General features: G+C 60.7%; 57 protein-coding genes and 2 pseudogenes (1 of these 59 running past the window's edge). 26 read left to right on the plus strand and 33 right to left on the minus strand.

Annotated features, from left to right (window positions below; all coding sequences use genetic code 11):
• Window positions 1-483 (plus strand): serine hydrolase family protein (locus tag HCU66_RS19580; RefSeq protein ID WP_479561815.1); only part of this gene is annotated, 483 nt, incomplete at its 5' end.
• Between the two features lie 71 nt (window positions 484-554).
• Here the strand turns inward: HCU66_RS19580 and HCU66_RS19585 are convergent.
• The 3 genes from HCU66_RS19585 to HCU66_RS19595 all read right to left on the minus strand — a co-directional run bounded on the left by HCU66_RS19585 (window position 555) and on the right by HCU66_RS19595 (window position 1,827).
• Window positions 555-779 carry a hypothetical protein gene (locus HCU66_RS19585; protein ID WP_205890024.1) on the minus strand — a complete coding sequence of 75 codons (225 nt, stop codon included), beginning with the start codon at window positions 777-779 and terminating at the stop codon, window positions 555-557.
• 7 nt (window positions 780-786) lie between these two features.
• Window positions 787-1,005, minus strand: coding sequence for a DUF6021 family protein (locus HCU66_RS19590; RefSeq protein WP_205890025.1), 219 nt, complete (start codon window positions 1,003-1,005; stop codon window positions 787-789).
• A 93-nt stretch (window positions 1,006-1,098) separates the two neighbouring features.
• Window positions 1,099-1,827 (minus strand): cysteine peptidase family C39 domain-containing protein, encoded by a 729-nt coding sequence (locus tag HCU66_RS19595; protein WP_205890026.1) that lies wholly within the window; start codon window positions 1,825-1,827, stop codon window positions 1,099-1,101.
• Window positions 1,828-1,998: 171 nt separating this feature from the next.
• Between HCU66_RS19595 and HCU66_RS19600 the strand changes: the two genes are divergently transcribed.
• Window positions 1,999-2,169, plus strand: a complete 171-nt coding sequence (locus tag HCU66_RS19600; protein WP_205890027.1) for a hypothetical protein — start codon at window positions 1,999-2,001, stop codon at window positions 2,167-2,169.
• Between the two features lie 79 nt (window positions 2,170-2,248).
• Here the strand turns inward: HCU66_RS19600 and HCU66_RS19605 are convergent, their stop codons facing one another.
• Window positions 2,249-2,998: a TerC family protein gene (locus HCU66_RS19605; protein WP_205890028.1), complete on the minus strand. Its 750-nt coding sequence runs from the start codon at window positions 2,996-2,998 to the stop codon at window positions 2,249-2,251.
• Between the two features lie 28 nt (window positions 2,999-3,026).
• Window positions 3,027-3,269: a hypothetical protein gene (locus tag HCU66_RS19610; RefSeq protein WP_205890029.1), complete on the minus strand. Its 243-nt coding sequence runs from the start codon at window positions 3,267-3,269 to the stop codon at window positions 3,027-3,029.
• A gap of 161 nt (window positions 3,270-3,430) precedes the next feature.
• On the opposite strand from HCU66_RS19610, the gene nhaR reads away from it, so the two are divergent.
• Window positions 3,431-4,330 (plus strand): transcriptional activator NhaR, encoded by a 900-nt coding sequence (nhaR, locus tag HCU66_RS19615; RefSeq protein ID WP_205890030.1) that lies wholly within the window; start codon window positions 3,431-3,433, stop codon window positions 4,328-4,330.
• A 4-nt stretch (window positions 4,331-4,334) separates the two neighbouring features.
• On the opposite strand, the gene HCU66_RS19620 is transcribed toward nhaR, so the two are convergent.
• Window positions 4,335-5,489, minus strand: a complete 1,155-nt coding sequence (locus HCU66_RS19620) for an MFS transporter (RefSeq protein WP_205890031.1) — start codon at window positions 5,487-5,489, stop codon at window positions 4,335-4,337.
• 334 nt (window positions 5,490-5,823) lie between these two features.
• Between HCU66_RS19620 and sstT the strand changes: the two genes are divergently transcribed.
• Window positions 5,824-7,056 (plus strand): serine/threonine transporter SstT, encoded by a 1,233-nt coding sequence (gene sstT, locus HCU66_RS19625; RefSeq protein ID WP_205890032.1) that lies wholly within the window; start codon window positions 5,824-5,826, stop codon window positions 7,054-7,056.
• 71 nt (window positions 7,057-7,127) lie between these two features.
• Here the strand turns inward: sstT and HCU66_RS19630 are convergent, their stop codons facing one another.
• The gene (locus HCU66_RS19630; protein ID WP_205890033.1) at window positions 7,128-7,637 is read right to left on the minus strand and encodes a DUF1993 domain-containing protein; all 510 of its coding nucleotides are present in this window, start codon (window positions 7,635-7,637) and stop codon (window positions 7,128-7,130) included.
• A gap of 129 nt (window positions 7,638-7,766) precedes the next feature.
• Here HCU66_RS19630 and HCU66_RS19635 point away from each other — a divergent pair, with 129 nt between their 5' ends.
• Window positions 7,767-8,414: a YceH family protein gene (locus tag HCU66_RS19635; protein WP_205890034.1), complete on the plus strand. Its 648-nt coding sequence runs from the start codon at window positions 7,767-7,769 to the stop codon at window positions 8,412-8,414.
• A 149-nt stretch (window positions 8,415-8,563) separates the two neighbouring features.
• On the opposite strand, the gene HCU66_RS19640 is transcribed toward HCU66_RS19635, so the two are convergent.
• Window positions 8,564-9,382 carry a shikimate 5-dehydrogenase gene (locus HCU66_RS19640; protein ID WP_205890035.1) on the minus strand — a complete coding sequence of 273 codons (819 nt, stop codon included), beginning with the start codon at window positions 9,380-9,382 and terminating at the stop codon, window positions 8,564-8,566.
• Window positions 9,383-9,625: 243 nt separating this feature from the next.
• Between HCU66_RS19640 and HCU66_RS19645 the strand changes: the two genes are divergently transcribed.
• From HCU66_RS19645 to HCU66_RS19655, 3 genes are all read left to right on the plus strand, one after another.
• Window positions 9,626-10,006, plus strand: coding sequence for a hypothetical protein (locus HCU66_RS19645; protein WP_205890036.1), 381 nt, complete (start codon window positions 9,626-9,628; stop codon window positions 10,004-10,006).
• A gap of 193 nt (window positions 10,007-10,199) precedes the next feature.
• Window positions 10,200-10,394: a hypothetical protein gene (locus HCU66_RS19650; protein ID WP_205890037.1), complete on the plus strand. Its 195-nt coding sequence runs from the start codon at window positions 10,200-10,202 to the stop codon at window positions 10,392-10,394.
• Window positions 10,395-10,494: 100 nt separating this feature from the next.
• Complete coding sequence (locus HCU66_RS19655) at window positions 10,495-10,677, plus strand: hypothetical protein (protein ID WP_205890038.1); 183 nt, start codon at window positions 10,495-10,497, stop codon at window positions 10,675-10,677.
• On the opposite strand, the gene HCU66_RS19660 is transcribed toward HCU66_RS19655, so the two are convergent.
• Entirely contained in the window at window positions 10,674-11,735 is a 1,062-nt protein-coding gene (locus HCU66_RS19660; protein ID WP_205890039.1) for an AI-2E family transporter, read from the minus strand. The two genes, HCU66_RS19655 and HCU66_RS19660, sit on opposite strands and share 4 nt — an antisense overlap.
• Before the next feature lie 175 nt (window positions 11,736-11,910).
• On the opposite strand from HCU66_RS19660, the gene trhP reads away from it, so the two are divergent.
• Complete coding sequence (gene trhP / locus HCU66_RS19665) at window positions 11,911-13,236, plus strand: prephenate-dependent tRNA uridine(34) hydroxylase TrhP (protein ID WP_205890040.1); 1,326 nt, start codon at window positions 11,911-11,913, stop codon at window positions 13,234-13,236.
• 163 nt (window positions 13,237-13,399) lie between these two features.
• Here trhP and HCU66_RS19670 read toward each other — a convergent pair whose 3' ends face one another.
• Window positions 13,400-16,228, minus strand: coding sequence for an AMP-binding protein (locus HCU66_RS19670; protein ID WP_205890041.1), 2,829 nt, complete (start codon window positions 16,226-16,228; stop codon window positions 13,400-13,402).
• A gap of 164 nt (window positions 16,229-16,392) precedes the next feature.
• Here HCU66_RS19670 and HCU66_RS19675 point away from each other — a divergent pair, with 164 nt between their 5' ends.
• Window positions 16,393-17,697 carry an MFS transporter gene (locus HCU66_RS19675; RefSeq protein ID WP_205890042.1) on the plus strand — a complete coding sequence of 435 codons (1,305 nt, stop codon included), beginning with the start codon at window positions 16,393-16,395 and terminating at the stop codon, window positions 17,695-17,697.
• A 25-nt stretch (window positions 17,698-17,722) separates the two neighbouring features.
• On the opposite strand, the gene HCU66_RS19680 is transcribed toward HCU66_RS19675, so the two are convergent.
• Window positions 17,723-18,601: a LysR family transcriptional regulator gene (locus HCU66_RS19680; RefSeq protein WP_205890043.1), complete on the minus strand. Its 879-nt coding sequence runs from the start codon at window positions 18,599-18,601 to the stop codon at window positions 17,723-17,725.
• Window positions 18,602-18,761: 160 nt separating this feature from the next.
• Between HCU66_RS19680 and ampC the strand changes: the two genes are divergently transcribed.
• Window positions 18,762-19,916 (plus strand): class C beta-lactamase, encoded by a 1,155-nt coding sequence (ampC, locus tag HCU66_RS19685; protein WP_338136449.1) that lies wholly within the window; start codon window positions 18,762-18,764, stop codon window positions 19,914-19,916.
• 89 nt (window positions 19,917-20,005) lie between these two features.
• Here the strand turns inward: ampC and HCU66_RS19690 are convergent, their stop codons facing one another.
• Entirely contained in the window at window positions 20,006-20,542 is a 537-nt protein-coding gene (locus HCU66_RS19690) for a DUF4174 domain-containing protein (protein ID WP_205890045.1), read from the minus strand.
• A 164-nt stretch (window positions 20,543-20,706) separates the two neighbouring features.
• On the opposite strand from HCU66_RS19690, the gene HCU66_RS19695 reads away from it, so the two are divergent.
• Window positions 20,707-21,081, plus strand: a complete 375-nt coding sequence (locus tag HCU66_RS19695) for a VOC family protein (protein WP_205890046.1) — start codon at window positions 20,707-20,709, stop codon at window positions 21,079-21,081.
• 2 nt (window positions 21,082-21,083) lie between these two features.
• On the opposite strand, the gene HCU66_RS19700 is transcribed toward HCU66_RS19695, so the two are convergent.
• Window positions 21,084-21,869 carry a sulfite exporter TauE/SafE family protein gene (locus HCU66_RS19700; RefSeq protein ID WP_205890047.1) on the minus strand — a complete coding sequence of 262 codons (786 nt, stop codon included), beginning with the start codon at window positions 21,867-21,869 and terminating at the stop codon, window positions 21,084-21,086.
• Between the two features lie 181 nt (window positions 21,870-22,050).
• Window positions 22,051-22,800, minus strand: a complete 750-nt coding sequence (locus HCU66_RS19705; RefSeq protein WP_205890048.1) for a hypothetical protein — start codon at window positions 22,798-22,800, stop codon at window positions 22,051-22,053.
• Window positions 22,801-23,049: 249 nt separating this feature from the next.
• Here HCU66_RS19705 and HCU66_RS19710 point away from each other — a divergent pair, with 249 nt between their 5' ends.
• The 3 genes from HCU66_RS19710 (at window position 23,050) to HCU66_RS19720 (ending at window position 25,676) form a co-directional block, all read left to right on the plus strand.
• Window positions 23,050-24,198 carry an aldose epimerase family protein gene (locus tag HCU66_RS19710; RefSeq protein WP_205890049.1) on the plus strand — a complete coding sequence of 383 codons (1,149 nt, stop codon included), beginning with the start codon at window positions 23,050-23,052 and terminating at the stop codon, window positions 24,196-24,198.
• Window positions 24,199-24,353: 155 nt separating this feature from the next.
• Window positions 24,354-25,175: an aldo/keto reductase gene (locus HCU66_RS19715; protein WP_205890050.1), complete on the plus strand. Its 822-nt coding sequence runs from the start codon at window positions 24,354-24,356 to the stop codon at window positions 25,173-25,175.
• 30 nt (window positions 25,176-25,205) lie between these two features.
• Entirely contained in the window at window positions 25,206-25,676 is a 471-nt protein-coding gene (locus tag HCU66_RS19720) for a DUF1810 domain-containing protein (RefSeq protein ID WP_205890051.1), read from the plus strand.
• Here the strand turns inward: HCU66_RS19720 and HCU66_RS19725 are convergent.
• Complete coding sequence (locus HCU66_RS19725; protein WP_205890052.1) at window positions 25,641-28,001, minus strand: DNA polymerase II; 2,361 nt, start codon at window positions 27,999-28,001, stop codon at window positions 25,641-25,643. The two genes, HCU66_RS19720 and HCU66_RS19725, sit on opposite strands and share 36 nt — an antisense overlap.
• Before the next feature lie 292 nt (window positions 28,002-28,293).
• Between HCU66_RS19725 and HCU66_RS19730 the strand changes: the two genes are divergently transcribed.
• Window positions 28,294-28,734, plus strand: a complete 441-nt coding sequence (locus HCU66_RS19730; RefSeq protein ID WP_205890053.1) for a CBS domain-containing protein — start codon at window positions 28,294-28,296, stop codon at window positions 28,732-28,734.
• Window positions 28,735-28,882: 148 nt separating this feature from the next.
• Here HCU66_RS19730 and HCU66_RS19735 read toward each other — a convergent pair whose 3' ends face one another.
• Window positions 28,883-29,503 carry a glutathione S-transferase N-terminal domain-containing protein gene (locus HCU66_RS19735; protein ID WP_205890054.1) on the minus strand — a complete coding sequence of 207 codons (621 nt, stop codon included), beginning with the start codon at window positions 29,501-29,503 and terminating at the stop codon, window positions 28,883-28,885.
• Between the two features lie 99 nt (window positions 29,504-29,602).
• Window positions 29,603-30,697, minus strand: a complete 1,095-nt coding sequence (locus HCU66_RS19740) for a DUF1615 domain-containing protein (protein WP_205890055.1) — start codon at window positions 30,695-30,697, stop codon at window positions 29,603-29,605.
• A 178-nt stretch (window positions 30,698-30,875) separates the two neighbouring features.
• On the opposite strand from HCU66_RS19740, the gene HCU66_RS19745 reads away from it, so the two are divergent.
• Window positions 30,876-32,405 (plus strand): FAD-dependent oxidoreductase, encoded by a 1,530-nt coding sequence (locus HCU66_RS19745; RefSeq protein ID WP_205890056.1) that lies wholly within the window; start codon window positions 30,876-30,878, stop codon window positions 32,403-32,405.
• Between the two features lie 133 nt (window positions 32,406-32,538).
• On the opposite strand, the gene HCU66_RS19750 is transcribed toward HCU66_RS19745, so the two are convergent.
• On the minus strand, window positions 32,539-33,246 hold the full coding sequence (locus tag HCU66_RS19750; protein ID WP_205890057.1) for a glutathione binding-like protein: 708 nt from the start codon (window positions 33,244-33,246) through the stop codon (window positions 32,539-32,541).
• 330 nt (window positions 33,247-33,576) lie between these two features.
• On the opposite strand from HCU66_RS19750, the gene HCU66_RS19755 reads away from it, so the two are divergent.
• Window positions 33,577-34,251: a histidine phosphatase family protein gene (locus HCU66_RS19755; RefSeq protein ID WP_205890059.1), complete on the plus strand. Its 675-nt coding sequence runs from the start codon at window positions 33,577-33,579 to the stop codon at window positions 34,249-34,251.
• 62 nt (window positions 34,252-34,313) lie between these two features.
• Here HCU66_RS19755 and mnmH read toward each other — a convergent pair whose 3' ends face one another.
• Both mnmH and selD read right to left on the minus strand, forming a co-directional pair.
• A complete protein-coding gene (gene mnmH / locus HCU66_RS19760; RefSeq protein ID WP_205890061.1) occupies window positions 34,314-35,417 on the minus strand; it encodes a tRNA 2-selenouridine(34) synthase MnmH in 1,104 nt (367 codons plus the stop codon).
• The gene (gene selD, locus HCU66_RS19765; RefSeq protein WP_205890063.1) at window positions 35,417-36,451 is read right to left on the minus strand and encodes a selenide, water dikinase SelD; all 1,035 of its coding nucleotides are present in this window, start codon (window positions 36,449-36,451) and stop codon (window positions 35,417-35,419) included. Before selD ends, mnmH begins: the two co-directional genes overlap by 1 nt.
• 313 nt (window positions 36,452-36,764) lie before the next feature.
• Between selD and HCU66_RS19770 the strand changes: the two genes are divergently transcribed.
• A complete protein-coding gene (locus HCU66_RS19770; RefSeq protein WP_205890065.1) occupies window positions 36,765-37,721 on the plus strand; it encodes a nucleoside-specific channel-forming protein Tsx in 957 nt (318 codons plus the stop codon).
• 24 nt (window positions 37,722-37,745) lie between these two features.
• Entirely contained in the window at window positions 37,746-38,780 is a 1,035-nt protein-coding gene (locus HCU66_RS19775) for a purine-nucleoside phosphorylase (protein WP_205890067.1), read from the plus strand.
• A 104-nt stretch (window positions 38,781-38,884) separates the two neighbouring features.
• Here HCU66_RS19775 and HCU66_RS19780 read toward each other — a convergent pair whose 3' ends face one another.
• The 3 genes from HCU66_RS19780 to HCU66_RS19790 form a co-directional block, all read right to left on the minus strand.
• Entirely contained in the window at window positions 38,885-39,841 is a 957-nt protein-coding gene (locus HCU66_RS19780) for a quinone oxidoreductase family protein (protein ID WP_205890069.1), read from the minus strand.
• A 29-nt stretch (window positions 39,842-39,870) separates the two neighbouring features.
• Window positions 39,871-40,044: a DUF1427 family protein gene (locus HCU66_RS19785; protein WP_007933035.1), complete on the minus strand. Its 174-nt coding sequence runs from the start codon at window positions 40,042-40,044 to the stop codon at window positions 39,871-39,873.
• Between the two features lie 96 nt (window positions 40,045-40,140).
• Window positions 40,141-40,929: an AraC family transcriptional regulator gene (locus HCU66_RS19790; RefSeq protein WP_205890072.1), complete on the minus strand. Its 789-nt coding sequence runs from the start codon at window positions 40,927-40,929 to the stop codon at window positions 40,141-40,143.
• A 146-nt stretch (window positions 40,930-41,075) separates the two neighbouring features.
• On the opposite strand from HCU66_RS19790, the gene HCU66_RS19795 reads away from it, so the two are divergent.
• Window positions 41,076-41,303 (plus strand): DUF6555 family protein, encoded by a 228-nt coding sequence (locus tag HCU66_RS19795; protein WP_205890074.1) that lies wholly within the window; start codon window positions 41,076-41,078, stop codon window positions 41,301-41,303.
• 102 nt (window positions 41,304-41,405) lie between these two features.
• Here HCU66_RS19795 and HCU66_RS19800 read toward each other — a convergent pair whose 3' ends face one another.
• From HCU66_RS19800 to HCU66_RS19810, 4 genes and pseudogenes are all read right to left on the minus strand, one after another.
• Window positions 41,406-41,561: a metallothionein gene (locus HCU66_RS19800; RefSeq protein WP_205890076.1), complete on the minus strand. Its 156-nt coding sequence runs from the start codon at window positions 41,559-41,561 to the stop codon at window positions 41,406-41,408.
• A gap of 95 nt (window positions 41,562-41,656) precedes the next feature.
• Entirely contained in the window at window positions 41,657-42,478 is an 822-nt protein-coding gene (locus tag HCU66_RS27550; RefSeq protein ID WP_420908064.1) for a methyl-accepting chemotaxis protein, read from the minus strand.
• A gap of 36 nt (window positions 42,479-42,514) precedes the next feature.
• Window positions 42,515-43,339 (minus strand): annotated as a pseudogene (locus HCU66_RS27555) (cache domain-containing protein); the annotation flags it as partial.
• A 140-nt stretch (window positions 43,340-43,479) separates the two neighbouring features.
• Entirely contained in the window at window positions 43,480-44,796 is a 1,317-nt protein-coding gene (locus tag HCU66_RS19810) for a Na+/H+ antiporter NhaC family protein (protein ID WP_205890113.1), read from the minus strand.
• Between the two features lie 1,516 nt (window positions 44,797-46,312).
• Between HCU66_RS19810 and HCU66_RS27560 the strand changes: the two are divergent.
• Window positions 46,313-46,459: pseudogene (locus HCU66_RS27560) on the plus strand (HAMP domain-containing protein); the annotation flags it as partial.
• A 102-nt stretch (window positions 46,460-46,561) separates the two neighbouring features.
• On the plus strand, window positions 46,562-47,317 hold the full coding sequence (locus HCU66_RS27565; RefSeq protein WP_420908065.1) for a methyl-accepting chemotaxis protein: 756 nt from the start codon (window positions 46,562-46,564) through the stop codon (window positions 47,315-47,317).
• A gap of 277 nt (window positions 47,318-47,594) precedes the next feature.
• Here HCU66_RS27565 and HCU66_RS19820 read toward each other — a convergent pair whose 3' ends face one another.
• The 4 genes from HCU66_RS19820 to HCU66_RS19835 are packed head-to-tail and all read right to left on the minus strand — an operon-like array spanning window position 47,595 to window position 50,205.
• On the minus strand, window positions 47,595-48,908 hold the full coding sequence (locus HCU66_RS19820) for an ATP-binding protein (RefSeq protein WP_205890081.1): 1,314 nt from the start codon (window positions 48,906-48,908) through the stop codon (window positions 47,595-47,597).
• A complete protein-coding gene (locus HCU66_RS19825; RefSeq protein ID WP_205890083.1) occupies window positions 48,905-49,573 on the minus strand; it encodes a response regulator transcription factor in 669 nt (222 codons plus the stop codon). The genes HCU66_RS19820 and HCU66_RS19825 overlap by 4 nt, the downstream gene beginning before the upstream one ends.
• Window positions 49,574-49,576: 3 nt before the next feature.
• Entirely contained in the window at window positions 49,577-49,897 is a 321-nt protein-coding gene (locus HCU66_RS19830; RefSeq protein WP_205890085.1) for a PepSY domain-containing protein, read from the minus strand.
• Entirely contained in the window at window positions 49,897-50,205 is a 309-nt protein-coding gene (locus HCU66_RS19835; RefSeq protein ID WP_205890088.1) for a PepSY domain-containing protein, read from the minus strand. The genes HCU66_RS19830 and HCU66_RS19835 overlap by 1 nt, the downstream gene beginning before the upstream one ends.
• Before the next feature lie 173 nt (window positions 50,206-50,378).
• Here HCU66_RS19835 and HCU66_RS19840 point away from each other — a divergent pair, with 173 nt between their 5' ends.
• The 3 genes from HCU66_RS19840 to HCU66_RS19850 all read left to right on the plus strand — a co-directional run bounded on the left by HCU66_RS19840 (window position 50,379) and on the right by HCU66_RS19850 (window position 52,830).
• The gene (locus HCU66_RS19840; protein ID WP_205890091.1) at window positions 50,379-51,458 is read left to right on the plus strand and encodes a patatin-like phospholipase domain-containing protein; all 1,080 of its coding nucleotides are present in this window, start codon (window positions 50,379-50,381) and stop codon (window positions 51,456-51,458) included.
• Between the two features lie 75 nt (window positions 51,459-51,533).
• The gene (gene queD / locus HCU66_RS19845) at window positions 51,534-51,890 is read left to right on the plus strand and encodes a 6-carboxytetrahydropterin synthase QueD (protein ID WP_007933061.1); all 357 of its coding nucleotides are present in this window, start codon (window positions 51,534-51,536) and stop codon (window positions 51,888-51,890) included.
• 109 nt (window positions 51,891-51,999) lie between these two features.
• Entirely contained in the window at window positions 52,000-52,830 is an 831-nt protein-coding gene (locus tag HCU66_RS19850; RefSeq protein ID WP_205890093.1) for an alpha/beta fold hydrolase, read from the plus strand.
• Window positions 52,831-52,999: 169 nt separating this feature from the next.
• Here the strand turns inward: HCU66_RS19850 and codA are convergent, their stop codons facing one another.
• A complete protein-coding gene (codA, locus tag HCU66_RS19855) occupies window positions 53,000-54,244 on the minus strand; it encodes a cytosine deaminase (RefSeq protein WP_205890095.1) in 1,245 nt (414 codons plus the stop codon).
• A gap of 13 nt (window positions 54,245-54,257) precedes the next feature.
• On the minus strand, window positions 54,258-55,004 hold the 3' portion of the coding sequence (gene codB, locus HCU66_RS19860) for a cytosine permease (protein WP_205890097.1). The gene runs 525 nt beyond the window's last position; the window shows 747 of its 1,272 coding nt (coding positions 526-1,272); its start codon lies beyond the right edge, outside the window; it ends in the stop codon at window positions 54,258-54,260.

Consider the following 55,004-nt stretch of genomic DNA (forward strand, 5'->3'; position numbering starts at 1 on the left):
GCCAAGGCGCTGGGCATGACCAGCACTCACTTCGTCGAACCGACGGGCCTCTCCCCGCGCAACGTGTCCACCGCCCGCGACCTGAGCAAACTGCTGATCGCCGCGCACAAGTACCCGCTATTGACCGAACTGAGCACCACCAAGGAAAAAACCGTCAGATTCCGTAAACCCAACTACAGCCTGGGCTTTCGCAATACCGATCATTTGGTCAACAAACCTGACTGGGACATCAGGCTGACCAAGACCGGTTTCACCAACGCAGCGGGGCATTGTCTGGTATTGGTCACTCACATGGGCAACCGTCCGGTTGCACTGGTGATACTCGATGCCTTCGGCAAATATACGCACTTTGCCGATGCCAACCGGATCCGCAACTGGGTCGAAACCGGCAGGAGCGCCAACGTGCCGTCCGTCGCCCTGCAGTACAAGTCCGACAAGAACCTCAAGAATCGCCAGAGCGGCGTGATTGAAGCATCGAAATAAGGTCGCCCCCCTGCCAATGAAAAGCCCCGAATCATCGGGGCTTTTCATTGGCAGGGGGGGGCGTCCGATGGTCAATCATTGGGCAACGGCATCTGATCGTCATCCGGAATGCCATCCCCGGCACTCGGATCCCGCCAGCCCTGTGGATGCTTCGTCGGCACCACGGTCGGCCTGGCCAAGGGGTCCCTTAACGGGCTGTCCGGGTCCATCACCGGATCCAGGTCAGACTCAGGTGTGGTTGGAACACTGTCTGGCGGGTCTGGACGTTTGTCGTCAAAGCTCGAATCGGTAGACATACACACCTCACTGAGACTTGGGTTTCAGATTACCGAGCGGGTCGTAAGGCTTGGCCGGTTTCTTCTTGCCCTCCTCACCCGGCTTTATATCCCTGGGCGCCCTGGCAGGTCCGATGGGGTCGACCTGAGGATCGGCCAAGTCCGGGGAATCGGGGTCGAACCCCAATTCATTATCGGACGAATGCTCGGACGAGTGCGGGCCGGTGGGAGTATTGGAATGTGCCATGGCGCCTCCTGATCATGGGCCCCGAAAAATCCGGGCCCTCTACTTGAGACTCCAGCATAGCGTGGCGGTGCCATGCCGATGACGAGCGGAAACCTACTGCGCAGTCAGCGCCTTCTTCGCCCTGGCTGCCGCCTGCTCCTGACCTGACTGGGCAAGATCGCTCGCCGCTTTCAGCCAGCGCTGCTGATCGACGTTGGCCGGAATCTGGTTCGGCTTCTGGATCAGAACGGCCCAACCACCGGCATCCTTGAACGCCGATTCAAAGGCGCCGAACCCCATCAGCAACCGCCGGTCCATTGCGGCGCGTAGCAGCACAGTCTGCTTCTGACGATTGTAACCGGCGAGTATGGCGTATCGAGGCTCTGCCCAGAACGCCGAGCCTTCGGTAAAGCGCACCATCACCGGATAACCGGCCGCCACCTGGGTCAGCAGCGCCGACAAATGGCTGTCGAGGGGATAAACCACCATCCCGTACTCGCGGGCAAGGTTCTGCATATTCTGCTGCAACCGGTCTTCGGCGCCCGGCAACTGCAGAGGCTTGTCGAGCAACCCCGGGGTGATCACGATATCCTGCTGGGACAACAGACTGGCCAACACCTGAGGCCCGCTTTGATAGCTTTGCCCACGGTAGAACGTGCCGCTGAGTTCGACACGTTCCGGCAGACGCTTGATCTCAGGCGCCACGCTGCCCGCACAGCCAGCCAGGCCGGCAACGCAACAGACGATCATTGCCAAAGATCGAATTCGAGAAAATACCTGCTCCATCGTCACTCTCTTGTTCAGACGCCAGGCGATTGCGCAGCCGGCTTGGCCGTCGATCATAGGATGCCGCGCGGTAGCGGTATAGCCTTAACCGGCAGTTGATTGCATTCGTTAGAGCGAACGGGTTGGGGACAGGCGACCTTTGGTCAATAGCCTGAAATACAGCAGCGGCTAGACTGTCATTTACCAAGGAAGAGTGTGCGCCCGCTGCTGGGCAAAGAGGAGGCACTGATGAGCCTGACAATGACCATTGTGATGTTGATTTGCGGTTGGCTGGCGGTGGCCGCCGCCATGCTGTGGGGCGTTTTGCGTATTACCCGCCGGCACCATCACCACCCGGTTCAATCGGCGCCTGTGGCGAAAACCGATAAACCTGCTTCCCACCCCGCCACTGCGCACTGATTGGCGCTTCAGTCGTACACATAAAAAAACGGCCGCCTGGACTCTTTCGAGTTCAGGCGGCCGTTTCGTTTAACGACAGTTACGCTTCAGCGGCGATGCGCTTCTGCCTGGCCCGCCGCGACAGCATGTTCAAGCCTTCGATCGTCGCCGAGAACGCCATGGCCGCGTAGACGTAGCCTTTCGGTACGTGGGCGCCGAAACCTTCGGCGATCAGGGTCATGCCGATCATGATCAGGAAGCCCAGCGCCAGCATCACCACGGTCGGGTTGTCGTTGATGAACTTGGCCAGCGGGTCAGCGGCCAGCAACATCACCAGGACCGACACCACCACCGCGATAATCATGATCGGCAAATGCTCGGTCATGCCGACAGCGGTAATAATGCTGTCGATGGAGAACACCATGTCCAGCATCAGAATCTGACCGATCGCAGCGGCAAAGCCCAAGGTCACGGTCGAGGTGGCCGACGTCGGATCTTCCGGCGACGGGTCCATGCTGTGATGGATCTCGGTGGTCGCCTTCCACAACAGGAACAGGCCGCCGGCGATCAGGATCATGTCTTTCCAGGAGAACGCGTGGCCGAGAATCTCGATCACCGGTTCAGTCAACTGGACGATGAATGCGATGGTGCTCAACAGCCCCAGGCGCAGGATCAATGCCATGCCAATACCAATGCGCCGCGCCTTCTGGCGATGCTGTTCGGGCAGCTTGTTGGTGAGGATCGAGATGAAGATCAGGTTATCGATACCGAGCACGATCTCCATCACCACCAGGGTGGCCAGGGCGACCCAGGCGGTGGGGCTTGCAGCAAGTTCTAAAAGGTATTCCATGGGTCAGTCCTGACTCGTTGTAGACGGTTTAGATTTCCTGGGACGAAGAGTCGGTTTTGCCCGTCTCTTTGGTCGTTTGTTCTTTCTTGCCGATCAGGCTGCCAGTGGCCTCGCTCAGTGCTTGCTCGGCGGCTTTGTGAGTATCGTCAATTGCCTGTTTGGCGGATTCGGCAGCCTTGCCCATCAGTTGCTGGGCACTTTTCTCGGCCTGCTCGCAACCGGCCAATACCAGTAACGATGTGATCAGCAGCGCAGTTGTTTTGAGCTTCATGATGTTTTCCTCGTTAGAACAGACAGACTGGAAAAGGCGATCTGCGATAGCGAGGCATTCTAAGCAAGCAAACACTTCAGAAAAATTCGTATTTTCAGCGGTTATACTTCGTCTTTTACGAATCCAAACCCGATCGTCATGCGTAAGGGAGGCTTAAATCAATGCTGAACTACCGACAGCTGCATTATTTCTGGGTGGTGGCCAAGACCGGCAGCATCGTGCGCGCCTGCGAGCAACTGAACCTGACGCCACAGACCATCAGCGGGCAGATTTCCCTGCTTGAGCAAACCTATGGCATCGAATTGTTTCGCCGGGTCGGCCGACAGCTGGAACTCACCGAAGCCGGGCGTCAGACCCTGCCCTACGCCGAGCAGATGTTTCAACTCGGTGGTGAGCTGGAGTTGATGCTGCGGGCGCAGCCCAATGAACAACAGATCCTGTTTCGGGTGGGCGTTGCCGATGTGGTGCCCAAATCCATCGTCTATCGCCTGATCGCGCCGACCATGGAGCTGAGCGAGCCGCTGCGCATCACCTGTCGCGAAGACAAACTGGAACGCTTGCTCGCCGACCTGGCGATTCAACGCCTCGACCTGGTGATCTCCGACGGCCCGATGCCCTCGCATCTGGACATCAAGGGCTACAGCCAGAAACTCGGCGAATGCGGCATCAGTTTCTTCGCCACCGCCGAACTGACGGCGCGATACGGCCAGGATTTTCCCCGCAGCCTGCACGGCGCCCCGCTGTTGATTCCCGGCCCCGAAACCGTGGTGCGCAGTCGCTTGCAACGCTGGTTTGCCGAACAGCAGATCCAGCCGCGGATCGTCGGAGAGTTCGACGACAGCGCCTTGATGCAGGCTTTCGGCCAGTCCGGTAGCGGGATTTTCATCGGCCCGAGCGTGATTGCCGACGAAGTGAAACGCCAGTGCAGCGTGGAGTTGATCGGCCAGACCGACGCGGTGCGCGAGTCGTTCTATGCCATTTCGGTGGAACGCAAGGTCAAGCACCCCGGCATTGTCGCCATTACCGAAGGTGCCCGACGCGAGCTGTTCACCGAAATGTGAAGCCTCAGGCGCAGATTTCCCGGGGCTTGAAGGTCATCAGCGCCATGGCCAACAGGATCGAGACGAGGATCAAACCGGCGGCCGCAAAACCAAGGCCTTGCAGGCCAACGCTGTCGATCACCCGACCGCCGATCATGGCGCCCAGGCCGATCCCGAGATTGGCGCCGGCAATGTTCAGCGACGCAGCAAAGGCCGGCGCCTCGGGCGCGGCTTTCATCAAGCGCACATGACTGACCAGAAATAGCGCGGCCTGAGTCACGCCCCAAATCCCCATCGCTGCCGCCAGCCCCAGCGGCGAATGAATGTTCGGCACCAACGCCACCATCCCGGCAATCATGAACGCGCAGAACGTCACAGAAGCGATCAGCGGATGTCGATCCACCGCGCGACCGCCCAGCGAGTTGCCGATCAGCCCGACCGCGCCGAAGCCCATCAGGCACCAGCCGACCACCGTGCCGTTGAAACCGGCGAGCCGCTCCAGGATGTCCGCCAGGTAGGTGTAAGCGGTGAACATGCCGCTGAACACCAGAATCGACAACAACACATGGCCCTGCATCAGCGGGCTGCGCAGGATCTTGAACTGCGAACGCAAGCTCACCTGATGCTGGTGCAGGTTGGTTTTGGGCAGGTAGATAAACAGCAGCAGCGCCTTGGCAAACGCGATCGCCGCCAGAATGCCGAAGGCACTGCGCCAGCCAAACGCATCGCAAATCAGCGTGCCCACCGGAATGCCAAACACCGTGGCGCAGACGATGCCGAAACCGATCTTGGCGATGGCCCGCCCGGCGTAGTCCGGCCCGACGATGTCCACCGCGGTTTCACTGGCCAACGCCCAGAACACCGGCAACCCCAGCGCCGGAATCAACCGGGCAACGGCCATCACCCAGATGTTGGGCGCCAGCGCCGCCAGTGTGTTGGCCAGGCCGAACATGATCAGCACGCTGATGAACAGTTTGCGTCGTTCAAACCTGGCGAAGTACGCCGTCAGGAACGGCCCGAACGCAGCCACGGTGAACGCAAACAGAGTCACCAGCAAACCCGCTTGAGGGATGCTGACGTCCAGATCGCGGGCGATTGCCGGCAACAAGCCGACAATGATGAATTCCGTGGTCAGCACCGTGAAACCGGCGGCGGACAACAGAAGAATGGGCAACAGCATGCAGAACTCCAGGAAAACGACGACACCAGCGATAGCCCGAAGGCCCACTGGCAGAACATGAAAATGAGGATGGCGAAGCTTAACAGAGTGTTCCGGGACGAGGTTGCACGAACCTGCAAATCACGTTGAACAATCGGTGGCAGATCGTCACAGGTCTGAAGGATCGCGGCTACGCTGTGATAAAGTTCGCGACCCTGCGGTACTTACACCTTGCTCATCGGCCATTGACTGGCATTGATGTGGCGACCTTCTTCGGTTCCCTCCATGTGGCCTGCCCGGCTTTTGCTGCATGAGCCAGAGAAACCTGCACCCTAATAAAATCAGAGATGCCGTCATGACCGCTTCATCCCCTTCTCTCTTGCAACGCCTGCAACGCAGCAGCCTGGTCACGCAAATCATCATTGGCCTGATCGCCGGGATTGCCCTGGCCCTGTTATCGCCTGAACTGGCGAAGTCCACTTCCTTTATTGGCAAAGTCTTCGTGTCCGCACTCAAGGCCGTCGCGCCGATTCTGGTGTTCGTGCTGGTGATGGCTTCGATTGCCAACCACAAGCACGGCCAGGAAACCCACATCCGGCCGATTCTGTTTCTGTATTTGCTGGGCACCTTCGCAGCGGCCGTGGTGGCAGTGATCGCCAGTACGCTGTTTCCGTCGAGCCTGGTGTTGTCGACCCAGGACGTCGCGGTGACCGCCCCGGGCGGCATCAGTGAAGTGTTGCAAAGCCTGGCGCTGAGCGTGGTCGATAACCCGGTCAGCGCGCTGATGAACGCCAACTTCATCGGCATTCTGGCCTGGGCGATCGGCATGGGCGTTGCGATTCGCCATGCCGGCGAGACGACGCGCGAGGTGCTGGGCGATCTGTCCAATGGCGTGACCTTAATCGTGCGTCTGGTGATTCGCTTCGCGCCGCTGGGGATCTTCGGCCTGGTGGCTTCGACCCTCGCCACTTCCGGTTTTGGCGCCTTGCTCGGCTACATGCAGCTGCTGGCCGTGTTGCTGGGCTGCATGCTGTTCGTGGCGCTGGTGATGAACCCGGCCATCGTGTTCTGGAAGCTGCGTCGCAACCCGTATCCGCTGGTACTCACCTGCCTGCGCGAGAGCGGCATCACCGCTTTCTTCACCCGCAGCTCGGCGGCGAACATTCCGGTCAACCTGGAATTGAGCAAGCGCCTGGGCCTGCATGAAGACACTTACTCGGTGTCGATCCCGCTCGGCGCCACCATCAACATGGCCGGCGCGGCGATCACCATCACCGTGCTGACCCTGGCCGCCGTGCACACCCTGGGTATCGCCGTGGATATTCCGACGGCCATTCTGCTCAGTGTTGTCGCGGCAATCTGTGCCTGTGGCGCTTCGGGCGTGGCTGGCGGTTCGTTGTTGCTGATTCCGTTGGCGTGCAGCCTGTTCGGCATCCCGAGCGAAATCGCCATGCAGGTGGTGGCAGTCGGTTTCATCATCGGTGTGTTGCAGGACTCGGCGGAAACCGCGCTGAACTCCTCCACCGACGTGCTGTTCACCGCGGCGGCGTGCCAGGGTGAAGAGCTGAAAGCTCAGCGTTTGGCGTAACAACACACCTGCAACAACGAAAAAGCCCGCCAAGGCTTACACCTTGGCGGGCTTTTTTGTACCTGGGCGGTTTAGAACGCGCCCATGTAATCGCGCTTGCCCACTTCCACACCGTTGTGACGCAGCAGCGCGTAAGCAGTGGTGACGTGGAAGAAGAACTGCGGCAGCCCGTAGCTCAGCAGGTAAGCCTGGCCAGTGAAGCGCTTCTCTTTAGGGGTGCCAGGACGGGTCACGATTTCGATGCCTTCCTTGCCGTTGATCTGCTCGGGTTTGATCTCGCCGATGAAGGCCAGGACCTTGGCGATCAAGGCTTGCAGTTCGGCGAAGGTGGTTTCGGTGTCGTCGTATTTCGGCAGTTCGACTTCAGCCAGACGCGCCGAAACGCCTTTGGCGAAATCAACCGCGATCTGCACCTGACGCACCAGCGGGAACATGTCCGGGTACAGACGGGCTTGCAGGAATGCATTCGGGTCGATGTTTTTCGCAGCGGCGTGGGCCTCGGCCTTGCTCAGGTTGTTGCTCAGGGCGTTGAGCATTTGCTGGAAAACCGGAACGGAAGCGGCGTACAGGGAAATAGTCATGGCAGTCTCGTGTAGTGACAGGAGTAAAAAACGTGGGCTCGATTATAGCCATGCCGGCGCGCCCTGCGACTTGTCTTTTATCCAGCAAGGATTAGGCTAGTCGGCTTCGACTGCCTAGGGAAAAGCGCGATGAGCACTGAGCAAGAAACGACCTTCGACGAACCACGGCTCAACAGCACGGAAATCCGCATTCTGGGCTCGTTGATCGAGAAACAGGCCACCAGCCCGGAAACCTATCCGCTGACCCTCAATGCGCTGGTGATCGCCTGCAACCAGAAAACCAGCCGCGACCCGGTGATGAACCTCAGCCAGGGCCAGGTCGGCCAGAGCCTGCGGGTCCTTGAAGGGCGTGGTTTCACCCGCCTGGTGATGGGCAGCCGTGCCGACCGCTGGGAGCATCGGCTCGACAAGGCGCTGGAACTGGTGCCGGCCCAGGTGATTCTGACGGGGCTGCTGTTCCTGCGCGGTCCGCAGACGGTCAACGAACTGCTGACCCGCAGCGGCCGCATGCATGACTTCGAAGATGCCGAGCAGGTGGTGCATCAACTGGAGCGCTTGATTGCCCGAGGTCTGGCGCTGTTGATCCCGCGCCAGGCCGGCCAGCGCGAAGACCGTTACATGCACGCGCTGGGCGATCCGGCGGATATCGAAGCGATCCTGGCGGCCCGGCAGAATCCGGTGGAACGTGGCGCCAGTGGCGGTGTGTCGGTTGAGCGAATCGAAGAGCTTGAAGCGCGGATTGCGGCGCTGGAAGAGCGCCTGGCACGCCTCGAATAGACCGATCGCGAAAGCGATCTGTCAGTCATATTGGTGCAAGATGTGCCGCCGCCTTCGCGGGCAAGCCCGCCCCTACAAGGCCAGCGCTGAACTTGCAGGAGCGGGCTTGCCCGCGAAGGGGCCAGTACAGCCAACACAATTGGTGATGATCAGCTCCGGGCAAACGCCACGGCTTTCTGAAACTGCTCTTCGGTCGGCCGCACGCCGGTGTACAACACAAACTGTTCCAGCGCCTGGATGGCAATCACCTCCAGCCCGGTGATGACCCGCTTGCCTTCGGCGCGAGCGCGCACGATCAACGGTGTTTCCGAGGGGATCGCCACCACATCGAAGACCGTTTCAGCGGCAGCGATGGCTTCAGGGGCGAACGCCAGTTGATCGGCTTCCGGGCCGCCGGTCATGCCGATCGGCGTGACGTTGATTAGCATCTGCGGGCGTTGGGCGCCCAGTTCCGCCTGCCATTGATAGCCCAGCGATTCAGCCAACGCCCGCCCGGCGCGCTCGTTACGGGCCACGATCAGGCCGTTTTTGTAGCCACCATCGCGCAAGGCACTGGCCACGGCCTTGGCCATGCCGCCGCTGCCACGCAGGGCAAAGGTCGACGTCTTGGGTACCTGATGGGTTTCGAGCAATTGCTCAATGGCAATGTAATCGGTGTTGTAGGCCTTGAGGTGACCGTTGGTGTTGACGATAGTGTTGATCGATTGAATGGCCTCAGCCGATGCGTCCAGCTCATCGACCAGCGCGATACAAGCCTCCTTGAACGGCATCGACACACCGCAACCCCGAATGCCCAACGCGCGAATGCCGCTGACAGCGCCCGTCAGGTCCTGGCTGCTGAAGGCCTTGTAGTAAAAATTCAGGCCCAGTTGTTCGTACAGATGATTGTGAAACCGCAAGCCGAAATTACCGGGACGACCCGACAGCGACATGCACAGCTGGGTGTCTTTGTTGGGGTTCATCTGCATCCGAATCTCCTTCCAATAGCACTTTCAGATGGACGGAATTAACCATTCCACCGGATTGTGGTCGATCATAAAGGTCTGTCGTGCGAGGCACAAAATACCGTAAAGAAACCGGTACAGACCTTACACAAAATTTACCCAATGGCTGTGCTGATTTTCAAAAAAAAGCTGTCTTAGAAGTATCCCCGCGAGACTCTTGTGTCTATTGCAAACGCAAGCGCCGGGTCGAAGAACCGAGGACTTATCATGATCCGTAAAATCCCCACAGTAGCCTTGCTGATCGGTGCTCTCGCTATCGCAGGGCAGGCAGAAGCAGGTGGTCGCGGCTGGGAAGGTCCGGCTGTGTTTGGTGCGATCGTCGGCTCGGCAATCATCGGCTCGGCAATCATCAGCCGCGACCGGCCGGTGTATGTAGAGCAACCGGTTTACGTTCAGCCTCAACCGGTTTACGTACAGCCACCGCCTGTCTATTACCAACCGGCGCCGGTCTACGTGCAACAACCGATCTACTACCGCCCGGCACCGATTTATTACGGTCCGCCACGCGGCTACTATGGCCCACCGCGCGGCTACTATGGCCATCCCCATGGTTATTATCGTGGTTATTATCGTGGCGACCGCTGGTAACGCACTCATCAGGCCCCGCCTCAACAGCGGGGCCTTTTTTGTGGCTGCGGGGGCTGGGAAGTCTGAATAAATCTCGCCAAGGTCGCTGTCGGAACAGTGCCGGCAGGCAAAGTTGGTCATATTTACGTCATATCAGGTCCGCAAGCTTGGATCTGTCCGCAAACAACAGGTTGATAAAAACAAGGACGACCTCATGCCCACACAAAATCCGCATCGCATTGTCGGCTTGTGCACTTCCAGCAAGGTGTACAACGCACTGACCGAACTCAAGCACCTGGAAAGCCATCGCAGCGCCAAGTTCCTCTCACTGCTGGCGCAGAACCTGGTGCGCAAAGGCCTGCTCAATGAGCAGGAAGTGATGCATATGCTCGATCAAGTGGTGGACTGACCGCAGAACTCATTGGCGTCAATGACGACTATCGAAAGCGTTGATTGTCCGTTCAAGCGTCCGATCCGTAAGGTAGCCCCATAGATTGATGGAGGTACTTATGGCTCAGGTTCAGATCATGTCCGTTATCGGCAGCGCCGTTCCCGCACCACTGAGGGCGTTGGGGTTGCTCGCCTGTTGGTATCTGGTGCAGGACGGCGAACCGATCAGCGGTCCACTCACCTCACTCCCCGCCGCCCAGGAATTGTCACAACGTATCGGCTCGAGCCAGCTCAGCGCTTAAGGCAGCTGAACCCGTGGCTTGGCATCGACGAAAATCGCCCAGCTCGACATGAATAACGCGGCGATCAGCGGCCCGATGACAAAACCGTTCAGGCCGAAAATCGCCAGGCCGCCCAGGGTCGAGATGAGGATCAGGTAATCGGGCATTTTGGTGTCCTTGCCCACCAGCATCGGTCGCAGGACGTTGTCCACTATGCCGATCACAAACAGCCCGAACAACACCAGCACCGTGCCCTGCCAGATCGCGCCGCTGATCAGGAAATACGCCGCTACCGGGATCCAGACGATACCCGCGCCCACCGCCGGCAACAGCGACATGAACGCCATCAACACTGCCCAGAGCAGCACGCTCGGGATGCCCAGATACCAGAAAATGAAACCGCCCAATGCCCCTTGCGTGATTGCCACCAACAGGTTGCCCTTCACCGTGGCTCGCACCACGCGATTGAACTTGAGTTGCAAGAGGCGTTTTTGATTGTCTTCCAGAGGTATCGCCGCGCGAACCTTGCGCGCCAGTTCGGAGCCGTCCCGCAAGAAGAAAAACAGCAGATACAGCATGACGAAAAAGCTCACCACGAACTCAAACGTCCCCTGACCAAAGCTGAACGCCTTGGTCGCGACAAACTGACTGCCTTGCATCGTGCTCTTGATGATTTTTTCCCGTAGGCCGGCCAGCTCGCCCATGCCGAAACGATCGAGCAAGTACTGAATGTACGGTGGCAGACTTTGCTTGAACTGTGACACATACCCGGCAATGTCCAGTTCGCCGCTTTCAATTCGACCATAAAGCGCCGCGCCCTCCTGAACCAGCAAGGTGCTGATGGTGATCACCGGCACAATTGCGATCAGCACACAGAGAATCAAGGTGCACAGGGTGGTCAGGTTGCGTGGCCAGCCGAACCTCATCTGCAACTGATGCTGCAAGGGCGCGAACAGAATGCCGAGGATGACTGCCCAAAACACCGCACCATAGAACGGCAACAGAATCCAGACGAAGGCAATGGTCACTAGCGTCAGCAAGACCATCAACGATGTGTTTTGCAGCTTCGTTTCGTTCATGTCCGGTCCATGCCATTGCGCAGGGGCGAAAATTCGCGTCCTTATGTTTAGTCCGCCAGGGTTCGCGCGAGTGCCATCTGTGTATTCATCAAGCATAGATCCAGATCAATAAACCCCGCGGGCAGGCCGCTTACCCTTGCCGGCTTTTGCGATCGACACCGCCATGACCTGCGCCATGACACTCATACCCCCGGAACTGCTCGCCCCTGCCGGCACCCTGAAAAACATGCGTTATGCCTTCGCCTACGGCGCCGATGCGGTGTATGCCGGCCAGCCACGCTACAGCCTGCGGGTGCGTAACAACGAATTCGATCACGCCAACCTCGCGCTCGGCATCGCCGAGGCCCAGGCTCAGGGCAAGCGTTTCTATGTGGTGGTGAACATCGCCCCGCACAACGCCAAGCTCAAAACGTTCTTGAAGGACCTGGAACCGGTGATCGCCATGGCGCCCGACGCGCTGATCATGTCCGATCCCGGCCTGATCATGCTGGTGCGCCGACACTTCCCTCAGATGCCGGTCCACCTGTCGGTGCAGGCCAACACGGTCAACTGGGCCAGTGTCGAGTTCTGGCAGCAACAGGGCTTGAGCCGGATCATCCTGTCCCGCGAACTGTCGCTGGAAGAAATCGCCGAAATCCGCCAGCACGTTCCCGCGATGGAGTTGGAAGTGTTTGTGCACGGCGCGTTGTGCATGGCCTATTCCGGGCGCTGCCTGTTGTCGGGCTACATGAACAAGCGCGACGCCAATCAGGGCAGTTGCACCAACGCCTGCCGCTGGAAATACTCGGCGACGCCGGCCAGCGAAAATCAGCTCGGTGACATCGTCCAGCACTACTCACCCGAACCGACACTGGGCCTCGGCACGCCGACCGATCAAGTGTTTCTGTTGCAAGAGGCCAATCGCCCTGGCGAACTGATGCCGGCCTTCGAGGATGAACACGGCACGTACATCATGAACGCCAAGGACCTGCGCGCCGTCCAGCACGTTGAACGCCTGACGCAGATGGGCGTGCATTCACTGAAGATCGAAGGCCGGACCAAATCGCACTTCTATTGCGCGCGCACCACCCAGGTTTACCGCCGCGCGATCGATGATGCGGTGGCTGGCCGGACATTTGATCGCAGCTTGATGACCGATCTGGAATCCCTGGCCCAGCGCGGCTACACCGAAGGCTTTCTGCGGCGACACGTGCATGACGAATACCAGAATTATCAGAACGGCAGCTCGGTATCAGAGCGCCAACAGTTCGTGGGCGAACTGACCGGCGAACGCCGGGATCGGCTGGCCGAGGTGCGGGTGAAGAATCGCTTTGCCCTGGGCGATCACATGGAATTGATGACCCCCAAGGGCAACTTCCATTTCGATTTGCATCAGCTGCAAAACGTCAAGGGTGAGGCGATTGAAGTGGCGCCGGGGGATGGGCACACGGTGTATTTGCCGATACCGGATGCGGTGGATTTGCGTTTTGGTTTGCTGATGCGGGATGTTGGCGCGAGCTAAAAAAAAAGAGCGACGAGCCCCTGTGGGAGCGTGGCTTGCCCGCGAAGAACGATGACTGGGTGTCACTGACGAATCAGGTGCCGCCCGCCGAAAAGCGATCGCGGCTGTTGGTCAGGTGCAACCCCATCGCCGTGTTTGGTGCGCTAGCCCTCGGGAAGCTCGCCTAACCTGCGTGCTGGGTTCGTTCCGACTCATCCAGGTGCTCCAGCAGCACCGCTATCGTCGCATCCCGCAGCTTGATGGCCTCCATCCAGTCCGGCCCTTGCGCCAACAGCGGAGGGCCGACGTTGACGTGGATTGCACCGTGGCGCGGGAACCACTGACCGTCGCGCAGCACCCTGCGCGTACCGCAGATTGCAACCGGCAGCAGCGGCACGCCGGCACGCGCGGCGAGCACGAAGGCGCCCATGTGGAACGTTCGCAATCCTGGCTCGCGGGTGAAGGTTCCCTCGGGGAAGAACACCAGAGACTGGCCAGTCTGTAGCGCCTCGGCCAGGGACTCGGTGTCTGCGGCGCTGCGCTGCAGGTCGAAGCGTTCGACGAAGCGGGCACCGAGCTTGCGCAGGAACCGGCCGGCGATCCACTGGCCAGCCAGTTCGCGCTTGGCAACGAAGCTGAACTGCGGCGGCAGGGCCGCGCAGAGAATGACGCCGTCGAGGTAGCTGGCATGGTTCGCGGCCAGCACGCTCACCGAGGAGGAAGGCAGGCGCTCAAGCCCCGTGACACTGAACGGCACACCCGCCAGGCGCAGGAACAGCCGGGAGGCCACGCGGGTAAAGCTGCGGCACCAACGCTGGCGCGGCAGGATCGCGACGGCCAGCCAGGTCAGCGGTGTGAACAGCCAGAACAGCAGCCAGATGTAAGCGGCATACAACGCGGCGCGGCAGGTCCGCCAGCCGCGACCGAAATGCCCGCGCAAGGCCTGCAACACCAGGCGCAGCAGCTGACGCCAAACGGCCAGGTGCGGCCGCCCCACTTCGCCACGCTCATACAGCTCGCGGCTGGCAGCACGGCGAAGTTTTCCGCTGGAAGTTTTCAGTACGCTATGCGGTGGCGCCAGAACGATATCGTCGGGCGCCACACCGGTGAGGTCGAACACGATGCGGTTGACCTCCTGCTGCAGCTGTTGCCGCGCGGCAGCGTCCTTCTCATAGGTTTCCGCCAACACCACCAGGCGCTCGGTGCCGGTGGCCGGCTCCGGACTGCCGAACACCGCGATGCAGCCTTTGCGCAGCCCGGGCAGATTGCCGACCGCGGCTTCGACATCGTAGGGGTAGATATTGCGCCCGGCACGGATGATCAAGTCCTTGGCGCGGCCGGTCAGGTAGACCTCACCGCCGGCCATGTAGGCGAAGTCGAGCGAGTCGAACCAACCATCGCGCAGCACCCGGCGGGTCTCTTCGGGGTTGCGGTAGTAGCCTGTCGAGGTAGAAGGCCCGCGAAATTGCAGGTGCCCTTCGCTGCGTTCGGGCAGTTCGATTCCGCTGCCATCGACGATACGAATCTGATGGTCAGGCAGTGGCCGACCGCTGGAGACGAAGCGCAGCGTTGCGCTGGCATCCGCTTCGGCGGGCAGTGCATTGCCATGGGTCTGAAATGCATCGCGCTGTACCCGGTCGATCAACGGCCCTCGGTCCAGGGGAGGAAAGGCCACGCCCAGCGTGGCCTCGGCCAACCCATAGACCGGCGCCAGCGCGGTAGGGGCCAAGCCGTAGCGAACGAAACGTTCGGCGAAGCGTTGCAAGGTATCCGGGCTGACCGGTTCGGCACCGTTGAAAGCCAGGCGCCAACTGCTCAGGTCCAGGCCCTCGAGGTCGCCGTCCGCGAGTTTGTTCAAACACAGTTCGTAGGCGAAGTTGGGCGCCGCCGACATCGTGCCGCGGAAGCGGTCGATGGCCCATAACCAACGCGCCGGCCGTGCCAGGAAAGCCAGCGGCGACATCAGCACCAGGCTGTAGCCGTAATACAGGCTGCCCAGCCAGGCACCGATCAATCCCATGTCGTGGTACATGGGCAGCCAGCTGACGAACACGTCCTGCGGCCCCACCTTCAGAGCCCTACCCATGGCGCGCAGATTGGCCAGCAGATTAGCGTGGCTGACCATCACTCCCTTGGGCTGGCCAGTACTGCCCGAGGTGTACTGCAGGAAGGCGATGTCATCCGGTTGCCGCACAGGTGTCATGCACTCGCCGCCCTCGCTCGTCAGCTCGGCCACACTGGCGATGCGCGTCAGACTCGGGACCTGCGGCTGGATCAGCCGGGCAAGCAGCTTGGCCTGCGTCACGGTAATCAGCATTTTGGCCTCGGCGTTGCACAGGATGCCGGCCTGGCGGCGCAGGTGATCCTCGATCTGCGACAGGCGTAGCGGCGGGTAAATGGGCACCGGTACACCACCGGCCAACAGAATGCCGAAAAAGCCATGGAGAAAATCGCTGCCCGTGGGCAACATCAGGGCCACGGTCTGACCGGCCCGCAAGCCACTGCGTTGCAACCCTGCGGCAACGGCCAGGGCGCCTTGGTGCAAGGCGCCATAGCTGATGTCCTGCGTCTGGTCGCTGTCACCGAGCAGACGCACATGGGGTTGCTGCGGCTGATGGTGCACATGCCACTCCAGTACCTCGATCAAGGTTCGCGCGCTATCCGGTGTCTGCCCCGTTGCTACCGGGGTCTCGCTGGAGCGCAACGGGCGTACCGCCTCGGCGCCAGGTCGGCTATGCAATACGCGCAGGACATCGGCGGGGGTGTCCGCCGAGGCGAACAGGTTTTCCGGTAAACGCACACCGAATTCGTGCTCGATGCGTGACCACAGTTCGACCCGCGCCAGGCTATCGATGCCCAGGTCCCGGTCCAGCACGCTGTGCAAGTTGACGTGCAAACCTTCTGCTGCCTGCGGGCGCAACTCGACCACGGTGCGCAGGACAATTTCGAGCAGTTTTTCCGCATCCCCATCGGAAGGGGGAACGACGCGGGTTTCTGGAGGCGGACGAGACATCGGCGGCCCCTCATCACAGGACACTCGGTGCGTAAATCCTTGCCCACTGCCATTATGCGCCTATGGCGGCGAGGCTCAATCCGTAGCAGCCGCACGCAGCCTTCGGCATCTGCTACGGTTTGGGGCTAGGCTCTCAAGGACCCGACGTCTGCAGGGAGATCGCCATGCCAGCCAGCCTTAACCCCGGAGTGACACGCCGAGAAGTCTGGGCCTGGGCGATGTTCGATTTCGCCAACTCCGGCTACACGACCGTGGTGATCACCGCCGTGTTCAACGCCTACTTCGTCGCCGTGGTCGCCAAGGGCGAAGCCTGGGGTACGCTAGCCTGGACCAGCGCCATCGCCCTCTCTTACGCCCTGATCATCCTGACCGCGCCGCTGATTGGCGCCTATGCCGACGCCTTCGCCTGCAAGAAACGCCTGCTGCTGTTCAGTACAATCGGTTGCGTCGTCTTTACCTCTGGACTCGCGCTGGCCGGGCCGGGGGAGCTCGGTGTCGCGATCCTTTTCATCGTGCTATCCAACTTCTGCTTCGGCAGCGGCGAAAACCTGATTGCCGCCTTCCTGCCCGAACTCGCCCGTGAGGATGCCTTAGGCAAGGTGTCCGGCTGGGGCTGGGGGTTCGGCTATATCGGCGGCCTGGTCAGCCTGGGCGCCTGCCTGGCCTTCGTCAGCTGGGCCCAGGCGCAGGGCCAGACGGCGGCGCAGTTCGTGCCGGTGTGCATGCTGATCACCGCGTCCTTGTTCGCCATCGCCAGCCTGCCGACCTTCCTGTTCCTGCGCGAACGCAGCCAGCCGCAGCCCGAGCGCGGCGACATGCCTATCGCACAAGCGGTGCTGGCGCGCTTCGCGCAGACGCTGCGCGAAGCCGACCGCTATCGCGACCTGCTGCGCTTCCTTGCCTGCACCGTCTGCTACCAGGCCGGTATCTCGGCAGTGATCGCCCTGGCGGCCATCTATGCCAATCAGGTCATGGGCTTCAGTACCCAGGACACGCTGCTGCTGATCCTGGTGGTGAATATCACGGCCTCCATCGGTGCCGTGCTGTTCGGTTGGCTGCAGGATCGCCTCGGCCATCGCGCCACGCTGGCGCTGACCCTGCTGGGCTGGCTCGGCATGGTCGGCCTGATCTGGGTCGCGCGCGGCCCCGAGCTGTTCTGGCTGGCGGCCAACCTCGCCGGTCTGTGCATGGGTGCCAGCCAATCGGCCGGACGCGCGATAGTCGGTCTGCTCGCGCCGCCGACGCGGCTGGCGGAGTTCTTCGGCCTCTGGGGGCTAGCGGTCAAACTGTCGGCAATCCTCGGCCCCATGACTTACGGCCTGACCAGTTGGCTGTCCGGAGGCGATCACCGCCTGGCGATGCTGATTACCGGCAGCTATTTCATTGTCGGCCTGCTGATCCTGGCCGGCGTCAACCTGGAGCGCGGGCGGCAGGTAGCTGTCAGCCCTACCGAGCGTCTCGGAAAGTGAATCTCCCACAGGAGTGGCATTCACGCTAACTGCACTGTGCCGCTTGCAGCAGCCACCCCCGGAACGCCGCCATCGCCGAGGTTTCGGGACGCGACTGCAAGCGGGTCAGCCAGTAGCTGCCCGTGGTGATCCCGATGGCGAAAGGTTGCTGGATCGCATCCGCGGCCAATTGCCGGGAGAACATCAACGCCGGCGCCAAGGCAACGCCTGCCCCTTGCAGCGCCGCTTCCATCATCGCCAGCGAGGAATCGAAGACGATGCTGCGCGGCGGTGCTGCATGGGTTGAGAGCCCACAAGCCTGAAACCACTCCGGCCATTCGTCCGTACGGTAGGAACGCAACAGCGTTTGCCGCAACAGATCGGCTGGCGTGTGCATCTGCCGGGCGATCTCTGGCACGCAGAGCACCGACAACGGCGCTTCGATCAATCGCACCGCCTCAATCCCGTGCCACGCTCCCGCGCCAAAACGAATGGCGTAATCCAGGCCTTCAGCCGCCACGTCCACCCGGTTGTTGTTGGTCGACAGGCGCAAATCTATGAACGGATGTTTCTTCTGAAAGTCCGCCAACCGCGGCAACAGCCAACCGACCGCGAACGTCCCCACAGCACCCACCGTCAGCACTTCGCGAAAATGTCCGCCCTCGAAACGCTCCAGGGTTTCGGCGATCCGGTCAAAGGATTCGCGTAACACCGGCAGCAGGGTTTCACCTTCGCTGGTCAGCATCAGGCCGCGGGGCAGGCGCTTGAACAAGGTCACGTTAAGCTGGGCTTCAAGGCTTTTGACCTGATGACTCACCGCCGCCTGCGTGACGCACAACTCCACCGCCGCCCGGGTGAAACTCAAATGGCGCGCCGACGCCTCGAAAGCGCGCAACGCATTCAGCGGCAGTTGAGGTCGAATCATACCCACTCCCAAAATTTTCTAATGGCTCATCCGAAATATCGTCGTTTGTCAGTCTTCGCCAAACTGACTAGATTTAGCCCGCCCAGTAGCGGATCGACTTGGAAAACCGCTCGGAGTTTAGCGGTTTACACCACGAACAATCATGGAAAGTGGCTCAATCATGTCTAAACAAAATCAGAAAAAACCAGCGTTCTACAGCGCTTTGGCACTTCTGCTCGGTGCCAGCCACAGCTTTGCTGACGAGCGCATCGAATCCATCGTCAATACCGCCATTGAACCGGTGATGCAGCAACAGCAGATTCCCGGCATCGCAGTCGCGATTACCGTCAATGGCCAGCCGCATTACTTTAACTACGGCGTGGCCTCGAAAGAAACCGGCAAAGCCGTCACCCAAGACACCCTGTTCGAGATCGGTTCGGTGAGCAAAACCTTCACCGCCACCCTCGCCGCCTACGCCCAGGCGAGCGGCAAACTGTCCCTGTCGGACAGCGCCAGCCAGGTGCTACCGGCCTTGCGCGGCAGCGCGTTCGACAGCATCAGCGTGTTGCAACTCGGCACCTACACCGCCGGTGGCCTGCCACTGCAATTTCCCAGTGAGGCAGACCATCAGGACAAGATGCTCGGCTACTACAAACAATGGAAACCGACCTACGCCGCCGGCACTCATCGCCAGTATTCAAACCCCAGCCTTGGGTTGTTCGGCTATCTGGCGGCCCACAGCATGGGTGCGCCGTTCGATGACCTGATGGAAAAAACCTTGCTGCCCAAACTCGGCCTCAAGCACAGCTACCTCAAGGTACCGAAGGATCAGATGGGGCTTTACGCTTGGGGTTACGACAAGAACGACAAACCTGTGCGGGTCGGGCCGGGCGCACTGGACTCTGAAGCGTATGGCGTGAAAACCAGCGCTTCGGACCTGCTTCGCTATGTTGAAGCGAATATGAATCCCGCTTCGCTGGAAAAGCCCTTGCGGCAAGCGATCGCCATCACTCATACCGGTTACTACACGGTTGGCGGCATGACTCAAGGGTTGGGATGGGAGTTCTACAACTACCCGGTGACGCTCGATACATTGCTGGCGGGCAACTCGTCGCAGATGGCGATGGAGGCTCATGCCGTCCAACCGCTGAACCCGCCGCAATCCCCACGCGATAATGTGCTGATCAACAAAACCGGCTCAACCGGCGGCTTTGGTGCCTACGTTGCTTATATTCCGGCCAAAGACATCGGCATCGTGATCCTGGCCAACAAAAACTACCCGAACCCGGAGCGAATCAAAATCGCTCACCAAATACTGAATGCGTTGGCCGAATAATCGAGGGTTCGGGGGATAAACGAAAAATGGGCGACCTGTTGAGGTCACCCATTGGGGTAAGCCCCCTCACCACAAGGATTCAGCTCAATTCAATCATCCGGCATTTCAGGCGGCTTGGCAGGCTTCGCCGGTTTGCCTTTTGCACCTTTGGCCGGCGGGACTTCAGCTACCGGCGCTGGCACTGGTACTGTCGCTTCCTTCTCGGTGGTCGGCAGTTGGTCGACGGTGTTGAATATCTCTTTCAGCTCGACCGCCTCCGATTGCTCAAGCTTCTTTTCGCCATCCTTGCCGATCAGGATGATTTTGCTCTTCACCCCGGCGCCCAGTTTCAGTGAGCGGATCAACGCCATCGTCGCTTGCGGGTCGAGGTCTTTGCCGTCGCGCTGGCCCATCGTATTGATCACGGTGTACAGCACCATGTTGCGCTCGGTGAAGCCCTTGCGATTGGCGGGTTCATCCAGGGATTTTTTCAGGTTGACCCAAACGGGGTCGACCGTGCTGGGCGCGATGACAATCAGGGGACGGGCCCTGCCCACGTCTTTAACCAGGGGTGAATCGTCATCGGCAGCGAACGAGGGACCGACGAAAGCCAGCAGAGTAGCCAGGGTCAAAGACCTGATGAGCATGCGCATCTCCTTTTGATATCCACGCTCTAATGATTGCGCATCGCGGCGATCGTTCCGGGTGACGCACCGCGATTGTGATTCGCCTTGCCCAAGCTTAGGTCAGGGCGGTCATTGCGCAACAGCCTGAGCTAATCTCTTACCTGATTCACCGTGAGGGTTGATCCATGAGCGCTCAACTGAACCACACCATCGTCTGGTGCCGTGACAAACAGGTCTCGGCCCGCTACCTGACCGACCTCCTCGGCCTGCCCGATCCCGAGCCGTTCGGGCCGATGCTGGTGGTCAAGTTCGATAACGGGGTGTCACTGGATTACTACAACAACGACCCGCCTATCGCGTCCCAACACTATGCATTTCTGATCGGCGATGACGACTTCGATGCGGCGTTCGCTCGTCTGCAAGCGCTCAAGCAGCCCTGGTGGGCCGATCCGGGCAAGCAACGACCCAACGAGATCAATGATTACGCCGGTGGCCGGCGGGTATATTTCGATGACCCCGACGGGCATCTGCTGGAGATTTTTACTCGGGAAGCGGTATAGGATCAGAACGCCAGTTTGTAACCGATCAGCACCAGCATCGTCGCCAGGCACGGACGCAGCAGTTCGTCGGAGATGCGCCCGGTCAAATGGCTGCCCAAGTAAATCCCTGGCAGCGAGCCGACCAGCAAGTAGCCCAACACCTGCCAATCCATGTTACCCATGCTCGCGTGGCCCAGGCCGGCGACCAGGGTCAGGGGCACCGCGTGGGCGATTTCGGTACCGACCAGACGGCGGGTGGGCAACAGTGGGTACAGAATGAACAACGCGACGGTGCCCAGGGCACCAGCGCCGATGGAAGTCAGGGCCACCATGGTGCCAAGGACCAGACCGGTGATCACGGTCAGTACATTCAACCGGGAGCCGCTGGGGTTGTAGTGGCCGCCCGCCCGTTTGTGGGCGAAATCGAGCAAGCGTTTCTTGAAGAAAATCGCCAGCGCCGTGGCGAACAGTACAAAGCCCAGTGCCTGTTTGATGACGGCGTTCATCGCGTCGGGCGAGGTCTGCAAAGTGCTCAGGAACCACAACGTCAGGGCCACCGCCGGCACACTGCCGAGGGTCAGCCAACCGGTGATCGCCCAGTCGATGTTCTTGTTCTTGCGATGAACCAGCACACCGCTGGATTTGGTAATGGCCGCGTACAGCAAGTCCGTGCCCACCGCCGTGGCCGGGTTAACGCCGAACCACAACAGGATCGGCGTCATCAACGAACCGCCCCCGACGCCGGTCATGCCGACGATAAAGCCGACCACCAGACCTGCTACGACCAACCCGAAATTACCGAAATCCATTAATACGCCCAGAAATTCGTAGTAAACAAACCGGTCAGCAGCATAGCGATTTTTCTTATAACCACATATATCGATGCGGTCTATCGTTATGCCAATTCACCGATCTGGAACAGCGTTCCTCCCCCTCCATGCCAGCTCCCACAAAAACTCACTCCCACAGGGATTGGGTTCATTGCTCGAATTACTGCACCGGCAAGAAATTCAAAAACAGCAGACTCTGGGCGTAGTTGAGGCCGATCCGCCGGTAGCGTTCGTCGAGCATCTGGGTCAGCAGGTCCAGCCGCGCGACGATTTTGCCGAACTCCACGGCAAAACTCAGGTTGCTGCCCTCCTCCGAAATTTCGTTGGAAAACAGCAATGGCTCGCCTTGCCTGTTTTGCCGCTGGCTCAAGATCCAGGTGGCTTTTTCGATGTTGCGCGCGGCATTACTGACGAAAGTCGGGTTGAGCGCATCCGTCATGTAGAACTCCAGCCGATTGCCATGGGCCGTCACCAGCATGCTGCCGATGGCATAGATGAACGCGCCGACCCGGTCGCCGAGAAACTCCGGGCTCATGGCGAAGCTCAGCGCAGCGAGGTCTTTTTTGCCGCCAAGGGTGGGCAGCGGCTGTTGCTGCTCGATGGCCATGCGCACTTGTTTTTCTGCGGTGCCGACATCGAGGAAGCCGGATTTTTTCAACTCGTCCGGGTTGCGCAGGTAGAGCTTGTTCATCAGCAGGTAAAGGCTTTCAAGGTTATCGCGCATCGTCAGGGTCGCCATGCGGTCGACGCTGGTCTGGAGGAGTTCCTGGGGTTTGCCATTGCGAAACTGGCTGACGATGTCGTTTCCCGGCTGATGGCTGCACCCACTGGCGAAGAGCATCGACAGACTGATCAGTAGCAAGCAATGACGGCGAATGTGCAGGGTAAGACAGGGTAAAACTCGAGCCATGGGTTCTTGAACTTGGGCATGGGCCGGCAGTGGGGATCGCCGCAGGCTGGCCAAGGATAGAACCGTGAAAGCTGAGAAAGTGCGGTGCCGGTGGTCAGTAAGCGCTGGTAACCGTGAAAGCAACTTCGTATTAGTCATACTTTTTAATTGCGGCATTCAAAAAACAAGCTATAAATCCTTCCTTGATCGCGTTGAAACACGATCATTAGTATGACTACTTCTTAAAAACAACAAAAAGGAAGGTCAACCATGCTTCAATCCCGACACCTGCTCTCCGGCCTCGGACTGTCCCTGATGATCACCACCCTCTCCGCTCACGCCACTGGCTTGTCCAGCGAACAAAAAGCCTTCGGCAAAACCAATGACGGCACGCCCGTCGAGCAATACATTTTGCGCAACAGCCATGGTCTGCAGGCCACAGTCATTACCTATGGCGGGATTCTTCAATCCCTGAAGGTGCCGGACAAAAACGGCAAGCTCGATGATGTGGTGCTCGGCTTCGATGACGTGCAGGGTTATCAAAGCGGCACCGCGTTCTTCGGCGCGACCATCGGCCGCTTCGGCAATCGCCTGGCCAACGGCGCCTTCGAGCTGGATGGCAAGCGCTTTCAGATACCGCTCAACGACGGCAGCAATTCGCTGCATGGCGGGGCTCAAGGTTTCGATAAGCGTGTGTGGAAAGCCGAACCGAGCAAGGGCAAGGATTCGGTAGGCGTGACGCTGACGTACCTGTCGGCGGACGGTGAAATGGGCTTTCCCGGCAACCTGAAAACCGAGGTCACCTACAGCCTCACCGAGAACAATGAGCTGCGCATCGACTACAAGGCCAGCACCGATAAACCCACGGTGTTGAACCTGACCAACCACAGTTATTTCAACCTGGCCGGCGCGGGCAACGGCGATGTGCTGAAGCAGCTGGCGACCTTGCACGCCGCCCATTACACACCGGTCACCGGCAAACTGATCCCCACCGGGGAACTGGCCGCGGTCACCGGCACGCCCATGGACTTCACCCAACCGACCGCTATCGGTCAACACATCAAGGCCGATCACCCGCAATTGAAATTCGCCGAGCCTAAACAAGGTGGTTTCGACTTCAACTGGGTGCTGGACGCCAAGGGTGATCTGGGCAAACTCGCCGCCGACGTCAGCGATCCGCAATCCGGCCGTCGCTTGCAGCTCTACACCACCGAGCCCGGCGTGCAGTTCTACACCAGCAACTTCCTCGACGGCACGGTCAAGGGCAAGGCGGGCAAGATTTACCCGCACTGGGGCGCGTTCACCCTGGAAACCCAGCACTATCCGGACTCGCCGAACCAGCCGGCCTTCCCGTCCACGCGGCTGGATCCGGGCAAGACCTATGCCCAGACCACGGTGTTCAGGTTCTCCGCCCGGTAGATAAAAAAGATCGCAGCCCTGCAACGCCTACAGGGTGTACGCCGAACCGATGCAGGAGCTACCGCAGGCTGCGATCTTTCGACCTTGCCAGACGGAACCACCCTGCTATTTTGCTGCCAACTGTAGTATCGATCGGACTTCGACAAGGAGGATTCATGCGTACTCTTGAGCTGGCCGGCAGCCCTGTGCCGGTCATCGGCCAAGGAACCTGGCGCATGGGAGAGGAGCGCTCCCGACACACCAAGGAAGTTGCAGCACTGCGTTTGGGTATCGAGCTGGGCATGACCCTGATCGACACCGCTGAGATGTACGCTGAAGGGGGCGCCGAAGAGGTGGTGGGTGAAGCCATCGCAGGCAGGCGTGACCAGGTTTTTCTGGTCAGCAAGGTCTACCCCTTCAACGCCAGCCGCAAAGGCATCCCCCAGGCTTGCGAACGCAGCCTGCGGCGGCTGAATACCGATTACATCGATCTCTATCTGTTGCACTGGCGTGGCGAGTATCCTCTTGAGGAAACCGTCGAAGCCTTCGAACGCCTGCGTGAAGACGGCAAGATCGGTCGCTGGGGCGTGTCCAACTTCGACCTGGACGACCTGGATGAACTGGCCTCACCGGCCTGCGCCACCAATCAAGTGCTGTATAACCTGGAAGAACGCGGCATCGAATTCGATCTGCTGCCCTGGAGCCAACACCAACGCATGCCGGTGATGGCCTACTGTCCGATCGGCCAGGGCGGGCACCTGCTGGTCAATCCCACGCTCAAGCAGATTGCCGCCCGTCACGAGGCGACTCCGGCGCAAGTAGCGCTGGCATGGATTCTGCGTCAGAGCGGCGTGATCGCCATCCCCAAAGCGGTCCGCCCCGAGCATGTGCAGCTCAACGCACAAGCGGCGCAATTAAGCCTGGATGCTGGAGATCTGGAGGCGCTGGACCAAGCGTTTCACGCGCCACAACGCAAGCAGCGGTTGGCCATGGTCTGAGCCACCGCGGTTCTGTCAGAGGGCATCGGCATGAGAAGTACCGATCAGCTCGACTCCTTCAATTTGCCACGCTTCATTCAAGCGCAGGATCCTGTGTTCGAGTGGGTTCAGGAGGAACTGCGCGCCGGGCAGAAGCGCCGGCACTGGATGTGGTTCATCTTTCCGCAGTTTGCCGGGTTGGGTGACAGCGAAATGTCCCGCTACTTCGCCATTCGCTCAAGCGAAGAAGCCACGGCTTATCTGGATCATCCGATATTGGGTCCCCGCTTGCGCACTTGCACGCAATTGGTGCTGGATGTTCCTCAACGCTCGATCGCCAGGATCTTCGGTCACCCCGACAACCTCAAGTTTCACTCATCGATGACGCTGTTCGCCCAGGTTTCGCCAAAAGGCAGCCTGTTCCATCAGGCGCTGGATCAGTACTTTCACGGCATACCGGATGACTGGACGCTGTCGCTGCTGGACTCAAAACAGGCCCAGTTGCCCACCCATCAGCGTTGAGAAATCGTCATCCACGAACGGCAGGATCGCATCCGCCACCGGTTGCAGCTGCCGGGTGACGTAATGGTCGTAGTCGATGGGCGCGCTGCGCACTTCCAGCGGCTCGGGGCCGGCGACCGTGATCACGTAACTGATCCAGCCACCGTTGTGATATTGCCGCGGGCGCCCTTGCCGGTCGTTGTAATCGTCGGCGATGCGCGCAGCCCGCACATGGGGCGGAACGTTGCGTTGATAGTCATCGAGGGGGCGACGCAGGCGTTTGCGGTAGATCAGGCGTTCGTCGAACTCACCGGCCAAGGTCCTGCGCACATAGTCACGAACGTAATCCTGATAGGGCTTGCGATTGAAGATGCGCAGGTACAGCTCCTGCTGGAATTGCCGGGCCAGCGGCGACCAGTCGGTGCGCACGGTTTCCAGGCCTTTGTAGACCATTTCGTCGGTACCGTCGGCGCGGGTGACCAACCCGGCATAGCGCTTCTTGCTGCCCTCCTCGGCGCCGCGAATGGTCGGCATCAGAAAGCGTTTGTAGTGGGTTTCGAACTGCAACTCCAAGGCACTTTCCAGCCCGTACTCCTGTTTCACATGCTCGCGCCACCACTGGTTGACATGATCCACCAGCGCGTGGCCGATCTGCGCCGCTTCGGCCTGACCGTGGGGGCGGCGCAGCCAGACGAAAGTCGAATCGGTGTCGCCATAGATCACCGTGTGGCCCTGCGCTTCGATCAACTGGCGGGTGCGCCACATGATCTCGTGACCGCGCAAGGTAATGGACGAGGCCAACCGGGTATCGAAAAAGCGGCAACCGCTGGAACCGAGCACGCCGTAGAACGCATTCATGATGATCTTCAGGGCCTGGGACAACGGAGCGTTGTGTTCTCGCTTGGCGGTTTCGCGGCCTTCGGCGACCCGGGCGATGATGGCCGGCAGGCAATGCCGGGTTCTCGAGAAACGTGCACCGCGAAAGCCCGGCACCGACTCGCTGTCGTCGGGATGCCTGAGCCCTTCGATCAAGCCCACTGGGTCGATCAGGAAGGTGCGGATGATCGACGGATAGAGGCTTTTGTAGTCGAGCACCAACACCGATTCGTACAGCCCCGGCTGCGAGTCCATGACAAAACCGCCGGGGCTGGCCTCTGGCGGTTTATTGCCGAGGTTCGGCGCGACGAAGCCCTGACGGTGCATCAACGGCATGTACAGGTGAGTGAAGGCCGCCACCGAGCCGCCACTGCGGTCCGCCGGCAAACCAGTGACGCTGGCGCGTTCGAGCAGGAAGGTCAGCAACTCGGTCTTGGCGAAGATCCGCGTCACCAGTTCGCAGTCCTTGAGGTTGTAGGTGGCCAGGGCCGGCTTGTCCTCGGCGAACATGCGATTGATTTCGTCCATGCGCTGGTACGGGTTGTCGATGGACTTGCCTTCGCCCAACAGGGTTTGCGCGACGTTTTCCAGGCTGAACGACGGGAAGCTCCAGGTCGCCGACCGCAGCGACTCGATGCCGTCGATGATCAAGCGGCCAGCGGCCGAGGCGAAGTAATGATTGCCGCTGCCGTGCTCGCGCCATTGCATTTCTTCGCCGCCACGCCCCAGCTTCAGCGGCACCGCCAGGCGGCGAGCATGTTCGTGCAATACGCGCAGGTCGAACTGCACGACGTTCCAGCCGATGATCGCGTCAGGGTCGTGGCGGGCGAACCATTCATTGAGTTTTTTCAGCAGCAGGGTTCGCGAGTCGCAGTATTCGAGCTGGAAATCCACCCCGCTGTCATCGCCATTGGGCGGCCCGAGCATGTACACCTGACGCTCGCCGCAGCCTTCCAGAGCGATGGAATACAACTCGCCCTGAGCGGTGGTTTCGATGTCCAGCGAGACCAGTCGCAGGTTTGGCCGGTAGCCGGGAGCGGGTTTCATTTGTGCGTCGAGCAGCAGGCCGTCGGCACCGGGCGTGCCGCCGAACAAAACCGGCGCGGTGATGAATCGCTCCATCATGTAGCGTTCCGGCGGGCGGATGTCGGCTTCGAACACCTCGACACCTGATTTGCGCAGCGCGGTTTCCAGGCGCATCAACTGGCCGTGCTGCTGGCAATACAGGCCGAGCACCGGGCGGTGCTCGAAATCCACGAGGGCCAACGGCCGCAGCTCGACGTTTTTCTCGCCACGCAACACTGTTTCGGCTTGCTCGCGCATGGCCTGTGGAATGAACGCGACTGACGGTTGATGCGGCAGGCGTATTCGCCGGGGGCCGGCATCGGTCGCCAGCCAGAACTCGACTTCCGTGCCGGCCGGGGTGTCGCGCCAATGCCGGGTCAGGACGAAACCCTGCTGTAAATCCACCACTGCAACCTCAACGATTTGATTCAGGTGATAATTCTACGCGTGATCGTCGGTCAAGACGCAGAACCTGTAGGAGCGAGGCTTGCCCGCGAAGAACGATGACGCGTAATACCTGAAAAACCGCGGCGCATTCTTCGCGGGCAAGCCTCGCTCCTACAGGCATCAGGGGCGGGCTTTTACAAAGAAAAATCGCTGAATGACGCTTTTTGCGCGGTATGTGCCGCTTTCTCCCTTGCTCTGTGAGCGTGTCTCTACGATTCTTCAAGAACAACGACAAACCCGAGAAACCACCATGAAAACCGTCGCCCAACTGCTCAAGCTAAAGGCCCAACAAAATCAGGCAGTCCATACCATTGCGCCTCATCAAATGGTGCTGGAAGCGCTGATGGTGATGGCCACGAAAAACGTTGGCGCGTTACCGGTCCTGAAGGATGGCGCGGTCGTCGGCATCATCAGTGAGCGGGACTATGCGCGCAAACTGGTGCTCAAGGGGCGCTCCTCCGTCGGCACACCGGTCAGCGACATCATGGTGGCGCCGGTGATCACCGTGGACACCCATCAAACCGTCGAAACCTGCATGAGCATCATGTCCGACAAACGCCTGCGGCACTTGCCGGTGGTGGAAAACGGCGAGTTGATAGGTTTGCTGTCGATCGGCGACCTGGTCAAGGAAGCCATCGCTGAACAGGCTGAACTGATTCGGCAGCTGGAGCAGTACATCCGCGGCGAGTGATCTTGTGGCGAGGGGGCTTGCCCCCGTTCGGCTGCGAAGCAGTCGCAAAGCTTTTGGGGCCGCTTCGCGACCCAACGGGGGCAAGCCCCCTCGCCACAACAAAAGCTCTCTTGCCACAAACGCCCCCCGCATTTGTTTGGCGGTGTTCCTATGGCCAATGCCGCGAGAAGACCGGCGCCAATGCGGGGTGCCGGTCGAAGCGTTCGAGCCAGGCGAAGAACCCCGGCCGTGCAACCCGCAAGTGCTCCCGGGTACCCGCCCACCGCGTCACCACTGCTGCCAGAATGTCCAGCGCGCCCGGCTTTCCATCACCCAGATACAACTTGCCGGCAAACTGATCGGCAAACACCTCCCAATGCCAATGCAGGCGCTGGCGGGCACCGGCCCTGAGGTTTTTGCGGGACGCCTCGTCCGCCTCGTCCAGCCAGCGCTCGGGGTAATCGATGAGACCGATGGCGGCATAGCAATTGCTGACGATGTACACCAGCCCATGAATCACCTGATCGCGCTTGATCGGGTTTTCCGGCAGCAGGTTCGACTCGGGGAATGTGAGCCCCAGATGAATCAGGATCGCCGCACTCTCAGCGAGAACGCCGCCATCGGGCAGTTGCAGAGTGGGAACCTGCTTGAGCGGGTTGAGCTTCTCCAACGCATGCGCAGCCTCCGGGGACGCTGAAACGTCGATGAAGCGATAAGGAACCTCGCATAGTTCCAGCGCGGCCTCGATGGCGGCCGCCCCCGAATTCTGATGCCCGTAGAGCTGGTACATGACTAAATCTCCTCTGCGACTCTCTCTTTGTAGCAGCTATCGAAGATTGTGCGCTCATGCCTCATGATCCGGGCCTTTTTTAGCCATTTTCCGGCTCGGTTACCTCCCTGCCCGCTTCATGCAGCGCTGATAACGCTCATCGACCCGCTTGGCGAACCACGCCGTGGTGAGTTTGCGGGTGATTTTCGGGCTTTGCAGCACGATCCCCGGCAACACTGCGCGGGGTAACGGCCGGCCTTCGGCCTGCTCGGCCAACGCGAAGACCCGCCGATAGAGCCGGGTGTCCTCGAATTCGAGGCCATTGCCCTCTTCCAATTGATCGCGAATGGTCGGGTTGCGCATGTCCAATTGCTTGCCGAGGGTGCGCACCGCCAGTTCCGTGGTGCCGGGCATGATCGAACCGTAGCGCACCAGATCGCCATCTAGCGCCAGCGGGATACCCGTCGCACGACTGACCGCGTTCTGAAACGCCGCATTGCGGCTGGCGTACCAACCGGCGTTGAAATCGGCGAAGCGATACAGCGGCTGCTCGTAGCTCACCGGATAACCAAGCAAGTGGGCAATACCGAAGTACATACCGCCGCGACGGGTGAACACTTCGCGGCGAATCGAGCCGTTCACCGGGTAGGGATAATCCCGCGCCTGCTGCTCGGCAAAGTCGATGCTGACCTGCATCGGCCCGCCGGTGTGCACCGGGTTGAACCCGTCGAACAAAGTCCGGCCCATGGGCACCATGCCGATGAAGTCATCGAAAATCGCGCTGAGTTCTTTTTCGCTGCGCGCGGCATTGAGCCGGTCGCTGTAGCTTTTGCCATTGGGTGAACTCACCTGCAAGGCACCGCTGACCAACAGGCCGGGGATGTGGGCCTTATCGGCGCGACGGTCGATCTCGTCCCGGGCGATCTTGCCCAGGCCTGGCACCGACGGATCAGCCTGAAACGTCGACTCCTGTTCAGTGACCGCGAGTACCGAACACAGGTTTTGCGTGGTCGGGGAAATTTTTTGTGCGGCAAACGCCGCGTAGATGTCCGTGGCCCAGCCCTGACGGTCGACCGTCCTGGCCGGCAGCAGGCGCACGATCTCGGCCTTGACCTCGGCGGGCTTGCGGGGCTGTGGCTCCTGAGTGCGCTGGGTGCCGCAACCGGCCAGTACCAACAGCGCGGCCACGCTCATGATCAATCGATTGGCTTGCATGGTGCTCCATCAAATCCGTTGAGCCGGGTTAACCATACGATCAATGGCATGGCGCAGGCTATGACTGTCGCGGCCTCTCACTGTTCCGTAGCAGCCGGCGTTTTCCCGTTGAGCAGTCGGCCCACGGGTGCACCCGGGTTGAACCATACTTGATCCACATACCGAGGAGGACAACCTCATGAACCGTAGCGACGTGCTGATCATCGGCGCCGGCCCGACCGGGCTGGTCCTGGCGCTGTGGCTGAGCAAACTGGGGGTTCGGGTGCGGATTATCGACAAGACCTCGGCCCCCGGCACGACCTCACGTGCGTTGGCCGTGCAGGCTCGTACGCTGGAACTGTATCGCCAGCTCGACCTCAGCCACGCGGTGGTGCAAAACGGCCATCGAGTGTGCGCAGCCAATTTCTGGGTCAAGGGCGAACCGGTCGCACGCCTGCCGCTAAGCACCATAGGCGAAGGTCTGACGCCCTATGCGTTTCTGGAAATCTATCCGCAAGACGAGCACGAACAGCTGCTGATCGAACGCCTGGAGACCTTCGGTATTACGGTGGAGCGCAACACCGAACTGCAGAGCTTCGAAGAAACCGGCGACGGCATCACGGCGACGCTGCGCTTGCCCGATGGCCAACAGGAAACCTGCCAGGCCTGCTACCTCGCAGGCTGCGACGGCGCCCGGTCGATTGTGCGCAAAACCCTGGACACCGGATTTCCCGGCGGCACCTACCAGCAGATTTTCTACGTGGCGGATGTGCAGGCCCGTGGCCCTACGTTCAACGGTGAACTGCATGTGGACCTCGACGAAGCCGACTTCCTTGCCATTTTCCCCTTGTCCAACGAAGGTCGCGCCCGACTGATCGGCACGGTTCGCGACGAGCGTGCCGACCGCGCCGAAACCCTTCGGTTTGAAGATGTCAGCCACCGGGCCATCGAGAACTTAAAACTACAGATCGATCAGGTGAACTGGTTCTCGACTTACCGCGTGCATCACCGGGTGGCGGATCACTTTCGCACCGGGCGCGCGTTTTTATTGGGTGACGCCGCCCATGTCCATAGCCCGGCGGGGGGCCAGGGCATGAACACCGGGATTGGCGATGCGATCAATCTGGCCTGGAAACTCGCGGCGGTGCTGCACGGCGGCGCCACGCCCAAACTGCTCGACAGCTATGAAACCGAACGCATCGCCTTTGCCCGACGCCTGGTGGCCACCACTGATCGGGTCTTCAGTTTCGTCACCGCCGACGGGCCGATTGCCGACGTGATGCGCACTCGCATAGCCCCCTTTCTGATCCCGAAAATGATCTCGTTGGAGGCCGCCCGGGAATTCCTGTTTCGCACGGTGTCCCAGACCACCCTCAACTATCGCGGCATGCCGTTGAGCGAGGGCGTTGCCGGCCATGTTCACGGCGGTGATCGCCTGCCCTGGGCCCACGACGGTGAAGGGGACAATTTCGAATCGCTGAAGTACCCGACCTGGCAAGTGCATGTGTATGGCGACACCAGCGACGAGATGATCAATTGGTGCAGCGATCATCACTTGCCATTGCAGGTGTTCGACTGGCGACCGGTGTTTGAAACAGCGGGGCTGGCGCGCAACGGGTTTTACCTGCTGCGGCCGGATACCTATGTAGCGATCGCCGACTACAGCGCCGATCCGAAGGTGATCGAGCGGTATTTCCGGGATCATGGGATACGGCCTTACATCAGCTGAACCTGTAGGAGCGAGCTTGCTCGCGAAGGCGGTGTGTCAGTCGATATTTACGGTGACTGAGACACCGCTTTCGCGAGCAAGCTCGCTCCTACAAGTTAAATCCTCGGTTTTCCCCTTACCTCCGGGCCGCGATTCAAAGCGGCTGTCTGGGGATTTCCAGCCCGCGAATCACCGCCGGCCTTGCCAGGAAACGCTCCAGCACGCGGGTGACGTTCGGGAAATTCTGGATGCCGACCAGATCGCCGGCCTCGTAGAAGCCGATCAGGTTGCGCACCCACGGAAAAGTCGCGATGTCGGCGATGGTGTAGCGCTCGCCCATGATCCAGTCGCGTCCTTGCAGGCGGCCCTCGAGGACGTTGAGCAAGCGCTTGCTTTCGTCGACGTAGCGATCACGAGGGCGCTTGTCTTCGTAGTCCTTGCCGGCGAATTTGTTGAAGAAACCGAGCTGGCCGAACATTGGCCCGATACCGCCCATCTGAAACATCAGCCACTGAAGAGTCTCGTAACGCGCCGCCGATTCCTGGGCCAGCAGTTGCCCGCTCTTGTCGGCGAGGTAAATCAGAATCGCCCCGGACTCGAACAGCGCCAGCGGTTGGTCCCCCGGACCGTGGGGGTCGAGAATCGCCGGGATCTTGTTGTTGGGGTTCAGCGACAGAAATTCGGGGGATAGCTGATCGTTGGTGTCAAAGCCCACGCGATGCGGCTCGTAGGGCAGCCCAATCTCTTCGAGCATGATCGAAACCTTGACGCCATTGGGCGTTGGCAAGGAATAGAGCTGGATCCACTCCGGGTACTGGGCCGGCCATTTTCGGGTGATGGGGAATGCAGACAAGTCGGTCATAAGGGGCATCCGGTACTAAAGAAAGGGTTGAGCATAATCCAGGATCGCCGACAGGCGGTTGTGATCTTTTCATCGGCACCGCTGGCTTACTTAAATCCGCAACATCCTGTCGATATCCTTTGCCCCAATCCGTTCAAGGTTACCGCTAAAGTGCTGGGCGCCTCGATCAGATCGAAGCCTGGATCGAACCAAAAGGGCTTCAGAGGACTCTGAGCAATGCCCTGCAGGAAACTGGACCGGGTCAACGACATGGAAAATACCCAATGCCGGGGGGCTCGTGGTGTCAAGGTTTGTCAGCCTTAACCGAATGCGCTGAAGAAGACCTATTCGATGATGAATCCATTGAAATTCGCCAAACGCTTCAAACATCGCGCCTATGTCTTCCTGCCCTCCCTGCTGGCGGTCAGCGCGTTGTTTTTGTCGCTGGAGTCCAGTGAAAGCCGCGCCCAACCAGCTGACGGCACCCAGACGCTGGTGTTTTTACGCCATGCGGAAAAACCGGCCGGCGGTCTGGGTCAGCTCAATTGTCAGGGGCTCAACCGCGCCATCGACCTGGCCACCTTGCTGCCGGAAAAATTCGGCAAGGCCAACTACGTGTTTGCCGCCAACCCGACGCGTAATGTCGAGGAAGGTGAATTGGATAATTCCTACAGTTACATCCGCCCCCTGATGACCATCAGCCCCAGCGCGATCAAGCTCGGTTTGCCGGTGAACATCAACTTCTCGGCCAACGACACCAGCGATCTGGCGGACGAACTGCTTCACGACAAGTATCACAACTCGGTCATCTATACCGCCTGGTCCCACGGCTACCTGCCTGAGCTGATCAACAAGGTCGCCGGAGAAGCCGTCGGCAAGAAACAGAACATCACCGATGACTGGGCATCCAGCGACTACGACTCGCTGTACGTACTCACCCTGACCTGGCACAACGGCAAGGCCAGCTTGCAGAGCCACAGCTACAAGCAAGGGCTGGATAACGGTCGGGAGACCTGTCCGACGTAAGTGGTCGGGCACCTGCCCGGGCCCATCGCGAGCCTGCTCGCGATGGGCCGGCAAAAACAACATTACCCTGGCTGATGACCACGCGCTCGCAGGTACTCGAGCACCGCCCCCTGCTCCCCGGAAAATTCGATCCGCGCGCCCTTCTTTTCCCGCTGAAACGCATACATCGGGTCGTAATACTCGCGCAGCAAGCCTTCGATCCAGCCCCGGTGCAAGTCCACGGCACCGCTGCCCGCCTGTTCCGCCAGCGCGTCTTGCATCAAGGTCAGCATCCGCCGATGACGCTCACCGCCCAAGCGTTTCTGGACGTTGTTCAGGCTCGCCAACATCCGCTCGGAAAACAGCCTGAAGCCTTCATCGCCATACACCTCGATGAACTCGGCGCATAAATCCACCACGTAATCGCGCAGGATCCGCTCGACCCGCCCTTGCAGGCTGTCTTCCAGCCAGACCATCGGAAACTGCTGCATGCCCTGATACAGCGGCAATGGCAGTGCGCAGCTGCCGATCGCGCGGCTCTCGTCTTCGAGCACAAACTGCTCGATACCGCCGGCACGTTTTTTCAGCACGTCCACAGCCAGGCGGTTTTCAAAGTCGATGTTGGAGGGTTGCCCCGTAGCGCGTTTGCCGAAGCTGGAGCCGCGATGATGGGCGTGACCTTCAAGGTCCAGGGCGTTGCTCAATTGCATGAGCACCTCGGTCTTGCCGGTGCCGGTCATGCCGCCGAGCAAAACGAAATCGCACTGGGTAACGGCCTGGTCGAGCGTGTCGAGCAAGAACGTGCGCATGGCCTTGTAGCCGCCACCGACCCGCGGATAGTCGATGCCCGCTTCGTCCTTGAGCCACTGCTGGGTGATCTGCGAACGCAGCCCGCCGCGAAAACAATACAAATAACCATCCGGATGCGCCCGGGCAAACTCGGCCCAGGCCTGGATACGCTCGGCCTTGATCTCGCCGGCCACCAATTGATGCCCCAGCGTGATGGCCGCTTGCTGACCCTGTTGCTTGTAGCACGTGCCGATTCGTTGCCGCTCGTGGTCATTCATCAGCGGCAGGTTGACCACACCGGGGAATGAGCCCTTGAGGAATTCGATCGGCGCGCGCACATCCATCATCGGTCGGTCGTTGAGGAAGATGTCACGGTAATCGGTGAAGTCTCTGGACATCAAACCACCTCAACCGCGTGGGTCTGTCGCTCGACCAGCTCGCCGATCGGCTCAAGGGCCAGACCGAGTTCGGCCGCCACCGCCAGGAATACTTCGTTGCCTTCGGGCGTGACCGCGATCAACAGACCGCCGCTGGTCTGCGGGTCGCAGAGCACACGCTTGTGCAATTCCTGAAGCCGGCCGACCTTGCTGGCGTAGCTGTCGAAATTGCGCAGCGTGCCGCCGGGCACGCAGCCCTGATCGAGGTAATACTCGACACCCGGCAGGCGCGGCACACGGTCATAGCCGATGCGGGCGGTCACGTTGCTGCCGTCGGCCATTTCCACCAAGTGCCCGAGCAGGCCGAAACCGGTGACGTCGGTCATCGCGGTTACGCCGTCGAGTTTGCCGAAACGGCTGCCGGGTTTGTTCAGGGTACACATCCAGTCGCGGGCCAGGCCGATGTCGGCATGGCGCAACTTGCCCTTCTTCTCGGCGGTGGTGAGGATGCCGATGCCCAAGGGTTTGGTGAGGTACAGCAGGCATCCGGCGGTGGCGGTGTCGTTGCGCTTCATGTGGCGCTTTTCCACCAGCCCGGTCACGGCCAGACCGAAAATCGGCTCAGGTGCGTCGATGGAATGCCCGCCGGCCAACGGGATTCCCGCTTCATCGCAGACCGAGCGCCCGCCGCGAATCACTTCCCGGGCTATCTCCGGCGCCAGCACATTGACCGGCCAGCCGAGAATCGCAATCGCCATCAACGGATCGCCGCCCATGGCGTAAATGTCACTGATGGCGTTGGTGGCGGCGATACGGCCGAAATCGAACGGGTCGTCGACGATCGGCATAAAGAAGTCAGTGGTCGAGACCACGCCGCGTTCTTCATCGATGGCATACACCGCCGCGTCATCGCGCGAGGCGTTGCCGACCCAAAGTTTCGGGTCCAGGTTCTGCGCCCCGCTGCCGGCCAGAATCACCTCCAGTACCTGGGGCGAAATCTTGCAGCCGCAACCTGCGCCGTGGCTGTATTGGGTCAGACGAATCGGCTCGCTCATGGAATGCACCTTGTGAAGTCAATGGCGAGGATTCTACAGCAACCCTATTTGGCAGGAGCCGCAATAAACGATCCATTGTGGTGCGCTCCTCCACCCTGCCTTCTTTCCCCCGAATTCCATTCCTATTTCCACTTCTCGAAATCCTTGACCGAAAGGACAGCAAAACCGCCAATTCCTCCTGTTTTTCAGCGTATTGAGAAAACTGGTACAGCTTGTGCAAACGTTTGCGAGTCGCCGATACCGACCTGTTCACCACTTAAACCGCACAAGCCCGCATCACCGGGCCTTGGATCCGCACGAAAAGGGACTTTTAATGCATTGCACCTCCAGTCGCGTGACTCGCTCACGCATGTTTGCTGTTTCCTTGCTGCTGGCCAGCGTTACAGGACTACTCAGCAGCCACGTTTTGGCCCAACCGGCCACCGCCGAAGAATCCGCCCAGGGCGAAGCCCTCAGCCCCGAAGCCAACCCGCCGAAAAAAGGCGCGTACCTGTCGGACTGGTTCAACCAGGACCTGACCGTCATCGGCAGCAAGGACATCAGTTTCGGCCCGCAACCGGCCGACGACATCTACCTGGAATACGAGTACTTCGGCCGCAAGGGGCCGTTCGAGTTGTACGGCTACATCGACATTCCGAAGATCTTCGACATCGGCAACAGCCATGACAAAGGCGTGTGGGACCACGGCTCACCGGTGTTCATGGAGCACGAACCGCGCATCTCCATCGACTACCTGGCCGGCCGCAGCCTGGCCGTGGGGCCATTCAAGGAATGGTACGTGGCGTTCGACTGGATCTACGACCATGGCAGTAACAGTGCCAACCGCGCCAACACGCTGTACAGCGGCCTCGGCACCGACATCGACACCCATTCGCGGGTCAACCTGTCGGCCAACTTCTACGGCCGCTACCAGTGGGAAAACTACGGCGCCAGCAACGAGTATTCGTGGGACGGCTATCGCGCCCAGCTCAAATACATCGTGCCCATCAGCAGTTTCGGCAACGGCGCTTCGTTGACCTATATCGGCTTCACCAACTTCGACTTCGGCTCCGACCTGCACAAGGACAACCCCGCCCGCACCGCCAACGCCACCGTGGCCACCAACGTGTTGCTCTACGCCTTCACCCACTTGCGTTTCACCCTGGTCGGCCGTTACTTCCACAACGGCGGCAACTGGGACGATGGCAGCGAGTTGAACTTCGGCGACGGCGACTTCCGCGCCCGTTCCAACGGCTGGGGTTACTACGCCGGTGTTGGCTATCAGTTTTAAGGCTCATTTGAATCAGGAGGTTTTATGAAAGCAATGACGCGTCTTTCCCTGTCTGTCGGTTTTGCGGTAAGCACCCTGCTCTCTTCCTCTGCCGGGGCGGTAGAAGCACCGATCCAGCCGAAAGTGATGCTGATCACCATGTTCGCCCCCGAGGCCCAGCACTGGATCGATCGCCTGGAACTCAAGCAAGACGTCCGAGTACCGGGCCTGTCCGCCGAGTACCCGAACATTCGCTGCAACACCGAACAGGTGTGCCTGATGGTCACCGGCATGGGCCAGACCAATGCAGCGGCTTCGACCCTGGCCCTGGCGCTGTCGCCAAAATTCGACTTGCGCAAAAGTTACTTCCTGATCGCCGGAATTGCCGGCATCAGCCCGAAACACGGCACCATCGGCACCACCGCGTGGGCGCATTACCTGGTGGAATTCGGCACCCAGTGGGAACTGGACTCCCGGGACGCGCCGAAAGACTGGCCAACCGGTTACCTGGGCATCAACACCAAAGGCCCGAACGAAAAACCGCCGCTGGATTACAAGACCGAAGTGTTCGAGCTCAATCCGAAGCTGCAGGCCAAGGCCTTCGCCCTGAGTCATAAAGTCGAACTGAGCGAGAGCAAGGAATCGGCGGTGTGGCGCTTGAAGTACCCATCGGCCCCGGCCAATCAGCCGCCGGTGGTGACCCAGTGCGACACGTTGGCGGGCAATACCTGGTTTTCCGGGACGCGCTTGAGTGAACGGGCGGAAGTCTGGACAAAATTGCTGACCAACAACGAAGGCGTCTACTGCACCACTCAGCAGGAAGACAACTCCACCTACGAGGCACTGCTGCGGGCCAGTCGCGAAGGTCTGGTGGATGTCCGGCGTTTGGCGGTGGTGCGCGCCGGCTCGGATTTCGACCGACCGGCGCCGGGCCAGAGCGAGGTGGATAACCTGCTCAAATACGCCGATCAGGGCGGTTTTGTGCCGGCACTGGAGAACCTGTACCGCACGGGGAATCCGTTGGTGCAGGACATTTTGAAGCATTGGTCGACTTGGGAGAAAGGTGTGCCTGAAGCTTGAGTTCGGCTTGAGACCGCTTTCGCGGGCAAGCCTCGCTCCTACGGGTCCGTGCTGATTTCGAAATCGACACCAACCCTGTGAGCCAGGCTTGCCCGCGAAGCGCTTTACGGCAACAAAATCACCTTGTCACCGCTGCCCTGATTCACCTCGGCATACCGCTCCAGCCCCTCGGCCAACGGCGATTCAAACAACCCTTCCGGCAACGGCAACAGGTCCTGATCGAAAAACCTGCCGAATTGCTCAAGCATCGCGGCACACGCCTGAACCCCGTACAGCAACGAATTGATCCCCACCACCGAACCGCCCTTGCGATACAGCGCCAGGGCTGGCAATTGCACATGCCCATCGGCCGGCGCGGCGATGATTGCGATGCGGCCGAACGCGGCCAGCGCCGGGACCGAGGCCGGTAGCCAGAAACCGGTGGTGTCGAAGATCACGTCGGCGCCGCCGGTATATACGGCGTTGACCTGTGCCCCCAATTCTTCGGGCTTATCCAGTTGCAGCGTCTGATAGCCCTGGGCCTGTAAATCCTTGACCTGCTCCGGCCGCCGCGCCGCCGCCAGCACCTGGGCGCCCCGGACTTTGGCCAGCGCCAACGCCGCGCCGCCCACCGCCCCGCCGCCGATCACCAACAACCGCGTTCCGGTGGTGACAAGGCTGCGTTCCAGGGCATCCCAGGCCGTGGTGTACGGCACGCCAAGGCTGGCGGCCTGGGCAAAACTCAGGTGCGTCGGCTTCAACGCCACGCCATTGGCCGGCAGTTTGACGAATTGTGCGTGGGAACCGTCGGCAAAGAAGCCCAGCTCCCGGCCGGTGCCCCAGACTTCCTGGCCAATCAGCGCCTGTGGGCCTTCAACGACGATGCCAGCGAAATCACGACCGGGAACCCGCGCTAATGTGGTGTAGGGAAAGCGCCCCAGTACGTTTTTCACATCGCTGGGATTGAGGCCCGCGGCCTTGATCTGGACCAGCACTTCGTCAGCGCCGGGAACGGGGGTGGGCACCTCAACGTAGCGCAGGGCCGAGAGGTCGCCGGTTTTGTCGAATTGCAGTGCTTTCATGGGCATTTTCACCAAATGGATAAGAGGTTTCAGGAGATCCAGCCCGCCACCAGTTGCCGACCCAAGGGCCACAACTGTTCACCGGCAAGCATGCCCAGCAGGCCCACCAGCGCGATGGCCGGCGGTGCGGGGGAACGAAAATCCAGCGCGCCATAGAGCAGGCCGACGCCCAGACCGATACCCAACGAGATAAGGTAATTCATGACAGACTCCGTGGCATAAGGGGGTATGCGCAGAGTCTAGAGAGAGGTTGCCACGGACATCGGCCAAGTACTTCTGAATGTCGGCCAAAGCGCTTTTTACGCAGCTTCGCCCCGTTGCTGGCTCACGCAAAACTGCGAAGGTGCGACGCCCAGTTCCCGGCGGAACATGTCGCTGAAGCTGCTCGGCGAATAACCCAGCGCCCGGGCAATCGCGCTCACCGGCACACCCTGAATCAATTCGGCCGCCGCGGTCGCCAGTTGCACCTGTCGCCGCCACTCAGCGAAGCCCATGCCTAAACCGTCCTTGAACAACCGCGCCAGGGTGCGCACGCTGGCACCGGCATTTTCGGCGTATTGCTCGAAGGAAATGTCCAGCGACGGTGCGGCCATGACCGCCTGGCACAGGTTCATCAGCCGCCGATCGGAATCGTCCGGCAGCGGGATTTTCAGCGTTGAACGCCGGGCGCGCTTGAGCTCCAGCAATGCCAGGCCAACCAGCGCGTCGTAGTAATCCGGGTCACCGTCGTCGCCCTGTTCCACCAGCCCGACGATCAGTTCGCGCAGCAAGCCGCCGACTTCAATCACTTGCACACTGTCGTCCAGCGTCGCCGCCAATGACGGTCGCAGGTAGATGTTGCGCATCTGCAAGTCAGAGACCACGCGAATCCCGTGCGGCACACCCGGCGGCAGCCAGACCGCCCGTTGCGGCGGCACCACCAGCGCTTCATGGGGCGTCTGGACCCACATCACGCCGCTCATCGCGTACAGCAACTGCCCCCACACATGCTCGTGAGGCTCGATATACAACCCACGCGGGTAAGTACGTGCCAGCGGTTGCACGGGCACATCGGTATCGCTCAAATCAGGCGGCGCGGCCTTGGCCATAGGCTAGGATCATTGGGGGGATGGAAAGGCTCCATGGTAGCGAGGCGTGCGGCCTGTCGCCAGTCACTGTAACCGACTGACAATCCGACTGAATTTTCTGCGCGCCCAACGATCCTTCTATTACAACAGGGAGGAATACAGGCTTTATGAGCAATGCAAAACTTTTCGTCATTGAATACACCCTTCATGGCAAGCCCAAGTCTTTCATCATCCGCCTGGACAAAATGGACAATGCAGAAGCTTGGCACTGGGCAAGTTGCGACGCCGGAGTCGGCCGGATCCCGCGCTTTGGCCGAGAACGGGTACAAAAAACCAGCAAACCGGTGGCGGAGAAATTCGGCGTCGAGAATGTGACCTGGCGACCGGCGAGTTGAACGAATCCCCTGTAGGAGCGGGCTTGCCCGCGAAGGCGGCGGTACAGTCAACATTGATGTTGCCTGACACACCGCCTTCGCGGGCAAGCCCGCTCCTACAGGTCAGTGAGCACACTTGCAGCCTTTGGTGGAGCATTCTTCGCCATGTTCGTGGTGCTTGGCGCAGGCTTCACAGCAATAGTGCTTGCCGTGACGCACGATGGGATGCTCACCCAGTTTGCATGAGCATTTGGGGCAGTCGCAGGTACCGTCGTTCATAAGTCTGACTCCATGGTTAGGGTCGTCCGGGTGCGACGGATGCGCACCGTAATACCAGTGTAGGAGTTGGAGTCAGCCCTGCCCCGTTCACCGCATCAAATGCGGAATTGCCCGACCAGTTGCCCCAGGCGCTGACCGAGATCGGCCAGGCTGCGCGAGGTTTGTGCACCGAGCTGGGTTTCGTCGGCGACGCTGTCCACCGCCACCGCGATCTGGTGCACGCTGCGGTTGATCTCTTCGGCCACGGCGGTTTGCTCTTCGGCGGCGCTGGCAATCTGCGCGTTCATCGAGTTGATGGTGCCAATCAGCTGCGCCATGGCGTCCAGCGACGCCCCGGCCTCGTTGGCCTGGGCCGAGGTGCCGTCACCGGCCTCGCTGGAGCGGCGCATGGACTCGACCGCCGATTGGGTGCCGGCCTGCAAGCGGTCGATCATGCCCTGGATTTCCTGGGTGCTGATTTGCGTGCGACTGGCCAGCGCCCGCACTTCGTCGGCGACCACCGCAAAACCACGCCCGGCCTCACCAGCGCGAGCTGCTTCAATGGCAGCGTTGAGCGCCAGCAGGTTGGTCTGTTCGGCAATCGAACGGATGACCCCGAGCACGCTGACAATCGACGACACGTCTTTCTGCAGGCTGTCGAGGGACACACCGCTGCTGCGAATGTCGTTCACCAACGCATGAATCTTCACGATGCTGCCGGCCACCACACGCTTGGCGGCCTGACCTTCTTCGTCAGTCTGCTGGGCCGCGACCGCTGCATTTTGCGCACTCCTGGCCACTTCCTGGGCTGCCGCCGACATTTGGTTGATCGCCGTGGCCACCTGATCGGTCTCGTGACGCTGGCGCTCCATGGCCTGATCCGAACGCTGGGCCTGATCGGACACCTGATTCACCAGCCCGGTCAGCTGCGAGGTCATTTCGGTGATCTGACGCACCAAACCGTGGATCTTGTCGACAAAGCGGTTGAACGAGCCGGCCAGTTCGCCGAGTTCATCCTGGCTGGTGATGGTCAGGCGCCGGGTCAGGTCGCCCTCGCCCGCGGCGATGTCGTCGAGGTTGGCTTTCATCAGGTTCAGCGGACGCAAAATGGTGTTGGCCAGCAACATCCCGGCCGCGGCGATCACCAGCAGCACCACCACGGCAATCCCGACAATGCTCAGCACCACGCCTTGCATGCGTTCCTGGACCTTGGCCTCGACCACCGCCACTTGAGCCTCGATGCCGTCGAGGTTGACCGAGGTACCGAATGCCATGTCCCACTTGGGCAGGTATTCGGTGTAGCCGAGCTTGGGCACCAGCACTTGGGTGTTACCGGGCATCGTCGAGCTGTATTGCAGGTAGTGGGTCCCGTCCTTGGCGACTTTCACCAGGTCGCGGTTAATGTAGACACCGTTCGGGTCGCGGTTGTCCTTGAAACTCTGGCCCACGCCTTCGGGGCTGTTGGCCTTGAACAGGCGCACGATGTTGGAGTCGTAGCCGAAGAAGTAGCCGTCCTTGCCGTAGGTGATGCTCGACAGCAATTTGACCACCTGGGCCCGCGCCGCATCATCGCCGGGGGCGGCCGCGTCGTAGAGCGGTTTGATGGTGGTCATGGCCACGGCAACGTAGCTTTGCAGGGTCGCCTTGGCCTCGCTGAGCAGGCGCTGGCGGGTTTGCTCCACCTCCTTGCTGGCCTGTTCTTGCAGAATGAACAGCGTGGTCAGGCTGATGACCAGCGCAAAGAGCAACACCGGGAGGACGGCAAGGGACAGGACTTTGGCCTTCAGACTCATGCGCATGACGTTCACTCTTTTGATTTTATTGGCGTGGTTAAAGGCTATAACGGCACGCCAACGTAAAACTGTAGGAGCCCGGCTTGCCGGCGAAGGCGATTTCGAGGACGCCTTCGCCGGCAAGCCGGGCTCCTACGGGAGAGAAATCAGAGAACCATCGCCGCCACCCAGCCAAACGCCAGCAACGGCAGGTTGTAGTGCAGGAAAGTTGGAACCACGGTGTCCCAGATGTGGTGATGCTGGCCGTCGATGTTCAGACCGGAGGTCGGGCCCAGGGTCGAGTCCGACGCTGGGGAACCGGCATCGCCCAGTGCGCCAGCGGTGCCGACAATGCAAACGATCGCGATCGGGCTGAAGCCCAGTTGCACGCACAACGGCACGAAAATCACCGCCAGAATCGGTACGGTGGAAAACGACGAGCCGATGCCCATGGTCACCAACAGGCCCACCAGCAACATCAGCAACGCGCCGATGGCTTTGCTGTGACCGATCCACGAGGCCGAGGTTTCGACCAGCGTTTGCACTTGCCCGGTGGCCTTGATCACTTCGCCAAACCCGGACGCGGCGATCATGATGAAGCCGATCATCGCCATCATCTTCATGCCTTCGGTGAACAGGTCATCGGTGTCGCGCCATTTGACGATGCCCGACGCCGAGAAAATCAGGAAGCCCGCCAGCGCCCCGATAATCATCGAGTCCAGCAGCAGCTGAATAATGAACGCGGCGGCAATGGCCAGGCCGGCGACCATCAGGCTCAACGGGTTGTACTGCACCGCGACCTGCTCGACCTGTTCGATTTTCTCCAGGTCGTAAACGCGCTTCTTGCGATAGCTGATGAACGCTGCCGCCAGGCCAAACACCATGCCCAGCGCCGGAATGCCCATGGCGTGGGTGACGTTGATGCCGCTGATGTCCACGCCACTGCGGGCGACGTTGGCCAACAGGATTTCATTGAGAAAGATGTTGCCGAAGCCCACGGGCAAGAACATGTACGGCGTGATCAGACCGAAGGTAATGACGCAGGCGATCAATCGACGGTCCAGTTGCAGCTTGGTCAGCACATATAACAGTGGCGGCACCAGCAACGGGATAAAAGCGATATGAATCGGCAAAATGTTCTGCGAGGCGATGGCCACCACCCACAGCAAACCGATCAGCAGCCATTTGACATGGCCGCCGCCGTTGGCGTGCTGGCGATCGACCATGGCCAGGGCTTTGTCGGCCAAGGCATGGGCCAGGCCGGATTTGGCGATGGCCACGGCGAACGCGCCGAGCAAGGCGTAGGACAATGCCACCGTCGCCCCGCCGCCGAGGCCGCTGTTGAAGGCTTTGAGGGTCGCTTCGATGCCCAGACCGCCGGTCAAGCCACCGACCAGCGCGCCCACAATCAGCGCGATTACCACATGCACGCGGGACAGGCTGAGTATCAGCATGACGCCGACCGCGGCAATTACTGCATTAATCATCGTTACCTCAAGGCAAGCGGAATGAGTCCGGCCGGCAGTGCGCATAAGCGCCGCCAGCGGATTAAAGAGAGGGTTTTATTAGAGGGCGCGCACTGTGCCGGAGCGCTGCCGCCTTGTCAAAGCGAACACCTCCCTTTGTAGCAGCTGGCGAAGCCTGCGTTCGGCCGCGTAGCGGTCGTGATTTCAGACGATGCGGTGTTTCAGAAAGAACGCCTACACAGAGATTACGACCGCTTCGCGGCCGAACGCAGCCTTCGGCAGCTGCTACAGATTTGGTCGATTTCTATTTTCTCGCACTAATAAAGAAAGCCGAATCACGGCCGCTACAGTGCAAAGTCTCAGATATTTATCGAATAAAAAGGACGTTCCCATGTCGCTCAGACACCTTTCCATTCAATGGAAAATCACCCTGCTGGCCGGGCTGTGCCTGGCGGGCATCGTGACCCTGCTGGTAGGGCTTTCGCTGTATCGCATGGAGCACAGCTCGGCGCTGGTGAAAGCCTCGAGCATGGAAATGCTCACCGAGGCCGCCCAGGCGCGCATCGAATCCCAGGGCGAGGTCCAAGCGCTGGGAATTCGCCAGCAGTTCATGGACGCCTATCAATATGGCCATGGCTTTTCGCGGCAGGTGCTGTTTTTGCGCGATCAGGCCGAGAAGCGTTTTCTCGATGCCTTCGACCTGCGTGAAGACCTGACCCGGCAGGTCAAGTCCGCCCTGCAGGCCAACCCGGAACTGCTTGGCCTGTCGCTGGTGTTCGAGGCCAATGCGCTGGACGGCAAGGACGATCTGTTCGCCGGCCAGGCGGAAGTGGGTAGCAACGACAAGGGCCGTTTCGCCCTGTACTGGTCGCAACCGACACCGGGTAAGGTGACCTCCATGGCCCTGCCCGAAAGCGACATGGCCGACACCAGCACCGGCCCCAGCGGCGAGCCGGCCAACGCTTGGTTCACCTGCCCGCGCACCACGCTCAAGCCTTGCGTGATCGAGCCCTACTTCTATGTGATCGACGGCCAGAACGTGTTGATGACCAGCATCGTGTTCCCGCTGATGATCAACGGCAAAGTCATCGCCTCGCTGTCGGTGGACATCAACCTCAACAGCCTGCAAGCGATCAGCCAGAGCGCCAGCAAAAAACTCTATGACGGCCAGACCAGCGTCAGCATCGTCAGCCCGGTCGGTTTGCTGGCCGGCTACAGCGCGGACGCCAGCAAGCTCAGCCAGCGCCTGGACGCGGTGGACACCACCCACGGTGCCGAACTGTTGCGCCGGCTCGCCGCCAGCAGCAAGACCGAGAGCCTGCACAGCCATCAGCAACTGAAAGTGTTGTCGCCGTTCCAGCCGATTCCCGATGGCAAGTCCTGGGGCGTGTTGCTCGACGTGCCGGAGAAGGTCCTGGTCGGCCCCGCCGAAGCGCTGAAAAAACAACTCGACGACAGCAACACCGCCGGCACATTGATCGAGCTGAGCCTGGGCGTATTGGCGGCGCTCATCGGTTTGCTGCTGGTGTGGTTGATGGCGCGCAGTGTGACCCGACCGATCCTCGGCGTGGCCCGCATGCTGGAAGACATTGCCAGCGGCGAAGGCGATCTGACCCGGCGCCTGGCCTACGACAAACAGGACGAACTGGGCCAGTTGGCCGGCTGGTTCAACCGTTTCCTCGACAAGCTGCAACCGATCATCGCCCAAGTGAAACGCTCGGTGCAGGACGCCCGCAGCACCGCGGACCAATCGTCCGCCATCGCCACTCAGACCAGCGCCGGCATGGAACAGCAATACCGCCAGGTCGATCAGGTGGCCACCGCCTCCCATGAAATGAGCGCCACCGCCCAGGACGTCGCCCGCAGCGCCGCGCAGGCGGCACAAGCGGCCCGCGATGCCGATCAGGCGACCCGTCAGGGTTTGACCGTGATCGACCGCACCACCGCCAGCATCGACCACCTCGCCGCCGACATGAGCGCGGCCATGGTGCAGGTCGAAGGCCTGGCGGCGAACAGCGAGAAAATCGGTTCGGTGCTGGAAGTGATTCGCGCCATTGCCGAGCAGACCAACCTGCTGGCGCTCAATGCCGCCATTGAAGCCGCCCGTGCCGGTGAAGCCGGACGCGGTTTTGCCGTCGTGGCCGATGAAGTGCGCAACCTGGCGCAACGCACTCAGGAGTCCGTGGAGGAAACCCGTCAGGTGATCGAGCAGTTGCAGGGCGGTACTCAGGATGTGGTGAGTTCGATGAACAACAGCCATCGCCAGGCTCAGGGCAGTGTCGAACAAGTCGGTCAGGCGGTGACGGCGTTGCGGCAGATCGGCGAGGCAGTGACGGTGATCAGCGACATGAACCTGCAGATCGCCAGCGCTGCCGAAGAGCAGAGCGCGGTGGCCGAAGAGATCAATAACAACGTGGCGACCATTCGGGATGTGACCGAATCATTGTCTGGGCAAGCCAATGAATCGGCGCGGGTGAGTCAGTCGCTTAACAGTCTGGCAAATCAGCAGCAGGGTTTGATGGACCAGTTTCGCGTGTGACCTGACACCTGTAGTGAGGGAGCTTTTGTGGCGAGGGGGCTTGCCCCCGTTCGGCTGCGCAGCAGTCGTAAACCTGCCAGCTCGGTCTGCCTGATTACACCGGAGTGAATGGTTTTGGGGCCGCTGCGCAGCCCAACGGGGGCAAGCCCCCTCGCCACACCTTCAATCCTCCGTTAGCGCTTGGGCAACTCGATCATCACTTTCAGCCCGCCCCACTCGCTTTCCTCCAGCCTCAACACCCCGCCCCACGTGTCGACGATATNCCTTCAATCCTCCGTTAGCGCTTGGGCAACTCGATCATCACTTTCAGCCCGCCCCACTCGCTTTCCTCCAGCCTCAACACCCCGCCCCACGTGTCGACGATATCCCGCACGATCCCCAGCCCCAACCCATGGCCATCGGTCTGTTCATCGAGACGGGTGCCACGGCTGAACACTTGATCGCGCTGGTCTTCGGGAATCCCCGGTCCATCGTCTTCCACGCTCAACTGAAAACCTTCAGCCGTTTCGACCACGCTCAACCGAACCTGCGCATCCGCCCACTTGCAGGCGTTGTCCAGCAGATTGCCCAGCAACTCCAGCAAATCTTCGCGATCCCACGGCAGTTGCAAACCGGTCGGCGCCCGGTAGCTCAGGTCCAGGTGTTCACCGTGAATCATGGTCAACGTGGCCAGCAGCCCAGGCAGCTCGGCATCGCAATCAAACAACGCCCCCGGCAGTGCATCGCCGGACAACCGGGCGCGATTGAGTTCGCGATTGAGTCGCTGCTGAACCTGTTCCAGTTGCGCTTGAATCACCTTGCGCAGCTGCGGATGAGCATCGAGTTTGTCGCTTGAAGCCAGGCTCAACAACACCGCCAGCGGGGTTTTCAAGGCATGGCCGAGGTTGCCCAACGCATTGCGTGAACGCTTGAGGCTGTCTTCGGTGTGGGCCAGCAAATGGTTGATCTGCGCCACCAGTGGCTCCAGTTCAACCGGCACGGCTTCGTCGAGTTGCGAGCGCTGGCCCTGCTGCAATTGGGCGATCTGCTCGCGGGCTTTTTCCAGCGGGCGCAAGGCGCGGCGCACGGTGATGCGTTGCAACAGCAATATCAGCAACAGCCCTGCCAGCCCCAACCCGAGGCCGACCTGTTGCATGCGCTTGAAGCTCTCGCGCACCGGGGTGTAATCCTGGGCGACGCTGATGGAAATCGCCTGGCCCAAGCGCCGGTAGTCCGAACGCAACACCAGCAACTGCTGCCCTTCCGGCCCCAACTGCAGGTTGCTATGCAGGCCTGGTTGTTCGAGTCGCGGCAGGTCTTGATCCCATAACGAGCGGGAACGCCAATGGTTGTCGGCAAAGTCGATACGAAAATAGTGCCCGGAAAACGGCCGTTGATAGGCCGGCGACAGATGCCGCTCATCCAGCTGCAACCCCTGCGGGCCGCGCACCAGCGCCACCAGCAGGCTTTCGCTGTCATTGCGCAATCCGGCTTCGAGGTAGCGCTGCAAACCCATTTCGAACAGCCACAGGCTGGTTTGCGCCAGCACCAGGCCGACGATCACCATCACGCTGATCAGGCCCAGGCTCAAACGGCGCTGGATCGACCTCACTGCGCTTGCCCACCGAACAGGTAACCCTGGCCGCGACGGGTTTCGATCACGCTGCGGCCGAGCTTGCGCCGCAGGTGGTTGACGTGGACTTCGAGCACGTTGGAATCGCGCTCGGTTTCACCGTCGTAGAGGTGTTCGGCGAGATGGCTTTTGGAGAGGATCTGTTCGGGGTGCAGCATGAAATAACGCAGCAGGCGGAATTCGGCGGCGGTGAGCTGGATGTCGGTACCGTCGCGGGTCACGCACTGACGACCTTCATCCAGATGCAAACCCGCTGCCTCGAGCGTCGGCTGATTGGCCTGGCCATGGGAGCGGCGCAACAACGCCTGAATGCGCAGGTGCAGTTCTTCCGGATGGAAGGGTTTGCTCAGGTAATCGTCGGCGCCGGCCTTGAGGCCTTCGATCCGCTCGGCCCAGGAATCCCGCGCCGTGAGGATCAGCACGGGCGTGGCCAGGCCACCGGCCCGCCACTGCGCCAGCACCTCGAGCCCCGACAAACCTGGCAGGCCGAGGTCGAGGATGATCAGGTCATAAGGCTCGCTGCTGCCCTGGTACACCGCATCGCGGCCGTCGGCCAGCCAGTCCACGGCGTAACCCTGCCGATTGAGGCCGGCCATCAATTCGTCGGCCAGCGGCACGTGGTCTTCCACCAGGAGCAAACGCATCGGTCAGTCTTCCTTGTCTTTGAGTAAATGGCCGGTGGTGGCGTCGAGATCCAGCTCGCGCACCACGCCTTCGGTGGTCAGCAGTTCGACTTCATAAACATAGACGTCGTGTTTTTCTTCAAGCTCGGCTTCCAGCAGCTTGGCCCCGGGGTAACGGTCCAGCGCTTGCTTCAACAGTTGCTCCAGCGGCAGGATCACCCCTTGCTGGCGCAGGCGCAGGGCCTCGTCCTGATCCAGGTCGCGGGCCACCGCCATCGAGCAAAAAGCCAGTAGCACCAGTGCCAGGCGGCTGCTGGTGCGCCGATTTAAAAAAAACACCTTCATTACGTATCCTGATGATCCTTGAGAACCTGCCCGCCGACAGCGTCCAATTCCAGGTCCCACTCAATGCCCTGCGGGTCGCGCAGCTCCACCTGATAGATGTACTTGCCGTACTCTTCTTCAAGCTCGGTTTCGGTGACGATCGAGCCGGGGTGTCTGGCCAATGCCGTGGCGTTGAGTTTCTCGAAAGACACAATGGTACCAGCGTCGCGCAATCTCAGGGCTTCGTCGGGGCCCAGGTCGCGGGCATGGGTGGTGCTGGCGGTCAGGCTGATGAGGGATGCGGCGAACAGGGCAGTCAGGATTTTCATGGGGGTGGTTCCGTATCTTTTATGTGTTGCCTACACAGCGACCTTAGCGATTCGAACTTAATTGAAACTGAATTGCCATCATCAGGAATGGCAACGCGACATCATCCCCTCTGCATTGATCGGGGACAATCGCGGGTGCTTATAATCTCCACTCGCCAGACATCGAGCCCGGTATGACCGCTATCCACATCAAGTTCCCTGCCCTGACCCTCAAGGCCGGCTCGCGTGCCATGGCGCGCATCCGTGCCAACGGCTTGAGCGCCGCCGACGTGGGCACGCTGCCGGGTGCCGCCGGTGGCCCGAAAGCGCTGGGGATTCAAGGTCTGGACCTGGCGCTGTTCGGCGAGTGGTTGCCGGCGGCGCCCCGGGAGCGTTCGCTGATCGGCGCCTCGGTGGGCTCCTGGCGGTTCGCCAGCGCCTGCCTGCCGGATGCCGCCGAAGGCATCCGCCGCCTCGGTCAGCTGTACACCGAGCAGAACTTCGCCAAGGGCGTGACCATGGCGCAGATCAGCCAGAGCTCCCGGCGCATGCTCGATGATTTGCTCGACGGCCGCGATGCCTCGATTCTGGATAACGCCCACTACCGCCTGAACATCATGGTGGTCAAAAGCCACGGCCTGCTGGCGGACGATCATCGTGGTCGACTGGGGCTGGGCCTGTCGTCGGTGATCGCCGACAACCTGCGCGGGCGCGCACGGCTGTCACGGCATTTCGAGCGACTGATCCTCCACGACCCGCGCCTGGCGCCACCGGTCAATGCGCTGAATGACTTCCCGTCGCGCTTCGTTGCGCTGAATGCCGGCAACCTGCGCCAGGCCTTGCTCGCCTCGGGTTCGATCCCGATGGTCATGCAAGGCGTGCGCGACTTGCCGGGCGCAGGCGCAGGGACGTTCCGCGATGGCGGTCTGCTGGACTATCACCTCGACCTGCCCTACAGCGGCCACGACATCGTGCTGTATCCGCACTTCACCGACCGGGTGATCCCCGGCTGGTTCGACAAGACGTTGCCATGGCGACGCGCCTGTCCTGAGCGCTTGCAGGACGTTCTGCTGCTGGCGCCGTCGAAGGAATACCTGGCGCGCCTGCCCTACGGCAAACTACCGGACCGTAACGATTTCAAGCGCTTCATGGGCGACGCCCCGAGCCGGCAGAAATACTGGCGCACAACGATGGATGAAAGCCGTCGCCTGGGAGATGAGTTTCTTGAACTGGCTGCCAACGGTCGCCTTGGCGAACGCTTGCTGACCCTTTAGTCAGGACAAACTGTTAAACTCGCCACCTGCCCACATCGCCGCGGCGATCGCCACCTGACAGAGCTGAACATCACTGTGGAAATCTTCAAAGAATTTACCTTCGAGTCCGCCCACCGCCTGCCCCATGTACCGGACGGCCACAAGTGCGGTCGCCTGCACGGTCACTCGTTCAAAGTGGCGATTCACCTGAGCGGCGACCTCGATCCGCACACGGGCTGGATCCGCGATTTCTCGGAAATCAAGGAGATCTTCAAGCCGCTCTACGAACGCCTGGACCATAACTACCTGAACGACATTCCCGGCCTGGAAAACCCGACCAGCGAAGTGTTGGCCAAGTGGATCTGGAATGAATTGAAGCCATTGTTGCCGGAACTCAGCGCGATCCGCATCCACGAGACCTGCACCAGCGGTTGCATCTATCGCGGCGAGTAAACCGTCCCACAAGGGAACAACGTTTCGTCAGTGAATAAAGAAACAGCCTTCAATGGCTGTTTTTTTATGCTTATGCTTTTTGGCTCGCACACGCCAAGAGGACGCACCCATGACTGACTGGCCGCTGGCTCAGACCTTTCGCTTCAACGGGCACTCCGTTCGCTACGCCGTACGTGGCGACGGCCCGCCGCTGGTGTTCGTGCATGGCACGCCCTTCTCTTCCTATGTGTGGCACCGGATTGCGCCGCACTTCATCACCACGCACCGGGTGCACTATTTCGATTTACTGGGTTACGGGCAATCCGCACAGCCGGACGGCGATGTCTCTCTGGGCGTGCAAAACCAACTGTTGACGCAATTGCTGGACCATTGGGGCCTGGAACGACCAGACGTGGTGGCCCACGATTTCGGCGGCGCCACCGCGTTGCGCGCGCATCTGCTCAATGGCAAGGATTACCGCAGCCTGACGCTGATCGATCCGGTGGCACTGTCACCCTGGGGGTCGCCGTTCGTGCAGCATGTACGTGGGCACGAAGCAGCGTTCAGCGGGCTGCCCGATTACATTCAGCGGGCGATCGTACCAGCCTACATTCGTGGGGCGATCAAGCGCGAGATTCCCGAGCAGGAACTGGCGCCTTACGTGCAGCCCTGGCTGGGGGATTCGGGGCAAGCGGCGTTCTACCGGCAGATAGCACAGATGGATGAATGCTATACCCGCGAGATCGAAGCGCTGTACCCGACAATTCGCTGCCCGGTGCAGATTCTTTGGGGGGAAGACGATCAGTGGATCCCCATCGAGCGCGGGCGGGCGTTGCATCAAATGATTGCCGGATCGCAGTTTCACGCCATTGCCAATGCCGGGCACCTGGTTCAGGAGGATGCGCCGGAGGCGATCATGGCGGCGATATTGCGGTTTTTGCCGCAACACGAATCGCCCTGAAGAAACCGAATCCGTTGTAGGAGCAGGCTTGCCCGCGAAAGCGGTGTAACAGTCGACATTTTCGTTGAATCTTAAGCAGCCTTCGCGGGCAAGCCCGCTCCTACAGGTTCAGCGTGATCCCTGTGGGAGCGGGCTTGCCCGCGATGAGGCCTGCACCGTCAGCGAAAATTCAGAGCCGATCCGTCCATTGCACCACCGGCATCTGCCGCTTCATCAACACCTTGCCCCCGCGAACCGAATACAGCGGCAGACCCTGACTGCGGATCACCTCGTAATCACTGTCCGCCGACAGAATCAGCAGATTCGCCGGCCGCCCCTGTTCCAGCCCATAGCGATCGCCCAGGTTCATGGCCTTGGCACTGTTGTCGGTCACCAGGTCCAGCGCACTCTGCAAGTTGCGATAACCGAGCATGTGGCAGATGTGCAAACCGGCCTCGAGCACCCGCAGGATGTTGCCGTTGCCCAACGGATACCACGGGTCGACGATCGAGTCCTGGCCGAAGCACACGTTCATACCCGCGTCGAGCAACTCGTTGACCCGGGTCACGCCACGGCGTTTCGGGAAGTTATCGAAGCGGCCTTGCAGATGAATGCTTTCGGTGGGGCAGGAAACAAAGCTGATCCCCGAATGTCCGAGCAGCCGAAAGAGTTTGGCGCAGTAGGCGTTGTCGTAGGAGCCCATGGCCGTGGTGTGGCTGGCGGTGACGCGTGAGCCCATGTCGCGGCTGCGGGCCTCTTCGGCCAGCACTTCCAGAAAGCGCGAGTGCGGGTCGTCGGTTTCGTCGCAATGCACGTCCACCAGACAGCCCGTGCGCTCGGCCAGGTCCATGAGGAACTTCACCGAGCTCACGCCCTGATCCCGGGTGTACTCGAAATGTGGAATGCCCCCGACCACATCGGCGCCCAGGCGGATCGCTTCTTCCATCAGTTCCCGCCCGTTGCGGTACGACTCGATGCCTTCCTGGGGGAACGCGACGATTTGCAGGTCGATCAGGTGGCGGCTTTGCTCGCGGACTTCGAGCATTGCCTTGAGCGCCGTCAGTTCCGGGTCGGTGACATCGACGTGGGTGCGTACGTGCTGGATACCGTGGGCGGCGAGGGTCTGGATGGTTTTTTTTGCGCGGGTCTTGGTGTCTTCCTGGGTGATGGTGGCCTTGCGCTCGCCCCAGCGTTCGATGCCCTCGAACAGCGTGCCGCTCATGTTCCAGCGCGGCTCGCCGGCGGTCAGGGTGGCGTCGAGGTGAATGTGCGGCTCGACGAAGGGCGGCACCACCAGATTGCCGCCGGCGTCCAGGTCATCAGGTCCCAGGGACGGAGCTTCGGTTTGCCGGGCGATGCTGTGGATCAGGCCGTTTTCCAGGTGCAGTTCATGCAGGCCTTCTTGGTTGCGCAGGCGGGCGTTGATGATGTGCATCAGGCGAATCCTTTTATAGATCTTCTAGGGGTGCGTCGGCGGTACGGGCACCCAGTACGCCGGTCAATAGCACATACGTTAGCGCGGCCGCGGCAATCCCTACCAGCGGCGCGACCCACGGCGAGTTGAAGGCGGCGACCGTGCCGACTGCGTAAGCGCTCAGCCCCGGCCAGTTGAACGCGGGTAACTGCGTGTCGGCCAGGCGTGGGTAGCGGCCTCGATAGCGGAAGAAAAAGTCGGCCATGATCACCCCGCCAATCGGCGGAATCACCGTGCCCAGCAGAATCAGGTAAGGCACCAGCATGTCGTACATGCCCAGCAGCGCCAGTAGTGTGCCGATCACCGCGCCGGCCAGGGTCACGGTTTTGCGCCGGCCGGTGCGCAGCAGGTTGCAGCCGGCGACGGCGAAGTTGTAGATGGTGTTGTCCTGGGTGCTCCAGATATTGAGCAGCAGCATTGCCATCGCGGCCATGGCGAAGCCTTGCAGCAACAGCACTTCGACCACGTCCGGTTGCTGGTAGACGATGGCGCCGTAAGCACCGATCAGCACCATCAGACCGTTGCCGACGAAGAAGCCGATCAGGCTCGCCAGCACCGCAACCCGGGCCGACCGGGAGAAACGTGTCCAGTTGGTCGCCTGGGTCGCGCCACTGACGAAGGTGCCGAACACCAGGGTAATCGCGGTCGACCAATCCAGGGTTCCTGTCGGCGCCACCGCGAGCAAGCCCTCGAACCCGCCGACCTTCACCGTCGCGACCCA

Origin of the sequence: Pseudomonas frederiksbergensis, from assembly GCF_017114915.1 — a bacterium.
GTDB classification, from domain to species: domain Bacteria; phylum Pseudomonadota; class Gammaproteobacteria; order Pseudomonadales; family Pseudomonadaceae; genus Aquipseudomonas; species Aquipseudomonas frederiksbergensis_I.

Bases quoted from the DNA above. Each gene is read 5' to 3' on its own strand.
- HCU66_RS19825 (WP_205890083.1), bottom strand. From the start codon at position 49,573: ATGCGTTTGCTCCTGGTGGAAGACCACGTGCCGCTGGCCGACGAATTG.
- HCU66_RS19700 (WP_205890047.1), bottom strand. From the start codon at position 21,869: ATGGATTTCGGTAATTTCGGGTTGGTCGTAGCAGGTCTGGTGGTCGGC.
- HCU66_RS19630 (WP_205890033.1), bottom strand. From the start codon at position 7,637: ATGACTATTTCCCTGTACGCCGCTTCCGTTCCGGTTTTCCAGCAAATG.
- ampC (WP_338136449.1), top strand. From the start codon at position 18,762: ATGTCTAAACAAAATCAGAAAAAACCAGCGTTCTACAGCGCTTTGGCA.
- mnmH (WP_205890061.1), bottom strand. From the start codon at position 35,417: ATGTCCAGAGACTTCACCGATTACCGTGACATCTTCCTCAACGACCGA.
- HCU66_RS19740 (WP_205890055.1), bottom strand. From the start codon at position 30,697: ATGCAAGCCAATCGATTGATCATGAGCGTGGCCGCGCTGTTGGTACTG.
- HCU66_RS19780 (WP_205890069.1), bottom strand. From the start codon at position 39,841: ATGAAAGCACTGCAATTCGACAAAACCGGCGACCTCTCGGCCCTGCGC.
- HCU66_RS19750 (WP_205890057.1), bottom strand. From the start codon at position 33,246: ATGACCGACTTGTCTGCATTCCCCATCACCCGAAAATGGCCGGCCCAG.
- HCU66_RS19655 (WP_205890038.1), top strand. From the start codon at position 10,495: ATGGCTCAGGTTCAGATCATGTCCGTTATCGGCAGCGCCGTTCCCGCA.
- HCU66_RS19705 (WP_205890048.1), bottom strand. From the start codon at position 22,800: ATGGCTCGAGTTTTACCCTGTCTTACCCTGCACATTCGCCGTCATTGC.
- HCU66_RS19795 (WP_205890074.1), top strand. From the start codon at position 41,076: ATGAGCAATGCAAAACTTTTCGTCATTGAATACACCCTTCATGGCAAG.
- HCU66_RS19840 (WP_205890091.1), top strand. From the start codon at position 50,379: ATGACCGCTATCCACATCAAGTTCCCTGCCCTGACCCTCAAGGCCGGC.
- HCU66_RS19650 (WP_205890037.1), top strand. From the start codon at position 10,200: ATGCCCACACAAAATCCGCATCGCATTGTCGGCTTGTGCACTTCCAGC.
- HCU66_RS27550 (WP_420908064.1), bottom strand. From the start codon at position 42,478: ATGACCTCGCAGCTGACCGGGCTGGTGAATCAGGTGTCCGATCAGGCC.
- HCU66_RS19775 (WP_205890067.1), top strand. From the start codon at position 37,746: ATGAAAGCAATGACGCGTCTTTCCCTGTCTGTCGGTTTTGCGGTAAGC.
- nhaR (WP_205890030.1), top strand. From the start codon at position 3,431: ATGCTGAACTACCGACAGCTGCATTATTTCTGGGTGGTGGCCAAGACC.
- HCU66_RS19690 (WP_205890045.1), bottom strand. From the start codon at position 20,542: ATGCTCATCAGGTCTTTGACCCTGGCTACTCTGCTGGCTTTCGTCGGT.
- HCU66_RS19675 (WP_205890042.1), top strand. From the start codon at position 16,393: ATGCCAGCCAGCCTTAACCCCGGAGTGACACGCCGAGAAGTCTGGGCC.
- HCU66_RS19730 (WP_205890053.1), top strand. From the start codon at position 28,294: ATGAAAACCGTCGCCCAACTGCTCAAGCTAAAGGCCCAACAAAATCAG.
- HCU66_RS19640 (WP_205890035.1), bottom strand. From the start codon at position 9,382: ATGCAGATGAACCCCAACAAAGACACCCAGCTGTGCATGTCGCTGTCG.
- codA (WP_205890095.1), bottom strand. From the start codon at position 54,244: ATGCACATCATCAACGCCCGCCTGCGCAACCAAGAAGGCCTGCATGAA.
- sstT (WP_205890032.1), top strand. From the start codon at position 5,824: ATGACCGCTTCATCCCCTTCTCTCTTGCAACGCCTGCAACGCAGCAGC.
- HCU66_RS19620 (WP_205890031.1), bottom strand. From the start codon at position 5,489: ATGCTGTTGCCCATTCTTCTGTTGTCCGCCGCCGGTTTCACGGTGCTG.
- HCU66_RS19710 (WP_205890049.1), top strand. From the start codon at position 23,050: ATGCTTCAATCCCGACACCTGCTCTCCGGCCTCGGACTGTCCCTGATG.
- HCU66_RS19585 (WP_205890024.1), bottom strand. From the start codon at position 779: ATGTCTACCGATTCGAGCTTTGACGACAAACGTCCAGACCCGCCAGAC.
- HCU66_RS19830 (WP_205890085.1), bottom strand. From the start codon at position 49,897: ATGAAGGTGTTTTTTTTAAATCGGCGCACCAGCAGCCGCCTGGCACTG.
- HCU66_RS19635 (WP_205890034.1), top strand. From the start codon at position 7,767: ATGAGCACTGAGCAAGAAACGACCTTCGACGAACCACGGCTCAACAGC.
- HCU66_RS19595 (WP_205890026.1), bottom strand. From the start codon at position 1,827: ATGATCGACGGCCAAGCCGGCTGCGCAATCGCCTGGCGTCTGAACAAG.
- HCU66_RS19745 (WP_205890056.1), top strand. From the start codon at position 30,876: ATGAACCGTAGCGACGTGCTGATCATCGGCGCCGGCCCGACCGGGCTG.
- HCU66_RS19605 (WP_205890028.1), bottom strand. From the start codon at position 2,998: ATGGAATACCTTTTAGAACTTGCTGCAAGCCCCACCGCCTGGGTCGCC.
- HCU66_RS19755 (WP_205890059.1), top strand. From the start codon at position 33,577: ATGATGAATCCATTGAAATTCGCCAAACGCTTCAAACATCGCGCCTAT.
- HCU66_RS19790 (WP_205890072.1), bottom strand. From the start codon at position 40,929: ATGGCCAAGGCCGCGCCGCCTGATTTGAGCGATACCGATGTGCCCGTG.
- HCU66_RS19660 (WP_205890039.1), bottom strand. From the start codon at position 11,735: ATGAACGAAACGAAGCTGCAAAACACATCGTTGATGGTCTTGCTGACG.
- trhP (WP_205890040.1), top strand. From the start codon at position 11,911: ATGACACTCATACCCCCGGAACTGCTCGCCCCTGCCGGCACCCTGAAA.
- HCU66_RS19835 (WP_205890088.1), bottom strand. From the start codon at position 50,205: ATGAAAATCCTGACTGCCCTGTTCGCCGCATCCCTCATCAGCCTGACC.
- HCU66_RS19670 (WP_205890041.1), bottom strand. From the start codon at position 16,228: ATGTCTCGTCCGCCTCCAGAAACCCGCGTCGTTCCCCCTTCCGATGGG.
- HCU66_RS19785 (WP_007933035.1), bottom strand. From the start codon at position 40,044: ATGAATTACCTTATCTCGTTGGGTATCGGTCTGGGCGTCGGCCTGCTC.
- HCU66_RS19770 (WP_205890065.1), top strand. From the start codon at position 36,765: ATGCATTGCACCTCCAGTCGCGTGACTCGCTCACGCATGTTTGCTGTT.
- HCU66_RS19680 (WP_205890043.1), bottom strand. From the start codon at position 18,601: ATGATTCGACCTCAACTGCCGCTGAATGCGTTGCGCGCTTTCGAGGCG.
- HCU66_RS19850 (WP_205890093.1), top strand. From the start codon at position 52,000: ATGACTGACTGGCCGCTGGCTCAGACCTTTCGCTTCAACGGGCACTCC.
- HCU66_RS19715 (WP_205890050.1), top strand. From the start codon at position 24,354: ATGCGTACTCTTGAGCTGGCCGGCAGCCCTGTGCCGGTCATCGGCCAA.
- HCU66_RS19610 (WP_205890029.1), bottom strand. From the start codon at position 3,269: ATGAAGCTCAAAACAACTGCGCTGCTGATCACATCGTTACTGGTATTG.
- HCU66_RS19735 (WP_205890054.1), bottom strand. From the start codon at position 29,503: ATGTACCAGCTCTACGGGCATCAGAATTCGGGGGCGGCCGCCATCGAG.
- selD (WP_205890063.1), bottom strand. From the start codon at position 36,451: ATGAGCGAGCCGATTCGTCTGACCCAATACAGCCACGGCGCAGGTTGC.
- HCU66_RS19800 (WP_205890076.1), bottom strand. From the start codon at position 41,561: ATGAACGACGGTACCTGCGACTGCCCCAAATGCTCATGCAAACTGGGT.
- HCU66_RS27565 (WP_420908065.1), top strand. From the start codon at position 46,562: ATGGAACAGCAATACCGCCAGGTCGATCAGGTGGCCACCGCCTCCCAT.
- HCU66_RS19600 (WP_205890027.1), top strand. From the start codon at position 1,999: ATGAGCCTGACAATGACCATTGTGATGTTGATTTGCGGTTGGCTGGCG.
- HCU66_RS19720 (WP_205890051.1), top strand. From the start codon at position 25,206: ATGAGAAGTACCGATCAGCTCGACTCCTTCAATTTGCCACGCTTCATT.
- HCU66_RS19645 (WP_205890036.1), top strand. From the start codon at position 9,626: ATGATCCGTAAAATCCCCACAGTAGCCTTGCTGATCGGTGCTCTCGCT.
- HCU66_RS19695 (WP_205890046.1), top strand. From the start codon at position 20,707: ATGAGCGCTCAACTGAACCACACCATCGTCTGGTGCCGTGACAAACAG.
- HCU66_RS19590 (WP_205890025.1), bottom strand. From the start codon at position 1,005: ATGGCACATTCCAATACTCCCACCGGCCCGCACTCGTCCGAGCATTCG.